Raw genomic sequence first — 54,981 nt, forward strand, 5'->3', positions numbered from 1 at the left:
TCGAAGCGTGGGGGTGAACAGGTAACCGGCGGGCGCGGGTCAGACACCGGGGCGGCCACCAGTTCACAGGTGTTCTGGATCCACATGGCCTCCTTCGCGGTCTACAACCTCTTGGTGGGCTACCTGCTCTTGCACCGCGAGGAGATGACGCTGGACGGCCTGGCGTTCTTTGCGGCCGCCATGGCGCTGCACTTCGTGGTGACCGATTACGGGCTCCACGAGGACCACAAGGCGCCCTTCCGCCAGATCGGGCGGTGGATACTTGCTGCAGCGGTCATCGGGGGCTGGCTCCTTGGCCTTGTCACCGAGGTGCACGAGGCGGCCATAGCGACGCTTACCGCCTTTCTCGGCGGCGGAGTCGTGCTGAACGTGCTCAAGGAAGAGGTGCCAAGTGAGCGGCAAAGCCGCTTCTGGGCCTTCGCAGCCGGAGCCGCAGGTTACGCCGCACTGTTGCTGATGCTTTAGGTCCAGTATTGTAACCGAAGGTATCCGCGGCCGGTGGCGTTTCAGCTGACCCTCGCCTCAGCACGAAGCTTTCATCAACTCTGACGGGCCATGCGCCCCCTGCCTATATGCCGTCCGGGATCCCGGACAACGCAGATGCCGTCGCGGCTCTCGCGAAGAGTGCTGTTACCGCCGCCGAGAGTCTTTTCGCTCTCATGCGCCTCCTCCCTGATCGGCTGGTTTGATTTCGGCTGGTTCAGGCCATCATCTGACCATCGGCGTTGGTCCTGTCGAACTGATAAGGGCTTGACCGCATCCACGTGGATTTATGCTCTGCTGAAATTTCTCACCCGAAAGATCATGGTCTTGGGAACCCCGAGGCGTGACGCATGATTGGGCTTAGTCACCCGGGATGTCCTTGTGCCGGCAGAACGGGCTGCAGTTCATGAGGTACCCATGTCCGCTCCCCAGTCCGCCGACAGCATCCGGGAAGAGCTTGTCTCGAACTTGATGGCCCTTCCGGCAGCCATCGGTCTTGTTCTTGCCGTTGTGGCGTACTACCGGCGCGGTTCGGGCATCGAGGGCACTCCGGGCGCGGCTCTGGCAATCTTTAGCATGTCCGCATTGGTTCTTGCATCATTGCTGGTGGGACGCATGGCGCCGGGTCGCTTGCGGACCTTCACAACCGTCATGATCCTGATCGGCGGACTTCTAACGCTGGTCTGCGCCTGGTTCTTGATGCAGGGCTGGATCATGCTGTCGGTCATTCTGACTCTTCTGCTGTGGCTGATCTTCATTATGGTGGCGAGGTGACATCCATGAAACTGAACCTCGTCCTTCCTGCGCTGCTGACGCTCGCCACGCCGTGCGCTTTTGCCCAGCAAACCGAATGGAAGAACTTCCATGGCAACGCGATGGCGCAGAAATATTCTGCCTCGACGCAAATCACACCCGAGAATGTCGGCGACCTCGAGAAGGCATGGGAAATCCATACCGGCGACGTTTCCGACGGCTCGGGGGAACTGGTGGGCACCGTGTGGTCGGCGACGCCGATCCTGGCGAACGACCTGCTGTATGTCGGCACGCCCTTTTATCGCATCATCGCGGTCAGGCCCGACACGGGCGAGGTCGTCTGGACCTATGCGCCGGACGACACCGTGCTGGAGCCCTTGACCCAGCCTGAACTGAAGAACCGCGGCGTGACCTATTGGGAAGATGCAGGTGCATCCGGCCCCTGCGCCAAGCGGGTCTATATCGGCACAATGGACGCCCATCTTCATGCGGTTGATGCCGACACGGGAAAGCTTTGCACCGACTTCGGCAATGGCGGCATCCTGAACGTGAACCAGTGGAACAAGCCCGATGCCAACTTCCCGTTGTCGCAGTTGCAGCCGCCGACGGTCTTTCGTGACAAGCTGCTGCTGGGTTGGGCCGGCAAGGACTGGTACGACGCCGAGAATCCGCTGGGGTCCGTTTTTGCCGTGGATGCGCGCACGGGCGAACTGCAATGGAGCTTCTACTCCATTCCACAAGATTACAGCGGCGTTACAGGAACCGCCAATGTCTGGACCGCTATGTCGGTAGACGAGGAAAACGGCATGGTCTACCTGCCCGTGTCTAGCCCCAGTGCCGACTACTACGGTGGCACGCGCCTTGACCCAATCCCGCTTGCGACTTCGGTCACTGCCTTGAATGGCGAGACGGGTGAAACGGTCTGGTCGCGGCAGCTGGTCCATCACGATATCTGGGACTATGACACCGTTTCGGCACCCACGCTGGTCGATATTCCCCGTGACGGTGGAGCGACCCCCGCGTTGGTTCAGCCAACCAAAATGGGTTTTGCCTTTGTCCTGAACCGACTGACGGGCGAGCCGGTCTTCCCGATCGAGGAACGACCGGTCCCGACGTCCGACGTCGAAGGCGAGGTGGCCGCCCCAACCCAGCCCGTTCCCACGCGTCCCGCTTCGACGACGGGTGATGACTGGGGCGGGGTCTTCGGCCTGGCCGACATTGCGTCCCTCGGCTATTGCTCGCGCCGCTTCGAGGAGTTGCGCTACGAAGGCCGCTATACCCCGCCCAGCCTTCAAGGTTCGCTGGCCTTTCCCGCCACCGCAGGCGGCATGCAATGGGGCGGTGGCGCCGTTGATCCCGAAACGGGCATCTTCTACATCAACAGTTCCCGCGTGGCCCAGATCTACCAGCTGATCCAACGCGAGGAATATGAGACCATGACCTCGGGCGGCAGCGAGGCTGAAGGCGGCCTGTTCCCGATGTTTGGCACGCCCTTTGGCTTCCGTCTGGAAAACTTCGTGAACCCCTTCGGCATGCCCTGCTGGAAGCCTCCTTACGGCCTGATGACCGCCATCGACCTGAAGACGGGCGAGACGCTGTGGGAAGTGCCGTTCGGGCAGGTCCAGAAGTGGGGCTTCTACATGCCTGAAAGCTGGGGTTCGCCCACCATCGGGGGGCCTGTCGTGACCGCGTCGGGGCTGATCTTTGTTGGCGCGTCCATGGACGCACGTGTCAGGGCGCTGGATGCCTCTTCCGGGGAGGTTCTTTGGAAGGCCCAGGTCGATGCCCCTGCCGTGTCGAACCCGGCTGTCTATGACTACAAGGGCCGCCAGTATGTGGTCTTCGCAGTCGGGGGCAATTCCATTATCAAACCACAGGTGGCCGATCAACTGGTCGCTTTTGCACTGCCCGAGTGAGCGAATACCGAGATCGGCTTTCGGCCAAGCTGAAGTGAACGAGAATGGCGGCCCGGATAGGCCGCCGTTCCATCATAAGCCGGAGCCGCTGCTGCCGGCGCGGTTTTGCTCGACAGCCTCGATCCCCTTGTGAACCGGCAACCCGTATCCTTGTCCCGGGTTTTACGGTCGGTATGCCCTCATGCTGGAACAGACGCCGGGAGTGGTTACAGCGGCTTCTTCGCAGGCTGGCAAAGGCAAAGAGCACCAAATTGGCCCCTAGATGCCGTATTTCTCTAATGCTGTGGTGGCAGGTCCATGCGGCAGAGCGGAAAACCATTCACGGAACCTCACAACTTTGCGAGTGCTTTAGTTCGCACGGACTGAAGCAGGCTGGCAAAGGCAAAGAGCACCAAATTGGCCCCTAGATGCCGTATTTCTCTAATGCTGTGGTGGCAGGTCCATGCGGCAGAGCGGAAAACCATTCACGGAACCTCACAACTTTGCGAGTGCTTTAGTTCGCACGGACTGAATCTCCGAGGACCACTGCTGCATGAGCAACTATCGCAACGTCAGGATGTTGCACCTTGTCGCCCTGGCTTTGCTTCTGGGCGGATGCGAGGGGCGGCAGTCCGCGCTTCAGCCCGGTGGCCAGGATGCGAGACAGATCTATCTGGTTTTTATCGTGATGCTGGCAGGAGCCGTCCTGCTTTGGTTTGCCCTCAACGGCCTGTTTTTCTACTTCACGCGCATCAACCGTCAGCAGTTTGCATTCCGGCATGGCAACCGGATTATCATTGGAGCGGGGGTCATCTTACCCACCGTGGTGGTGGGCGGCTTACTGGCCTGGGGGCTGTCGATCATGCCGTCGCAGCGTGCGCCGGGTGACGGGCTCGTCATCCGCGTGACGGGCGAGGAATGGTGGTGGCGGGTCGAATACTGGCCGCCCGGTGCGGAAACTCCTGTCACGTCGGCCAACGAAATCCGGTTCCCCGCCGGCAGCCGTACTGAACTCCGCCTGACAGCGCGGACCTATATTCACTCGCTCTGGATCCCCTCGCTTGGGGGCAAGATGGACATGATCCCGGGCCGCGAAAATGTCCTTACGCTGCATCCTGATCTGGAAGGTTTCTATCGTGGCCAGTGCGCAGAGTTTTGCGGGGCGTCCCACGCCCTGATGGCTTTCGAGGCGGTCGTGATGGCGCCGGATGACTTCGACGCCTGGCTGACGCACCAAGCCGCGCCCGCCACAGCACCCGCGACAGAGATCCAGGCGCGCGGGCAGGCGATCTTCCGCGACGAGGGCTGCGGCGCCTGCCATACCATCCGGGGCACCGAATTCACGGGCCGCGTCGGTCCCGACCTGACCCATCTGGGATCGCGCGCCTCGCTGGCCGCGGGGACCATGGAAGTCGAGCGCGACGACCTGATGCATTGGATCGCCCATACCCGCGACATCAAGCCAGAGGTCGCCATGCCGGCCTATGACTGGCTGGAAACCGATGATCTTGCCGCCTTGGCTTCGTATCTGGAGAGCCTCGAATGATCGACCGCACTCCCCAAGGCGTCTATCCCCCCACCGAGGCAATGCTGGCCGAGCCGGTGCCGCAGGATGTCCGGGACGCCCAGGAGGACCGGTTGCGGCGGGTGTGGAAGACCAAGACCGGCATCCGTTACCTGATGACGGTCAACAATTCCGAGGTCGGCAAGTGGTATTCGCTGACCTGCTTTGCCTTTATGCTGTCCGCTTTCGCCGCCTCGCCATCCGGTATGAGCGGCGCGCCGACATCCATGAGGCCTTCGTGATCCTCGGCTGCGCTCTCATCTGCCTCAACCAGATCAGAAGGTTTTGTTAGGTGTTCTTAGCCGGGTCATAAATGCTCTTTGAGGCCGGGCAGTCGTGCCATATCGGCCTATAAGGGTGATCCTTGTCCTGAAAAAGCTCAGGGTGTCTTCGACAAAGCTATGCACAACTCTTCGATCTCAGCGTGGGACAGATATCCGGGACCAAACGCGCCACAGGTCCAGTAGCGGTCTCTGACCCGTTGATTAAGTTGTGAGGCATCAATTCCCCGCATACTCCATCCGGAAAACAGACGAGTTTCAGCTTCGCCGGCGAGCAGGATCCGAATGTTCTGGTGCCGCTCGTCTTTCATGATCCGCATCATGCATTCGGCGACAACGGTTCGGCCTCCCTCCAGAAACTGCATGAAGTCTTCATCACTGGCAACAAGGATGCCGGTGATGCCGTCAACCTCGTTGTTCGCTTGAGACTGATCCAGGATGTCGCCAAGAGCTTTGACGGTCGTGCCGCCATGGTACGAGGCATAGACGAGCCTGGTCAGTTGCATGGGGGTACCCTTGTGAATAGCCACTAGGATCTCCACGCGAGCATAAAGTTCACGACGCGCTGACACAACTACCCTGCAGCAGAGCTTTTCCGCCAGCGGTCAGGCACAGGTCGTTGGTGGAGGCGGACGGTCAGCCGTTAGCACAGCATGGGCGCGAGGAGCTCAATGCGGACGCTGGAATTTTTTCCGGTGCATGTCACACTGGCCTTTCCCACTTCGTCATATGGGTGTCAGCTTCAAAAGGAGATAGCGATGACACCCCGCATGACTGATCACTTCAAACGCATTGGCGGTGCCTTTCAGGGGCTGGTGACCTTCGAGACCGAGTTGCTGAAGGGGCCGCTGGAGCATTCCTTGCTCCACTTGGTTAAGTTGCGGGCCAGCCAGATCAATGGTTGTGCCTTCTGCATCCAGATCCATGCCGCAGATGCCCTGAAGAATGGCGAAACCCATCTCCGTCTTCACATGGTTGCGGGCTGGCATGACAGCACGCTCTTCACGCCGCGCGAGCGCGCCGCACTGGCCTGGACCGAGGCGCTGACGCTTGTGGCCGAGACCCATGCCCCGGATGATGTCTGGGAGGAAGTCTCTACCGTCTTCGATAAGGATGAGGTAGCTTTCCTGACCTTCGCCATCGGTGCGATCAATTTGTGGAACCGGACCCAGATTGCTTTTCGGGCGATGCACAGCCTTGAGCTACCTGTCGAGCGGGCCCATGCTGCCTGATGATGCGACGGATATCTTCGAGATGCAGCGGCGCCTGTTGCTGCGTCTTGCCTATCGGATGCTTGGCTCTCACGCAGAAGCTGAGGACGCGGTGCAAGAGGCTTGGGTGCGCTGGCAGGGCATCGAGCACTCATCCATCAGGGAGCCTGCCGCATGGCTGAGGCGGGTCGTCACACGTCTTTGCCTCGACCATATGAAATCAGCGCGCAGCCGTCGCGAGATATATCCTGGTCCCTGGTTGCCCGAACCTCTCATTGAGGAAGAGAGCGATGACCTGCGCCCGGACAATCTCACACTCACGTTGATGATGGCCCTCGAGCGTCTGTCACCGCTGGAACGGGCAGCCTTCCTCTTGCATGACGTCTTTGGCCAGTCACTTGATGAAGTCGCCGAGGCGATCGACCGCTCTCCCGCAGCAGCACGGCAACTGGCGGTCCGGGCAAGGGCGCATGTTCATGTCGATCGCCCGCGCTACGCGGTGCCGCGCGAGGCCGGCGAAAAGTTGGCCCGGGCTTTCTTCGACGCCTGCAAGACCGGAGATGCCACTGCTCTCTCCAGCCTACTGGCGGAAGGCGCGACGCTGCACTCCGATGGCGGGGGCAACGTCTACAATGTGCTGAACATCATAGAGGGGGCTGCAAAGCTGATGCGGATGTTTCAAAGCCTGTCGCGCAAGAGAGGAGATGAAATGGAATATCTGCACTTCGCCATGATCGATGGCCTGCCGGGATACGTCTGGCGCATCGGAGGCGAACTTCAAACTACTGCTCTGGACGTGGCCGCCGGGCAGATTACCAGTATCTACGTTACCCGAAATCCTGAAAAGCTGACCAGGGTGAGGTTGAACTAGCGAACGGCAGCTAGGGCCCGCATTGCGGCCGCTTGGTGGTGCCGTGGCGGTTACACTGGGAGATCCGATGGAGTGTCCGTTTGACCATCCAGACCGTGTGAAAACCCGGAAAGATTGCAGGGAACTCGGTCCGTTTGTTCTGCTCGTCATCTTGTGCGCTTTTGCCCGGCAATTCGTGCTCAGTTATGCAAAAACTTTGTAATCCTTGAGAATTGTAGCCGCGTCTTGCTGCTGCGGACATAACTGCACCAGATTTCAGTTGGCAGCTGCTGCAATCAGACCGAAAACGCCAACCAAGGTGATTGCCCGACGGATGTTGTACGCCAACGCTGTCAGACTGAACTCGCCCCGCACGTTTTCGAGACGCCTCATCAGGAATGCACCTTGTCCCATCCATTGCTTGATTGTGCCGAATGGATGTTCAACGGTCTCACGACGTATATCCAGAAGTTCTGGCCTTGCGCGCAAGCGCTCCGCCATTTGCTCCAGCAAGGCTTCGTCCTTGGCCCGGGTGATCTTGCGATACGAGCCGTTGGTGCAGAGGGAACGAAGATCGCAGGTCCGACAGGCGGCACGATTGCAATATTCGATCTTCGTCGGGCCCCGTGTCTTGTCGACATATCTCGGTTCAAGAGTTTGGCTTCCAGGGCAAATATAGACATCGGCCACCGCGTCGTAGCGGAACATCTCTTTTGTGAAATGACCGCTGCGTGCCGCAATGCTGTTGTTCGGCTTGCAAACATGCGGAATGACAGCGGCAGCATTACAAGCAGCAATATCCTCCATGCTGTAGTAGCCTCGGTCCGCGACAGCCTTTATCTCGTCAACGGCCAAGTTCTCGCGTGCGGCGTTCGCCGTTTCAGCTAACAGACCCTGGTCGGCGACACGGCTGTGGACTTGCTGTTCGGCGATGAGCTTATGCTTGGTGTCAATGGCGATCTGAACATTGTAGCCGACGCTCACACGGCTCGACGGATGCATCGCACGGCTGTCTGGATCCGTCAGCGATATCTGATCCTCCGCACTCTTTGCGAGGTCGGACTGGCAGGCTTCAAGATGAACACGCCGTTCCTGTACCTTTGCGATCTTTGCCTGCAAATCTTTGGCTTTGGATGGATCAGCTCCGTCTACGTCGTCCTTGTCCGCGATATCCAGTTGCTTCAGATAGCGGTCCAGCTTTTCTTCGCTTTCGCGGAGGCGTCTCTCCAGCTTTGCTTTTGTGAAATTACGATCCCGGCTATTTACGGCCTTCAGGCGGGTGCCATCGACAGCAACCATCTCGCGGCCGTACAGATCGAGCTCCCGGCAGAGAACAACGAACGCCCTGAAGACCTGTCGGAATGCGGCCCGGTTGTCACGCCGGAAGTCAGCGATCGTTTTGAAATCGGGAGAAAGACGGTGCATCAGCCAGATAACCTCAATGTTGCGCCGGGTTTCAGCTTCCAGGCGCCGGCTGGACCTCACCCTGTTGAGATACCCGTAGATGTAGAGCTTAAGCAGGTCAGCGGGATGATAGCCTGGCCTACCAGTGACCTTGCCGCGGACCCGTGCAAAGCCGCACGCCTCCAGGTCCAGACTATCGACAAATGCTTTGATGAACCGGACAGGATTGTCCGGCCCTACATAGTCGTCCACCGACTAGGGCAAAAGCAGAAGCTGGGATCGGTCATTACCTAAGATATGTGCCATAACTGAGCATATCACCCGCATGGATGTCAGGGGATCCCACAGGTGTTTTCACACGGTCTGAATCCCCCACCGGACGCTGCCGGAAAGGACTTGAAGCGGTGAAATGAGAGGTGGTCTGGAATTTTCGACTATTTTCGGCAACCTTGAAACGCCCAGCAGGCCCCTTGGAAATCTTCAAACGTCAATGCGCTACAGGGTGAATTTTTACCCGCGTTACGCCGCACGCCGGATTTTATATCGACGCTTTACGCCTGACGCCTCCATGTTCGGGTCATCTCAGGCAAAGGAGCATGCAGTGCTGTCCGACATCACCATTATTTGGAACGGATTGGCGGATTTCCTACTGGTCGGGCTTGGCCTGCATGGCGCCGATCAGATCTGAGGGAAAGGATGATTGTTGACAATGTCTTTGCCCGCAGCGTTGCAGGCGAGTTGCTTGTAAGGTCCTTGGGGCGAACATCGCGCTTGTCGCCCAAGAGGACTACAACAGCGCCCATGATTGATAACGTCCGCCCTGATCCCGATGACTTCCCGGCCGGGGTCCCTGCCGAAGCCGGTGCCGCCGCGGCGAGACGCGGACGGGTGAAACTCTTTGCAGCTGACCGCTCCGGCGTCACCGGTGTCCCGCGCGACAGGTCGTGGTGGCGCCAAGCAACGGGGGGCGCCTGGCTCCGCCTTCTTGCTCATTCAGCCTTGGCTACCCTTGGGGCCACGCTGACGGGCTGGCTCTTGTCGCACATGCTGCCAGTCGCTTCACTGGCTGTGATCTATCTGGTTGCGGTGCTGGCCATAGCAGTGCGGCAGGGAACTGCCGGAGCTATTGCGGTGAGTCTCCTCAGCTTCTTTGCATACAACTACTTCTTCACCGAGTCTTTTTTCTCGTTGAAGGTGTAAGACGAGGCCTCATTGGCCGCGCTGATGGTCTTCACAGTCTCGGCGCTGTTCACAGGCAGCCTCGCCGGCCGGCTCAAGCGGCAGGTGGAGGTCATGCGCGCCACTCAGGCTCGGACAGAAACGCCTTATGACTTCGCCCGCAAGATCGCCTCGGCCACGACGACCGATGACGTTCTTTGGGCCGCAGCCGCCCATATCGCCCACACGCTTGAGTGCCATTCGCTAATCCTAATGCCTGGGGACAACGGTGTGCTCGAGCAGGTGCAGGGTTTTCCCGCGATTGAGGAAAGCCTTGAACCCCGTTCTCGAACCGCAGCGCTGTGGGCGTATCAGAAGAACCAGCCGGCCGGGCGGGATACCGATACGCTGCCGGCTGCAGACTGGATGTTTCTTCCCTTGGCTACCCTAGGTGTTTGATCCCATGGTTTGATGGTGCGATCCTTTCTTGGGAATGGAAGGATGCCTTATGGGACAAGTTCGTCACGGAAGCGCCACGACCACGCACGCCATCCGAGCTGCAATACAACGATCGCACGCTTCGCTCGCGACGCTGAGCCGGGAGCTGGGCATCAATCCGAAGACGGTGGCGAAGTGGCGCAAGCGGGCCACGGTCGAAGACCTGAAGACCGGGCCAAAGGAGCCGTGCTCCACAACAATGAGCGCGGAGGAAGAAGCGATGATTGTGGCGTTCAGGCGCCACACGCTGCTGCCGCTGGATGACTGCCTCTATGCCCTGCAACCCTCGATACCACACCTGACGCGCTCGGCCTTGCATCGCTGCCTGCAGCGGCATGGAATATCGCGCCTGCCTGACGTGGATGGCGACAAGCCGAAACGGCAGCGCTTCAAACGCTATCCGATCGGCTTTTTTCATATCGACATCGCCGAAGTGCAGACCGCCGAAGGCAAGCTGTATCTCTTTGTGGCGATTGACAGAACCAGCAAGTTCGCCTTTGTCCGCCTTGTCCAGAAGGCCGGCAAGATGGCTGCAGCCCAGTTCCTGCGCGACCTGATTGCCGCAGTTCCCTACCGGCTCCATAAGGTGCTGACCGACAATGGCATACAGTTCGCAAACCGGATCTGCGACACGACCGCCTTCGAGCACATCTTTGGCCGCGTGTGCCGTGAACACGGGATCGAGCACAGGCTCACAAAGGTAAGGCATCCTTGGACGAACGGCCAAGTCGAGCGGATGAACCGCACGATCAAGGAGGCAACCGTTAAGCGCTTCCATTACGACAATCACGATCAGCTGCGAACGCACCTCGACGACTTCATCGCAGCCTATAACTTCGCCCGTCGGCTGAAGACGCTCAATGGCCTCACGCCCTACGAATACATCTGCAAAATCTGGACTTCAGAGCCAGACAGATTCATCGTCAATCCGATCCACCAGATGCCGGGACTGAACACCTAGCCGGAACAATTCATGAAGCCGTCGTTTCACAGCGGGTAGGCACGGCTTCGTCCATTCTGGTTTGAATCGCACAACGGACTTTGACGCCCGGTTTTTTGTCCCTGGCGCTGATGTGAGCGCCCACCTGAAAAATAGAGGAAAAGACGACGGGCGGACAACTACGCTGACACAGGGGGGCAAGGCTTGCCGAAGGCCCCCGTGCAAGCAGAGCTCTGCGGACGAGGGCAAAACCACCCCGCAAGCCGCAAAACAGACCTGCCGCCGCAATGCCGCTATGCGGGAACCTAAATCCACTGGCTTGGCAGTCGTTTGCCAATGGCAGCAAAGTGACAGGACCTTGCTAAGGAGGAAGCATTGGTTGGCAGCCAAGGTGGGCTTGCGGCACTCAGGGTTCGAAGGACTTGTGATGGCGACCCCGTATCTTGGTTTCTTCAAGCCTCAATGCCCTGGGTTGATAGGATCCCTTCGCTGGGATGACGTTGAACGAAAGGAATTCGCCAATAGTTGAAACCAGCAGCATTCAGGAAGGTTGTCATGCATGGCTATTCCCCTCCGACATCTGCGGTACAGACTTCATCGACTTCTGCTGCGCGGCACGCGGGAAGCTGACCGCACGACATTTCACGCCCCTTCAACGATCAGCGCCGACTCAGACACAGTTGCCGAGGCGGCGCGGATCATTGTTCCCTACATTGCGGACGCTTACGAAAAGTCCAGCCGCAGCACTGCCGCGGGCCTTGCGAAAGCCCTAGAGGTCCTGAAGACCCTTGAAAATGCGGGTACGAATAGGTGACGCCGGTTTTTCAAGCATCACCATTCTTATCCATGTCTAGCCAACGATTCATTCGCAATGCGCCTCAGGAGCACGTCGAGATCCCAGGCCTCCCCCAGTATTTCTGCCATAAGGCAATGTTCAGGCTATCTTCCCAGTTTCAAGGCCGCTGCGTGCGAATAGGAACGATACCTTGCTGCGGCGGTTGATCATGAACTTTGGCGCAGGAGGTGAAGATGTCCGATAAAGAACGGAGCATGGAAGAGGATCTGGAGAAGGATCAGACCACGCGCCCCTCGCTGCGAAAGGGGAACCAACCTATCAAACCATCTGGCAGCGCACGGCAGCCCAGGTTCGACCGCAAGCCCGGCCCCGGCCCTGCCAGCGACGACCCGACCGAGTAGCGCCGAAGCACCGACATTTGCTGCCGCAGAATGTTTATCAAAGTCGCAGAGCAGACGACGCAGGCAGATGCGCTTTCGATGCGTCCGGTATGGGTAGCGCTCTTGTCGATGACAATCATCAGGGACGTGTTTAGATACCGGCATGGCCTTGACGGCCAGGTCGGCGCTGGAAAGAACGGGCAACCAAGATGGCGATTCAAAAGGAAAACCCATGAAATTCCGTTTCCCCATTGTCATCATCGATGAAGACTTCCGTTCCGAGAACACCTCGGGGCTGGGCATCCGCGGCCTGGCCGAGGCCATAGAGGCCGAGGGTTTTGAGGTGTTGGGTGCGACCAGCTATGGCGACTTGTCAAAATTTGCCCAACAGCAAAGTCGGGCAAGCGCTTTCGTTCTGTCGATCGACGACGAAGAATTCAGCCCCGGTCCCGACCTTGACCCGGCTGTGGTGAACCTGCGGTCGTTCATCGAGGAAGTCCGATGGAAGAACGCCGACGTGCCGATCTTCCTGCACGGCGAAACAAAAACAAGCCGGCACCTGCCCAACGACATCCTGCGCGAGTTGCACGGCTTCATCCACATGTTCGAAGATACGCCGGAATTTGTGGCCAAGCACATCATCCGCGAGGCGAAGAGCTACTTGGAAGGCATCCAGCCACCGTTCTTCAAGGCGCTTCTGGATTATGCCGAAGACGGTTCCTATTCGTGGCACTGCCCCGGCCATTCAGGCGGCGTGGCCTTTCTGAAATCGCCGATCGGGCAGATGTATCATCAGTTCTACGGCGAGAACATGCTGCGGGCCGATGTCTGCAATGCGGTCGAGGAACTGGGACAGCTTCTGGATCACAATGGTGCCATTGGCGCATCTGAACGCAACGCCGCGCGCATCTTCAATGCCGACCACTGCTTCTTTGTGACCAACGGCACCTCGACCTCGAACAAGATGGTCTGGCACCATACCGTTGCACCCGGCGATGTGGTGGTCGTGGACCGCAACTGCCATAAGTCGATCCTGCATGCGATCATCATGACTGGCGCCATTCCGGTCTTTCTGCGGCCAACCCGGAACCATTGGGGCATTATTGGCCCCATCGCCCATGCCGAGTTCGAGCCGGAATCCATTCGCGCCAAGATAAGGTCGAACCCGCTGCTGCAGGGCGTCGATGCCGAGGCGGTCAAGCCACGGATCATGACGCTGACGCAATCGACCTATGACGGCGTCCTCTACAATACCGAGGAGATCAAGCTGATGCTTGATGGCTACGTTGATAACCTGCATTTTGACGAGGCCTGGATCCCGCACGCGGCGTTCCATCCCTTCTATGGCACCTATCACGCCATGGGCCGCAAGCGCGGGCGTACCGAGCATTCGGTCACCTATGCGACCCAGTCGATCCACAAGCTGCTGGCAGGGATCTCTCAGGCAAGCCATGTCCTGGTCCAAGACTCAAACAAGGTGAAGCTGGACCGTCACCTGTTCAATGAATCCTACTTGATGCACACCTCGACCAGTCCGCAATATTCGATCATTGCCAGTTGCGACGTGGCCGCCGCGATGATGGAGCCACCTGGCGGCACCGCTCTGGTCGAGGAGTCGATCCTCGAGGCTTTGGACTTTCGCAGGGCCATGCGGAAGGTCGATGAGGAATTCGGCGAAAATGACTGGTGGTTCCAGGTCTGGGGCCCGGACGCGCTCGAGGAGGAAGGCATCGGTCGCACCAAGGATTGGGTGCTACGCCGTACCGACAGCGAAGGCGTGCAGCGCGACGGCGAAGAAAGCTGGCACGGCTTTGGGGACATGGCTCCAGGCTTCAACATGCTGGACCCGATCAAGGCAACCATCATCACCCCCGGCCTGGACATCGACGGCCGCTTCGACACCACCGGCATTCCGGCCTCGATCGTGTCGAAATACCTAGCCGAGCATGGCGTCGTGGTCGAGAAGACAGGTCTCTACAGCTTCTTTATCCTGTTCACCATCGGCATCACGAAGGGCCGTTGGAACACGCTGGTCGCGGCCCTTCAGCAGTTCAAGGATGACTATGACCGCAACCAGCCCTTGTGGCGCGTGATGCCGGAATTCTCTGCCAAACATCCGCGCTATGAACGCATGGGCCTGCGCGACCTCAGCCAGCATGTTCACTCACTGTACGCGAAATATGACGTCGCGCGCTTGTCGACCGAAATCTACCTGTCAGATCACCATCCGGCGATGACGCCCTCCGAGGCCTTCTCGCACATCGCACGACGCAAAACCCAGCGGGTAGCGGTCGACGACCTGCAAGGGCGGATCACCACAAGCCTCGTGACACCGTATCCGCCAGGGATCCCGCTTTTGATCCCCGGCGAAACGTTCAACGCCAAGATCGTCGACTACCTTCGCTTCAATCGTGAATTCGCGCGCGAATGCCCCGGCTTTGAAACCGATATCCACGGCTTGGTCATCGAAACTCATTCGGACGGTGTGGTGAGCCACTACGCAGACTGCGTGGCACTATGAACCGGAAAAGGTGCTCTGTTTCACCAGGCTAGAGCCTGTAATTGATGTCCATGTTGTGCTCGTGAAATGATGCTCTCCCTACAAAGAGCGTTCCACCGAGGAAAGCCTGAACCGCGTGACAGAGTTGATTTACCAGCCGGAAATCGGCTCATGCGGTGTCAAGAACGATCCAGGCCGGGACATGATCGCTGGCTTTTGGCCGACCGGGGATGTCCCGATCTACACCCGCATTCTTGAGCCTCGGCGCCGACTCCGGAGACAGCAGCAGATGATCCAGCCTCAGGCCGGCATTCCGCTCCCAGGTATGACGCAGATAATCCCAGAAGGTATAAAGCGCCTTGTCTGAATGGATCGTCCCAATGGCATCATGCCATCCTTGCTTCAGAAGAGCCGCATAGGCCTTTCGGACCTGCGGCAAAAACAAGGCATCATCGCGCTAGCGGTCCGGATTATGGACGTCACGCGTGATAGGAATGATGTTGTAATCACCGGCGAGGATCACCGGGATGTCCATGCTGCGGCGGCGTGGGCATGCCCCAGGTGAGCCGGGCCAGTTCGCGCCCGTTGGCGGTGTTGCGCACCACGGGCGCAAGCCGAACAGGATAAACATCAAGGCTCGGCCCCAGATTGCCGAGGTTGTCTGTCATCACTTGCGCCAGATCGCGGATCGCCTGCTGGTTGGTGGTCAGGTTGTAGAGATTGCAGATGGGACGATCCTCCGTGCCTTGGCTGGGAGCTCAGCCGGCAGCATAACGCGGCAAGACGAACAAGATATCCCCAGATCATTCTGCTGATCGTGTTGACACTGCGGATTTGAAAGGAACAAAACAGAAACAATATTGTTCGTCTGCAACCACCTGGAGCTATTCCCGCCATGCCTGCCCGGCCCTTCAACCCTGCCATCGCCGCCCTGCGTCAGCAGATCGCAGCCATGGAGGGAGAGGGCGGGCCGGAGCGCGGTGTGCTGCCCTTCGGCCTGCCCGAGTTGGACTGTCGCCTGCCCGGGGGCGGCCTGGCGCTCGGCTGCCTCCATGAGGTGGCGGGCGGCGGCAACGGTGCGGTGGACGGGGCGGCGGCTTCCTGCTTTGTGGCTGGGATCGCGGCCCGCCTGCCAGGACAGGTGCTCTGGTGCGTGACGCAGGCGGACCTCTTCGCCCCCGGTCTCGAACAGGCAGGCCTTGGGCCGGACCGGGTGATCTATGTGGAGGCGGGTGACGATGTCTCGGTGCTAGCCTGCATGGAGGAAGGCCTGCGCCATGGCGGACTGGGGGCCGTAATCGCTGACGTCGGGCGGCTCTCGATGACCGCCTCGCGCCGGCTGCACCTGGCGGCCAAGGGATCAGGCACCACCGGCATCGCGCTGCGCCGTTGGCGGCGTCAGCAGGATGCTTATGACTTTGGCCAACCCACGGCGGCCATGTCCCGCTGGCGGGTGTCGGTCCTGCCCTCGACGCCCCTGCCGGTCCCGGGCGTCGGCCGGGCCCGCTGGCTCATCGAGCTGATCCGGGCGCGGGCGGGGGAAAGTCTCGATATCGAACTGGAGGCATGTGACGGCACGGGTCATCTCGGTCACCCTGCCGCTTTGGCAGATCGACCGGCTCACACGGTCGGCGTCTGAGGGAGCACCTGTGTCGGGTGAGTTGCCGCTGGTCCGGGCCGGGAGGGTCAGCAACCGCCGGCTGATGACCGCCGCTTGCGGGATGGCGCGAGACTTGGGTCTTTCCGCCGGCATGCCGGTCAGCAAGGCGCAGACCTTGGTGCTGATCTTCTTGGGGGACGGGCTGCCCGCCAACGACGGGAACGGACAGATTTGGTCTTCATCGCGACAGGGCGGCACAGGAAACCGATACTGACAAAGCATTTCGCCCTGTCGCGATGATTCGAACGATGGTGGCTACTAAAGCTAGGCTGCCATCTGATCCCGTGTCGCGGTGAAACTGGTTAATAAGTTTCCCGCCAAGCGCGACTACTCAATGCAATCAGACAAATGCCCGGAGAAGTTTTCTCGGACGGGGATTCCGTTCAAGGCGCTCAGAACGTGAGAGAACACATGCTTCAGCGCAAGAAGTCTCCGTGAAACGCCGACTGCTCCCACGAGGCCTCCTCTGCGTCACCTAAAGCCATGCCGTTCCAGGAACTCCAGCACTGCCTTGGCGATCCGACCTGCGGCCTTGACCTCGAGATGAAGATGATGATCGCCGACGAGTTCGACCCATGGCGGTATCCCGGGTTTTGTCGCCGCATGTAAAGCGGGTGGTGATCGCCAATCCGCTTCAGGTCAAGGCTATCGCCCATGCCCATGTGAAGACTGACAAGGTTGACGCAGCGACGCTGGCAAGCCTGCACGCTGCCGGGTATCTGCCGGAGACCTGGACCCCGGATGCGGCCACGGAGCGGCTGCGCCGGCTTGTCGCGCGCCGCCATCAAATTGTCCGACACCGGACCCGGATCAAAAACGAGGTGCATGCCATCTTTCATACACACCTGATCCCGAAGTGTCCGCACGCGGATTTGTTCAACCTGCGCGGTCGGGACTGGCTGGCACGCCAGACCATTCCTGAAGATGAACGGGCTGCGATTGTCCGTCATGTCCAGGAACTGGAACGGCTCGGAGAAGACCTCGCTCAACTCGACCGAGACATTGTCCAAGACGCCTTGGAGAACGAAGCAATCCAGCGTCTGGTGACGATCACTGGCGTCAATCTGGCGGTTGCCGCCGGACTGATGGCTGCGATCGGCAGCATCGAGCGGTTCAGCTCGGCCCAGAAGCTGGTGAGCTACTTCGGCCTGAACCCGCGCGTGCGCTAGTCGGGCTTGGGTGCTGCCCACCACGGCCCCATCAGCAAGGGCGGGCGCAGCCATGCGCGCCATGCTGGCCGAGGCTGCCTGGGCCGCTGCGAAAGCACCCGGTCCGTTGCGTGCATTCTTCATCCGTATCAGGGCGCGTCGCGGCCATCAGATTGCCGCGGTTGCAGTGGCCCGCAAAATCGCCACCCTGTGCTGGCACATGCTGACGAGAGCGAGGACTATCGCTGGGCCAGACCCAGCCTGGTTACCCAAAAGTGCCGCGCCATGGAACTTGCGGCGGGGCTGCCGCAGAAGAAGGGCAACCGGCGTGGGCCGAGCTACGCCTACAACGTGAAGGAACTGCGCCACCAGGAAGCCAGGATCGCCGAACATGCAGAAAAGAGCCATGAGCAATTCGTCGCCGCTTGGCGGATGCATCCTCCCAGAAAAGAAGGAGGGTGTGCGACAGCCTCAAATCGGCAGGAACTGAATGGGCTCCCCGGTGACGCTTCCAGCCGACACGCCACGCTTCGCCACGAGGTCGATCGCACCATGAAAAATAGCAGAAAACGCAACAAAGGTCTTGTCGATCTCATCTGTGGTGTAAGTAATGGAAAGAAATGCCCATGCCTGACAACCTTCCTGGATGCTGGTGGTTGCAACGTTTGGCGAATTTCCTTCATTCAACGTCATTCCCACGAAGAGAGCTCATCAATTCGGGTCATCGGCGCTCAAGAAACCAAGATACAAAATTGTCTTTTCAAGTCCTTTGAACCCTGAGTGCCGCAAGCCCACCTTGGCTGCCAGCCAATGCTTCCTCCTTAGCAAGGTCCTGTCACTTTGCTGCCATTGGCAAACAACTGCCAGGCCAGTGGATTTAGGTTCCCGCATAGCGGCATTGCGGCGGCAGGTCTGTTTTGCGGCTTGCAAGGAGGGTTGGCGCATGTGACGCAAAACGGAGGTATCGTTTACAGAAAGGGCCCGGGACGTGTCGAGGCGACCGCGTTTCCCATTCAAAGCCGTCCGTCTGAAGCCAGGTGCCATCACCGCAACCGGCATGGTGTCCGCCATCGTCAGTTCTGCCGTGCGGACCGGTGAGAAGGTGTTGAAGCAAGTCAGTTCTGCATCCGGAAAAGCTGAGAAACCTGCACGAAGAAAACCTGCGGAGACAGCCAAGTCCACTGCAGCTGTTGCAGCCCGGCCCCGCAAGATCATCATGCCCGCTCGTGCATCGTTCCGCGCCGCCACCCACCGCTGTGAGTTCGGGCAGCGGGATTACAAGATCTACACGCCTGCCCCGGCCGCCGGTTTTCCGGCTCCCATGCCAGTGCTGATCATGTTGCATGGATGTGGCCAGACCCCGGATGATTTTGCCACGGGCACGCGCATGAACGCCATAGCCGAGGAATTTCGCCTGCTGGTCATCTATCCCGCTCAAACCCGCGAGGCACATCCAAAAAGATGCTGGAACTGGTTTCTGCCCGGCGATCAGGGCCGAGAGGCGGGCGAGCCAGCCCTTCTCGCAAGCCTCATCCGAGACGTTCTGAGACGGCATCTAGCCGATCCGGCGCGCGTCTATGTCGCAGGACTGTCGGCCGGAGGATCAGCGGCCTTGGTTCTGGCAACGGCTTATCCTGATCTTTTTGCCGCGGTCGGCGTCCATTCCGGACTTCCCGTGGGTGCCGCGCAGGGCAAGACTTCCGCCATGATGGCGATGGCACGGGGAAACCCTGGCATCCGCTGCACAACTCCCATGCCCACCATCATCTTTCATGGAAGCGATGACCGGGTCGTGCATGCCCGCAACGGGCGCTTCATAGCCATCCGCGCGCTTGAACCCTTTGTCGGTGTTCGGGGGACACACCTCAAACGGCAGATCAAAGGCGGGCGGAGCTATGTGAAGAGCACCCATCGGATCGGACAAGGACGCCCGCTTGTTGAGCACTGGCTGATCGAAGGATCAGGGCACGCCTGGTCTGGAGGATCGCCAGCAGGGCGCTTTGTGGATCCTTCAGGCCCTGACGCATCCCGTGAGATGGTGCGCTTCTTGCTCCGGCACAAAAAGAGCATCCGCAAACGTGCTGTCCGTCTGGGTTAAACTTTACATCTCTTGGCATGCGGCGGTCCTAATGCTGCAGATGTGGGGAACGTTGCAGATGATCAGGGCCGCACATGTGGGTTTACCGGCAGTCGACGCTGCAGCTCTTCTTTTCCAAACTTGCAGGACGCGCCCGATATAGAATCGTTTGCGATAAATTGCTGCTGCGATGCCTGCCGGCCCTCCGGCTAGGTCCACACAATCAAGGCTCTGGACGGCTATTCCGGTCCGGTGCCAAAGGTGGCCAGACCGATAGCGAAAGCGGCCAACATTGTTGCTGAGAGTTCGGCATCAGGATTGCCGGAGAAGGGGAGCTCGCGTGCGATCGGCAACTCCCGGTGCAGACAAGAGGCGATGCACAACCATAGCCAGCGGGCTTGCCCTGATTGGTTCGACCCGTGGCAGCCAGTGCCAAATCTGCCTTTGGTGCGGCGAAGAGCGCCCTCCAGTAGGGTTGAACTGCCTCTCACCTCAGATAGGCTCGCCGACAGCAAGCCCACAATGCAGGACTCGGCTGTGATCACGCGCATCTTCCATGCCTGAAGCTCCCGCACGAATCTGTTGGGATCGCGTGCAGATCAACCGAAGGATCCACGCTGTACGCTGGTTTCCTTTCCACGCAGCACCTCGGGCCTGAAAAGGCTCTCGTCCACCTGCTCGAGCAGGCTGAACCGATCCATCAGCGGGTGATCCAGCCGGATCGGATTGACCCGCTTGTACCAGGTGCTCCGCAGGCGGCCGAGTACAGTCTCGAAAATGCCCGTGGCATGCTCTTCTCCAGAGAATTCCAGAAGGTCCGCCACCCGGTCCGGCGTGGCCCTTGGTTCCTTCTGCAGCGCTTGGCTGACGGCGAAGATCATGATGTCTCATTCCAGATAGGTCGCACCAATCTGCGCCTCGTCGCCCGCGCCAATCCCCAGCCCGTCGGTGGGTTTGGCGCGCCACGTCTTTTCGGGCACCCCCATCGAACGGGCGAGCCAAGGGATCTCCCACGACTTCAGCAAACCCTGGATCGGCGCCAGGTCGCCCACGTCGCCATGCAACGTCCAAAAACCGGCGCCCAGTTCCGAGAAGTTATCGGTGCTGGCGACCAGCCCGCCCAAACGATGGGCCTGATCATAGAGGGTCATCATTCGAAGGCGGGCGCGCAGATTACCACGCCGCGTGCGCGCCGCAGCGGAGTCGTCCGTTCCCAGGGCCGCGTCGACATGCCCAAGTGCCGACACCATCGCCTCATATTCGGGCGAGAGGTCCAGGTGCAGATGCTCGATGCCCAGGGCCTCGCAGGCCTCGACACCGCGCTCGGTCTCGATCGGGTTCTGGTGGATCGGAAGCGTAAATCCCACTACCTGCCATCCAGCCGCCTTGTACAGTGCTGCCGTGAGGGCAGAGTCAACGCCGCCAGACATGCCCAGAACAGCGGTACCGACTGCCCCCTGCTGCCGATAGGCGGCAAGCTGGTCAATGATCTTCTGCTGGACTTCGATCAGTTGCGCCTCTGTGGCGAAAAGCCCCTGGTCGATCTGCTCCTTCAAACGCCGGTCGAACCAAGGGGTCAGGCCGCCCGATGCCGTCTGCCGCGACAAGGCCAGAATTTCAGAATAAAGCACGCAGCCTCCAGCAATCATCCGTCGAAAAGCGTCACCGGTGGGTCAGGCTCTCGTCCAAAGCGTGGTCGTGACATGAACCGCTGCCCCGCACATCTGTTCCGGGACATGCCAAAGCATGGATCAACCATCCCGAAGTACACGTGATCACACAAACATGCCCGCAACAAACAGGTTTGGAACGAGAGTAGTGGAAGTGCGTATTCCACGGCATCCGACCGCTTATTCCAACAACATCCGGCCAGCCCTTCCACGGGCATCCGACCGGTCGGCGGTAGCGGTCTGAGGCAAAGTCTTCATGGTTGACCCGGGGGCATCCGGTCAAGGGTGACGGTGGTGCGGAGGGTTGTCCACGGGAGGGTCCCACGCGCCCAGCACCGCGCCCGCCAAGAGGCTGGCGGTGTCGGGCGCGTGGAAGGGACCAGTGGGCAATCCGGGGCCGGGATCCTGCTCATTGACTGGCCTCGGCGTGGTTGTCGATGCCGGTCTTGCGCAGCGACGGACCATCCAGGGGAATGCGATAGGCATTGTAAACCAGCCTGTCGAGGATGGCGTCGGCGAAGGTGGGCTCACCGATGACATCGTGCCAGGTCTCCACGGGGAGCTGACTGGTGACGATGGGCGAGCGGCGGCCGTAGCGCTCCTCGACGATCTCCATCAGGTCGCGGCGCTGCGTGGCGGTCAGGCGGTCGGGCGCAGATGCACTGGAATACTTCGCGGGTCTCGGAGCGACGATCACCGGCCAGACCATCCCCCTGGGGAGCGATTTCGTCTATACGATCCGAGAGGCACTCGGCGTCTGCGCAGGCATTGGCGCGTGGAACTATCCCAGCCAGATCGCCTGCTGGAAGGCGGCACCTGCATTGATCATGGGCAATGCCATGGTCTTCGAACCCAGCGAGGAAACGCGGCTGGGAGCCCTGAAGCTAGCCGAGATATTCACCGAATCTGGCCTGCCCGCAGGCATTTTCAACGTCGTGCAGGGTCGTGGCACAGTAGGGGCGGCACTGGTCACCGATCCGCGTGTAGCCAACGTGTCGCTGACCGGATCGGTTGCGACGGGTCAAAAGGTTTATGCCGCCGCCGCGGGCATGCGGCATGTCACGATGGAACTGGGCGGCAAGTCGCCATTGATTGTCTTCGATGATGCCAGCCTTGAGGATGCAATCGGTGCTGCAATCCTCGGGAATTTCTATTCATCGGGGCAGATTTGTTCCAACGGCACCCGGGTCTTTGTCTAACGGGCCATTCTTCCGCGTTTCCTTGATCGGGTGGCGGAACGGCTGGCACATGTGAAGATTGGCGACCCGCTGGACGGTGACACACAACAGGGCCCTATCGTTAGCCAGGCCTAAGAGCGTCTAACAAAACCGCTGCTCATGCGTTGAAGGACCATGAGCAAGCCCCTTGTACCTGATGATCTATGGGAGGCCATTGCGCCGCTTCTGCCAAGGGAGCGGCCGAAGCCGAAGGGCGGAGTGACAAGGTAAGCCAAGCCCAGATCAGCACCGGCAGGACAACAAGTGCCGGGCCGATCTGCAGGATGCAGAGAATAAGGATGATCAGCGCAAGGACGCCCGCGCCCTGCAGGCCCGCCACATGCAGGACGATGCCAATCAGGATTGCCTGCAGCACTGCGATGCCTACTACTCCCCGCGAGACATTGCGGACTGTCACGCCCGCCAGATCCACGAACTGCTCCCCCCGCGGGGCAAGGATGCGTGCGGCAATTCGTCGGCCCCACTGGGCCAGATGGGGGCCGGGGACCAGCAACAGTCCAGAAAGCACAATCGCCAGGATGAGCTTCACCAGGCCGAGGCCGAGGCCGGATATGACCGTGATCGCCTTGGCGCCGATCGGCGCCAGGATCTCTCGATGCTCGGCAAGAGTGCCTTCGATATTGGTGCTGGCCGTGGCCCAGAAAGCATGGCTCTGCTGCCCGATCAGGGGCAGCGTCCCGAGCCAGGCAGGGGGCGGCGGAAGCTGCAGCCCGCCGGTGCCAACGCGGTGGGCAAGAGCTCGCACTGTGTCGATCAGGTTGCTCGTCAGCGCCGCCACGGGACCGATGACTACCAACAGGACGGCAAGGGTCACGATCACGGCGGAAAGGCGATTTCGACCGCCCAGTAGCCGTACGAGCCAGCCGTGAACCGGAGCCAGCGCCACGGCCAGGATGATCGCCCAGGTGACTAACGCCAGGAACGGCCGGATCAAGGCGAGTGACAGATAGGCGAAAAGGCCAAGCAGAAGCAAGCGGATGACAAGATCGACGACCCTCGCCTCAATCAGGTGGACCCGGTCCGCAGAGAGGGTGGGCCGCACGCCCGAATCCGTCTGGCTTTCCGGCGAGGGCTGGATCATGGGATCAGAACCTCCACCGTGCCCCCAGCAACACTGCGCTGATATCCTGATAATCGGCCGCGGTATCGTCGTCGAACTCGTATTCCCGATAGCCGAGATAGGCTTCCAGGTTGAGGTCGTCGAATGTCTGTACTGCCTGAATGCCCCAAGATTTCGAATCCGAACCCTCGGTTTCGTAATCCGAGCCGTCGAAATAATCGATGGACAGCGCCGTGCTGCCATAGGCGATCAGATCACCCTGCCAGCCCAGCTTGACATAGCCGTAACTGCCGTTGTCATCCTGCCCGTCCCCAAAGGCAAAGGTTGCGTTGAGGCCGGTCGGCAGATGCTTGATCGAGGTCGATGCGACGAGTTGTTCGGTATCGTTGTCATCGTCGTCCTTCCAAGCATAGCCGATCCCGGCATCGGCCTTGAAGACGTCGCTCTCATAGCCATAGCGCATGCCAAGGTCATAGTAGCTTGCATCGTCATTCTCGGCCAGGATCTCCTCGCCATAGGCGGCGGAGAACGTGAAGCCAGAGAATTCGGGCGTGTCATAGCGGAGGCGGAAGCGGCGTCCGCCGTCGAAATCCCTGAACGTGTCGGCGATGCTGATGCCGGACAGGGTGTCCCCGTTCCGGAATTCATAGCCACCCGCAGTGTCGGGAAGATTAACATAACCTGCAAGGGTAGTGCCGGAATTGTCGATTTCTGCCAAGGCGTCGGTTGCCATGCTGCCTTGCCCGAACCAGACCGCGCCGAAATTGCCGGAATACACGCCCTCGAACTTCCGCAGGTCGGTGCGTTGCCAGTCGATCCAGTCGGGATCGTCAACCTGGTTGGTATCCGCGGTATTCTTGAAGCCCAGTCCGGTCTCGACGTTGAAGCGAAGCTTGTTTTCGCCCATCGGCACGTCGATCCAGAAGCCCAGCCGACTGACCGAATTGCTGTTATCGACGAAATCGTCATAGCTGCGCTCGCCGTCGTCTGCCCGCTGATATGTGAGGTTCAGCTGGCCATAGAAGGTTGCCGTTGCGCCTGATGGGTGGGTGAAGGTCAGATCCTCGGCCCAGGCCGGCGCCGTGGTGAGGCAAAGGAGGGGGCCGAAGACAAACGGTCGCATCTGCATGTTCATGTCTCCTTTCGTTAATGTCCCTTCAACACGAGGGTCTGGATTGGCAGCAGCAGCGCCTGGATCCGCAGGATCATGGCATGCACCAAGCCGACGGCATCGACCGCGTGCAGTGTCACACGCTGCAACCCGCCAAGGTTTTCATCCTCCAGCCGGTCATGGTTGCTGGTATAGGCGTTGGCGATGCAGTTCGCCCCCTGCGGCAGCCCGTCGAGGGCGCCTTCGTAAAGCGGCTCCATGATGACCGTGATCGTGCCCCCTGCAGGAAGAGTCTGCAGATCCTGCAGTTGGTCGGTAGGCCGGATCTGCCCGGAGGCAATGACATCCTGCACCTCGGTCACCACCATCGGGATGATCTGCCAGGGCTTGGCGGGACAGGTGACCTCGCCGATCATCCCCGGCTTCATCACCTGGCTTTCGATCTGACCAAAACCCGCGGCCAGCCCGGTGATGCGGCGCGTGGGCACAAGGATGCCGGCCGGGCGCAGCATCGGGTTCACGACATCACCCGGTCGCAGCGCAAACTGCTGTATGATCCCGTCGGTACCGGCGACGACCAGGGTCTTGTCCAGTTCGACCTGAGCCTGGTGCAGCACGGCCTCGGCGCTGGCTTTCTGCGCGGGCAACTGGAAATCGACCCTTGCCTCGAGCGCGTCGCGCGCGGCGATCGCGGCATCGACCATGCCCTGTTGCGTGTCCACCTGCACCTGGGAACGCTGGACCTCGCGTCGCGAGACTGCGCTGGAATTTTGCTGCAGCAGGGCATTGCGGGTATCGAACTCGTCCTGGGCCTGCGCCAGCATTCCCTGGGCCTGCTCGATCCGTCCCTCGGCTTCCCGCACCTGGATTTGTGCAACCCGCAGTTCAGCGTCCACCTCTGCCAGCTTGCGCTGCGCGGTCTCGACGGCCGCCTTTTGTTCAACATCGTCCAGCCGGAACAGCGGATCGCCTTCTTGAACGGACTGATTGATGTCCACAAAGGTCTCGGCAACGCGGCCGTTCGTTTCGGGCAGGATGGTGACGGTCCGAAAGACCGAGGTTGCGGCCTTGGTCGAAGGGTGGAAGTAAAAGATCGCCGTGATCAGGCTGATCGTCAGGATCAGGCACAAGACGATGCCCCATCGCAACTCGTACCACACGGTGAACAGCGTGATCTGCTGCCCGATCCGCTTGCCTTGACCATAGCGGCGGTACAGAAAGTCGGGAAGCACGGTGACGCTTGAACAAAGCAGCAATTCCAGCATGGCTCACCTCGTCGTCGGAGGGAGGGGGACAGGGTCGGTTTCCCCCCGGTCTTGAGCCGCCGGTGCTTGGGAACGGGCCATCCGGCCCAGCGACGACGCCATGGATTCAAGCGGTGTGGAAAAGTCTGGGATCGGGATCATCGCAAGAAGCAGTCCTGCGATCCAAAAGGCGTGATTGTGGGTGAAGAGCGCAATCAGCGCCAGAACCGCCACGATCTCGAACTGCACCTTCTGGCCACTGTGGGCCATGTGTTCGGGCAATGCGTGAAGCTTGAGGTAGAAGACCCCGATGCCTATCACCACCGCGATCAGGAAGATCCCCATTCCGACCAGAAACCAGTCGGTCTGACCCGGCATGGTAATGAAGGCCGGAAGATGATGGACCGCCTCTGGATGCGGAACCGCCGAATCGGAACCTGTCGCCATGCCGTTTCTCCCGTCGCAAGTGGGTCGGGTGAGTCGCACCCGTTGCCCAGGACTGGGATCAGCCTAACCTCTTGCCCCTGCTCAACCGAACGCTTTGCATGTAAGTTACTGTGAATTCACGTCCAGACATCGAATTGCAACATCACAGCCGCCGTACTCACGCACTGAGGGAATCGAGTCCGGTGCCTGGATTGATCTTGTCGATGGCTGCGAGAATCGCATCGATCTGCTCGGGATGAATTTGACGAAAGGTAAGCTCTTGCGGTAGCCGCGCCAGAAGCCCGGGCCACAGATGCACAGCGTCCCTGAGGCTGGCATCGGCCTCGTCCCGACGGCCGAGACTGCTGAGCGCCACGGCTTTGGCAACGTGGACAAAAGCGATCCCCGGCGCGTTGATGGCCTGGGCCTCCTGCAGCGCCAAAGCAAAGCGGCCGTGGGCAAAATGATAAAGGAACAGGCCCATCCGGTATTGGCCGGATTGCATTGGGTTGCGGTCATAGGCCTCTTCTATCAGTGGCACGGCACGGTCCCATTCCATCCGCATGGCATAGCGAAAGCCCAGTTCCGCCAGCAGTTCAGGGTTGTTCGGGTTCAAGGCGCGTGCGACTTGCAGGGTAGCGAGACTGGCTTCGGGATTGCCGGAAAACCATTCAGCCACCGCCTTGGCATGGTGGGCGCAGCTTGAATTGGGCACAAGCCGTATCGCCTGTTGCGCCAAAGCGCGTGCCCGTTCCAGCGGTGCAGCGCAGGTGTCGCTGACATCATAGCCATAGCGGACGGCATCGGAATAAAGCAGTGAAAGGCAAGCGAGGGCAGAGGCAAAATGCGGATCCTCGGCCACGGCAGCCTCAAGATCGCGCCGCAAGGGATGGAACAGGGCCGGATCCAACGTCCGCCAGTAATCATGGAAATCCAACAGTTTCTGATAGCCCAGAAGGGAATGCGGCGCGTTGTCAACGTTTTCACGCGCCTGGCTGTCGAGGATCCCGTCCCGTAAGGCCAAAACGCGTGCCACCTCACCGGCGATCTCGGCGCAAAGGGCGATGATCCGGGCCGGAGTAGATCCGTCACTTAGGCTGCGGGCGATATCCTGCGCCCAGACATAGCGTCCGTCCCGTGCGTCCTGCAGCAGCAGTTCCACCTGCAGGGTTTCGGGCGAAAGTGTTGCGGTGCTGAACAGCCGATAGTCGATGGCCAGCGGCAGGCGTTCCGCCAGAGGCATGTCGCCCTGGATCATTTCGGTCGTCTCGAAACCATAGACGAACAGTTCGGTAAACCGGGTAAGCGTCGCGATCAGCTGGCGCGTCAGCGCGCGACCAAGGGCGGGGAAAAGTTCGGTTGCGCCCTGCTCATCCACTTCGCTGACAAGGATCCGGGGGGCCAGACGGTGCATCGCTTCGCGTTGTTGGGGTAAAAGCAGCAGATTTTGCTCTTGCGCGAGTGCATCGGGCGGGCTGGAGGGTTCCGAAAATTCCGGCACATAGCTGCCCTTGGGTATGCTGATACGGATCCCGGCGGGACCGTGTTGCCTCAGGTAGAAATGCTCCAGCGCCCGGCGCAGCCGTGCTGCCTCGATCCGGACAATAGAATCCTGTTGCGGGTCGAAGTTCTCGCTCCGACCGAAGGCGCCGGTCGCGATGCTATAAGCCTTGATGCGGTCTGCGCGCCCGGCCAGCGTTTCCTCGACCACATAGCTCAGGAAACGCCTATTGCGTTCGGAGGCCCTGGTGTCGATCCGCCAGATCGCCGAAGCTCATGATATCTCTCAGAACCACTTGATGAAGATCGTCCAGGATCTGGCGGCCTCCGGCTTCATCCGCACCACCAGAGGTCGTCACGGCGGATTGCAACTGGGACGACCGGCAGAGGAGATCACCATCGGTCAGGTGGTGCGGCATACCGAAGGTGACAGCAGCATGGTTGATTGCAGCACTTGCCGGGTTGCAGAGGACTGTGGCCTGCCCGCTGTCTTTTCAGAGGCGAGAGAGGCATTCCTTGCTGTTCTGGACAGATGTCGTCTTTCGGATGTGGCCCGGATGCCGAATGCCTTTCGGCACCTGTTTGCCGTGTGAACAGGCGCAAGATCGGTCGACCGCAGTCTGGCCGGGTGCCTGAATTGTCACCTATAACCTGCTGCGGGCTTCGTGCGGTCCTCCTGCAGCAGCGCATGGATGAGGGTCCGTGGCCTTGTCCCGCATCAATATGCAGCAGCATGGGAAAGAGGCGTTGGATCTTCCCGCTCATCCCCCTTTCAGAGGCCTGCAGTGGGTGTAATCGATATACCGTGCATCTGGACTGGAAAGACCTGACACGATGCCATCGGTGAGCCCGCTTTCACCGACCGCATTGAAGGTAAAGTACAACGTCCGAATTTGAGCTGCTCCAGCCACACACTGGCGAACAGGTTGGCATGGAGATGTTTCGGCTCTGGCTTCGCCGCTGGTGCGGGAGTGCCAGGATCTCGGCCGCATCACAAAAATCCAGCGCTGCCCGACAGGCGCGCAGAAGGACGAGTTCTGCGCGGGATGTCCGCAATGCCCAAGACGCGGCCGCTCGTCAAACTGCTTCATTGCAAGTGCTGTCCTTGGTGCCCGCCCCTCGCTCCGCAGCAACAAGGGCGCGGGCGAGGTCGGCGATTAGATCGCTCTCGGCTTCAAGGCCAATCGAGAGACGCAACAGGTTATCGCCGATGCCCGCCGCATGACGAGCCTCCGACCCCATGCCCGCATGAGTCATGGTCGCGGGATGGGCAACCAGGCTCTCGATGCCGCCGAGCGACTCGGCGAGAGTGAAGACTTCGACTGCTTCAACAAAGTGGCGCACTGCCTCCGTGCCTCCGCGGAGTTCGAAGCTGAGCATCGCCCCGAAACCCTGCTGCTGGGTGGCCGCCAGTGCATGGCTAGGATCACTCTCAAGCCCGGGATAATGGACAGCCGCGACCCCTGGCTGGGCTGCAAGGAAGTTTGCTACAGCCATGGCATTCGCCTGCTGGCGCTCGAGGCGCGCAAAAAGCGTGCGCAGGCCACGCAGTGTCAGGTATGCGTCGAAGGGCGCCCCGGCGGTCCCGGCAATGTTGGCCCACGCTGAAAGCTGCTCGACGTCGGGTGCCGACGCGGCGATTACCGCACCGCCGACCACGTCGGAATGGCCGTTGATGTACTTGGTTGTTGAGTGGACGACAAAGTCCGCGCCATAAGCGATCGGTCTCTGCAGCGCGGGCGAGAGGAAGGTGTTATCGACAACCACCTGCGCGCCCGCTGCATGGGCCTTGTCCGCGATCGCTCGGATGTCGCTCACCCGCATCAGCGGATTGCTTGGCGTTTCGACAAACACGAGCCTGGGGCTGCGCCCGAGACCCTCCTCAAGTGCCGCGGCATCGCCCTGATCGACAAAGGCAAGATCGAAGTGGCCGCGCTCTGCCCGCGCGGCGAGGAGCCGGTAGGTGCCCCCGTAGCAGTCGTCCGGTGCGAGGACGAGATCGCCCGGGCGCAGGAGAGACAGCACCAGATCGATAGCGGCCATTCCCGACGCCGTCACCACCGCGCCTGCGCCGCCCTCAAGGCGCGCCAGCGCCTCGGCAAGAAGTGCGCGGCTGGGGTTGGAAACGCGGGAATACTCATGCGTCCGGCTGTGCTCGTATCCGGCAAAGGCGAATGTGCTCGACAGATATATCGGCGGTGCAACAGCACCGAACTCACGGTCGAATGCAATACCGTAAGATGCTGCGATGGTATCGAGTTGCGTTGGCTTGCTCATGCTACTGCTCAGCCTCAGCCCCGCCAGGAGTGGCGCGTGTCTTCAAGGATCATCGGCCCTGGGCAGGAGTCTGACAAGCCCCAACGGGGAAGGTGTGTCTTCCGAACCGGATCGTCTGTTCCTTCAGGCAAACCTGGAGCCGCTCTTGCGATGAATGAACGCCATCTCCCGTAGCGAGGCGCTTTCATGTATCAACTTGAACGCGGATACACTGTCAGGACCCGTCGAATGAAGTCGCGGAACTCCTGCATGTAGCTGCGCAGAAATGTCTCGGTTGACGCGACGCTAACTGTTCCGTCGTCCGAGATCAGGTCTGGTGTGAACTGGATATAGGCTTCAACCGCATTCATCATCGGCGAGTTGCAGAAGCCCAGAATGCTCTTGAGGTGCTGCTGGCCCACTGCGGTCCCGATCGCGCCAGGCGAGGTGCCGATGATCGCCGAGGGCTTACGCGTGAAGGAGTTCTGCCCATAGGGTCGGCTGGCCCAGTCAATCGCATTCTTCAACGCTCCAGGGATCGAGCGGTTGTATTCCGGTGTGACGAACAGGACTGCGTCGACGGCTGCGATCGCTGTCTTGAACTCCTTCGCAACGACGGGAAAGTCGGCGTCATAGTCATAGCTGTAAAGCGGCAGGTCACCGAACGGGATCTCGCGCATTTCCAGATCGGCAGGCGCCAGTCGCACGAGCGCCTTTGCCAGCTTCCGATTGATTGAGGCCTTGGCCAGGCTGCCCACGAAGTAACCGACAGTGAACTCCGACATCTCATCCTCCGGTTCAGGGCCTCTGTCAGCGTTTGCTGACAGGAAGACCGGTTACCCAGTCAGCTTACGGCAGATAGTGCGTCCTGTCTCTGCGCAGCATCGTCGCCTTCACAGCATAAAAATGGTGGCGCCGTCATGAGCCCGCATCACGGCCAGTCGGCGGCGCATCTCGCCGAACCCTGGCTTGGCCGCTCTTCTTTCGCTGTTGTGGATCGGACTTTGCCCTGGCGGACGCGTAGTCCCGGTCCCAGTCCTCCCGCCTGGGAAGCCGCTCGAACGCATGTTCGGGCGGCGGCGATGACAGCGTCCATTCCAGCGTGTCGGCGTATTCGTTCCAGTGATTGTTCTGGGTCACGCGCTGTCCTGCGAAAAGCGTGTAGAACACCACGCCGATGAACCAGAGGAACGATGCGAATGCGACATAGGCACCGATCGAGCTGACGTAGTTCCAGACCGCGAAGGCATCTGGATAATCGATGTACCGACGCGGCATCCCTTGTCGGCCCAGAAAGTGCTGCGGGAAGAAGATCAGGTTCGAGCCGATGAACATCGCCCAGAAGTGCAGCTTGCCCGCCCATTCGGGATATTGGCGGCCCGACATCTTGCCGATCCAGAAATAGATGCCCGCAAACAGGGCGAACACCGCCCCCAGCGACATCACGTAATGGAAATGGGCGACCACGTAGTAGGTGTCGTGATAAACGCGATCAAGCGGCGTCTGCGCCACGACAACGCCGGTGACGCCCCCCACAGTGAACAGGAACAGAAAGCCGAAGACGAACAGCATCGGCGTCCTGAACTCGACCGAGCCGCCCCACATCGTTGCGATCCAGCTGAAGACCTTGATGCCCGTGGGCACGGCGATGGTCATGCTGGCAACTTGAAAATAGGCCTGTTGAGTGATCGACATGCCGACGGTGTACATGTGATGGGCCCAAACCGCGAAGCCAAGCACCGCAATCGCGATCATGGCGAGGACCATAGGCAGATAGCCGAATATCGGTTTTCGGGAAAATGTGGCGGCGACGTGGCTGACAATGCCAAAGCCGGGCAGGATCAGCATATACACCTCGGGATGGCCAAAGAACCACAAGAGATGCTGATAAAGGACGGGATCGCCGCCCCCTGCCGGGTTGAAGAAATTCGTCGCAAAGTTGCGGTCCATCAGCAGCATCGTGATCGCGCCCGCCAGTACCGGCAGCGACAGCAGGATCATCCAGGCCGTGACGAACACCGACCACGCGAACAGAGGCACCTTGGAAAAGGAAAGTCGGAAACGAACAAAGGATCGCGCCAAGAAAACAGCTGCGAGATGGAACGGAAGTTGACCCGCAGAGGTTGTGTAACCCGTGCCAGAACAAGCCTTACGGAGCTGAAACATGATCACCCATGTCGAAGCCGCGCGGATGAAGGATGAGAAGCTCGTCCGTGCCGTGCTCAGTGCAGAAGAGCAGAGCGGCTTCCGAACCGGGATCCGCTATTCAGCTCAGGGACGCCATCTCGTCCAGGTGTCCCTTATCCCGCAACGGCACTGGTGGATCTGCGACATGGGTGATGATGGCCAACTCTGGAACTGCCGGATCATGACCGCAGAAGACTATGCCAAAACGAGCCATACGCCCCTGATCTGAACGGACCGGTTAAACGGCCTGTCGTTTTACCAGGGGCATGTGCCTTTGCCTCACAGAAAGGCAGCGAGAAGGTCGTCCTAGTTCGAGACAGGCGGACCGCACTGCGGCGGGCGTAGTTTCTCGTCGGCGGCCCATCCAGGAAGCATTCCCGCCAGCCCCCATTCCCACGCCCCTGCCCTTCTTCCCCACCAAGCCCCCTCACTGCACCGCTTCCGTTGGCGGCACGATCACCATGCCGACATCGGCCGCAACCGCGAAGATCCGAGCCACGTCCGGCGGCCCCTCCTGGGGTTGCGGGGCAATGGTGGCGTCAGCAACCGGGTGGCCGGTCCGGGTGAAGAACGCACCGCTTCCGTTGGCGGCACGATCACCATGCCGACATCGGCCGCAACCGCGAAGATCCGAGCCACGTCCGGCGGCCCCTCCTGGGGTTGCGGGGCAATGGTGGCGTCAGCAACCGGGTGGCCGGTCCGGGTGAAGAACGCCTCGTGCATGTGGCCCGGTGCATTGATGATCAGGAGGCGCGCAGGATCGGGGCTGACAGCCTGGAAGGAATGCACCGCTCCGTCTGGGACCGAGACAAAGCCGCCTGCCGGGACCCGTTGCGTTTCACCCGCAAGCGTGAACGCAATCTCGCCGTCCAGCACATAAAAGGCCTCGGTCTCTCCGGCATGGTGGTTGGGCGGCGCGCCCAGGCTAGGGGGCACCACGGCCTCGACCAGGCAGAACTTGCCCATCGTCTCGGCTGGAAAAGCATGAAACCTGAAGAGGATGCCCATTGCGTCATAGGTGCGCGGAGCGGTCATGGCCTGTTCCTTCTGTTGGTTGCCATTCATGAGACATGCGTCTTATAAATTGATGGTGATTCTAGCAAGACATTTGTCTCGTGAGGTGGCCGTGGCGCAGCGGGAAGATCAAAAGAACAGGACACGGGCGGTCTTGCTGGACGCGGCGGCGTTGGCCGCGCCGCTCCGCTTCTGCCAAGGTGGCGCAGATGATGGGCAGGTCGTCGGGGTCGTCCCGGATCTCGTAGGTGGTCACAGGACAACTCCCGGCTTGAGATTTCCGGCCGCATCCAGCCAGCCGCGCGCTTTGGCGCAATCCATGCAGATGCAGGTGCCGGTTCCCTCGACAACAACCGGCGCGACATAGACCCAGGGGTTGCTCCTGCCGCATTTGCGGCAGGACAGGTCGGGCAGGGGGTAGGGTCCCTTCATGCGGCCCTGCTTTCTTCTGCCTCGATCTGCTGACCCTTCATCAGCCATTCGGCAGCCTTCTGCGCCTCGCTGGCGGCTTTGAAGATCAGCCGCTTGTCGTCCGCCATAGCCCGCAACCAGCTTTGAACATAGGCGCCGGACTGGTCAAAATCGGGTGTCAGGCCAAGCCTGGCGCAGGTCATGCAATTGCCAATCTCCGCGATAAGCTCCTCAAACGCATAGCTTTTTCTTTCGGTAAACCGTGAAAGGCGGTCAAGGCGGCTCTTATGACCGGTCCAGTGGGTCGCCTCGTGTGCAAGCACGCCATAAAACCCGGCCGCATCGTGAAAGGTCGCAATCGGCGGCATGTGGATGAAGTCCTCAACGGGGTTGTAGTAGGCTTGCGGCTCGTCGCTGGTGCGTATGTCCGCGCCGGTCGCCGCGAAAAAGGCGTCAAGGGTGGGGTCGGCCTCGGTGCCAAGGTCGCGGGCAGGTTCGGCGGGGGTGGCGTAGTATTCAGCGGGCAGGCCGTCGATCTGCTCGGCGTTAAATACGCGGTAGGCTTTCAGGTAGGGCAGGCGGCGTTCCTCGCCCGTGTCCGCCTCCTCGCGCTCAAAGGTGCCGTATTTAACAACGGTGGATGATTTCTCGCCCTTGCGGACCTGTCCGCCTGCCTCTTGGGCCTGCTTGTAGGTGAACCAACGGGCGGCGCGGTAGCCCTTGGCATCAGCGGCAAGCCACAACATCAGCACGTTGATGCCGGAATAGGGTTCGCCGTTGCTCCTGAGCGGGAAGGGTGCGCCGCCCTTGTCGCCGGTCCACGGCTTGCGCCATGCCGGGGTGCCCGCCTCGATGCTGGCAATGATGCTGTCAGTGACGTGGGCGTAGAGGTCGAACTTGTCAGCCATGTGTGGCCTCCTTGTGGTGCTGCCCGTTTCGGTCTGGTGCCGGATCATCGGGCGGGGTTTCTGGCGAGGAAGCGCGAAGCGCGCGCCTCTCCTGAAACCCTGCCTCCCGGCGAGGGCAGGAGGGGGACCCATGCAAGGTTGTCCGTAGGGGCGAAGGGGAGGGGGATCACCCGGCCACGCAGCCCGGCCCCCGGCCGGGACCGTGGTTGGGGAAACCCCTTCGCCCCGTAAAGGGGACGGCCTTGCGTGGGGGAACCGGCGGTTCCCATGAATGGACACGCGCCCTTCGCGCGTGGCCCCGCAAAGCCAGGGGCGTTCGGCTTGTCCGAATCCCCCTGTCCCCGATCACTGCGCACCGCGCGGGGATCTCCGCATCATCTTCTTAAGGTCGAAGCTTTCCAGCCTGCCGCCTCTTTACGGGCGGCGGTCCTTGCACGGCGGCGAGCTGGACGCGCTTATCATAAAGCGAAGGGAAGCGAGCCGCCTTGTGGGAAGGTTTGACCGCAGCATGCAACCGCCCGCCCGGTTGACCACAGGCCCTCGCTCGATCCCTGTAGTCTCGCGCGGACCTGCTGCGGCCTCCCGCCTGCACTCCCAAGGTCGTTGCGGCGCGAGGCTGGACAACCGGGCTCGCGCCACCTCTTCTTTTATTCTTATCCCCTAAACGATCCACGAAAATTGTGGATAACTGCGTCAGCGGTCCAGCTCGAAGGGACGAGATGGGCAGGGCAGGGCGACCAGGACCGGCGGGCGAGGGACTGGCTCGGAACGAGACAGGCATCCGCACGGCGCAGTCGGGAGCATCGCCTGACCAGCTCGGGCGAAGGCCGACTTGCCAGCAGGAGCCGGGGACACGATCCGAAGGAGTACGTCCTGCCTAGGCGAAGAAAGGGTTGAAACCTGTATCGGAAGACTATGGCCAATCATAACGATGAACGGAATAACCAAGCCGCTCCCGCTTGCCTACAGTGCTGCTGGTCTGGCACAGGTTGGCCTGCTGAAGCATGGCAGCTGGATCTTCCAGCCGGGCGGCAAAGCACTCAGGAACATGAAAACAACACAGGTGCCGCCCGGCTGATAAGCCTCTTTTGTCTGAACATGACGCAAACGGCAACTTGTCCATTTGGGCAACAGATCAAAACTTAATTTTACTTAAGTGAATGGAACTATTGCGGTCCGAAACGCCCTTTACATGAAAACAACACAGGTGCCGCCCGGCTGATAAGCCTCTTTTGTCTGAACATGACGCAAACGGCAACTTGTCCATTTGGGCAACAGATCAAAACTTAATTTTACTTAAGTGAATGGAACTATTGCGGTCCGAAACGCCCTTTCAATAAATGCATCCGCAGAACAAGAAAATGTCGGGCGGAATACAACGGAAGGATGTGCGCTGATGGGCATCATTGATCCAGACATCATTGCGTTCCTGCAGAACTACAGGCAGGCGCAACAAGGCGGCGAGTGCAAGGTCCAGCGATCCCTGGGATCTGTTCTCGTGGACTCGCTTCGCCGGTCCATGATTACCGCTCCGGCCCTTGAGCCGGTCGCAGCCTAGTGGGCATGCATCCGGCAGTCTCACAGGGGCTTGTTGGCGAGCTGTCGGATGGATGGAACGCATGAGAGATAAACTTGGCCCTGCCGATCCCGCCCTGCGGGGCTATGAGGCTTCCGCCCAGGGCCACACTGAAACTCAGCTTCACCTGTGGGTCAGCGCCTGCGTTAATGCTGGCGTGCAGGAACTGGACAGGATGATCGTGACCGCACCGTCAGACCTGCGGATGGCCTATCCGTGCTATGCCTCGATGGCCGATGAGATTGAGATTACAGTTCAGCGCATCTGGTGGGACATTGCCTTGAGGCGGATGCGGGCAGGCCACTGATTTCGCAGTCAGGCATACCGCTTCGGCTCTTCGCTTCGGTCACTTTCCACAGTACTGGTTGGAGCTACCCTAGAAAAAGCCGCCGCGCCCTCAAGCCTTCTTGCTGACAAGCTAGGTTCACCCTATCTCGGCAGAATGCAGCGGCAGGTGTCCCCGCTGCCTTATCGAATTGGCTCATGAACCCATATTCCACACGACGGGATGGCAAACCTCGCTCGCCGCAGCAACAGCAGGGTCCCGGCAACCGTGTCTTTGAGAGCACGAGCGCAAAGGGCAAGATCCGAGGGACGGCACAACAACTCGTTGAGCGTTATCTTCATTTCGCGGAAGAGGCGCGGCTTGCAAATGACCGCGTGGCCTCAGAGGCATTCCTGCAATCCGCCGAGCATTATGTTCGCGTGAGCAATCCTGTTCGTCATGTGGAAGACCATCCCGTAAGGGACAGGTCTTTCAGACAAGCGCCGACCACCCAAGAACCGCAGTGGTCCAACGATGAGAAGCAAAGAGACGAACCCGTGGCCGTGGCCGCGGTGGATACACGAGAAGCTCCTAACCCTGAGCTGATCCGACTGGACGAGGCACGCGAGCGCGTAGCAGCCGAGAAACAAAAGCAGGCTGAAGCCGCTGAGAAACGCGCAGCGGCAGCAGCTGATCTCGAACGAATTGCTGGACAGCACGGCTATACCTTGGAGCAACTTGGCTTGGTGCTTCGGCCAGCCTGATAGACGACCCGCCAGGGCGGGTGAGCGTCTTGTGGACATCCGGGCCTTTGGTGAGGCTTCCGATGCAGATGATTAGAAGCCCGTCGCTCCCACCACCACGCCGACGGTTCGCCAGATCACCAGGGCATCCATGCGCAGGCTGATCGATCGATCGTAATCATCGTCGTACATGGCCCGGGATGCGAATGTAGACTGGTTGCGTTCCGAGACCTGCCACAGGCCGGTGAGGCCCGGCCGCAGTCCATAGTAGCTGGACCCTGGATACAGGACCTGCTGTTCAGGAAGCATCGGACGGGGACCGACCAGGCTCATGTGTCCGATCAGGACGTTCCAAAGCTGAGGAAGCTCATCCAAGGAACTCTTGCGCAGGATACGACCGAACCGCGTGACGCGGGGATCGTGGCGCAGCTTTTGGGTTTCATCCCATTCGGCGCGCGCCTCGGGATTGATGTCCAGATGGCCCTGCAGCCGTTTGTCGGCATCGACCACCATACTGCGCAGCTTCCACATCCGGTAGCGGTGCCCCCCACGGCCAACCCGCTCCTGCGAATAAAAGGGATTACCGCCATCCATGAGAACGACCAGTGCCAGCACCAGCACAAGCGGCAAGACGACCGGCAGAGCCATCAGCACCAAAAGGATATCAAGCGAACGCTTGAAAGAGCTGCGATATAGCCCCTGATGCGGGACAAAGAGGAAAACACGGGCCGGGCTATCGGCCAACAGCCGTTGCTGAACAAACATGACAAATCACTCTTTACAAAACAAGGCTTCAACATCGTGACGTGAACCGCGATTACTCTCTGAAGTCAGACTGACTTCAGCGCGCGCACAACCCTCGACGTCAGGAAAGTCGAGGCGCGGGCGGTGCGATCCCGATGATCTTCGCCTGGCGTTCCAGACGCCCCAGAAGCTCACGGTACTCTGCGTTATGGGAGTAGGCGCCGATTGCCGACATGATGACCTTCCAGTCATCGACGGACACAGCGGGACGAAAAGCGAAGGTGTTTTCAGAGCCAAACATGGAAATACCTAGAACTGTACCGAACATCCCCTCTATAACCGGAGGTTGTCTATTGGCCAATTTGCCTTTTTGTATAGGCTAATGAACTGTCGAGTGATGGGTGGAGGAATACGCGTAGTCTGATCACCGGCCGATGGGGAGCCGCTCAACAAGAGCGCACATTCAGGGACGGGAAGACTTTGGCCTCACTCATCCAAGCCACCAAGACCCGAGTTGGCATTCACCGGCAGAAGGCCCGATCAAATCGGTCGAGGTATAGGCAATACTATCCCGCTGATCTTTGCTTCATGCTCAAGACGAACCAGAATGTTGCAACCAAGTTGAAATGTCCTTGGCTGCGCAAAGCAGAAATGTCTCACCGAGGGTGGCCAAGCATGGCCGGGCTGGGCGGAGACATCCGCCATCGCAGCCCTGATCGGCCATGCGTTCAAACTGACCATCCAGAACCGGCGCTTGAACCATCAGCGCCACGCAGCATAACCTCAACCCACAGAGCCAAAGCCCTCCAGACCAACATCAGGCCGCCTGTTCCAAATCATTCGACGACGGACACACTCCGGCTCTGCAGCTCTACGGGAACGGCAGCAATAAAGTCGGCAGCTGCGGGTCGGGCTGCAATTTCAACGGCAGCGGAAGCGCCTCGCTGTTTGATTACATCATCCGCATCGGCAGCAATGGCGGTAATGCAAACAACTATGTTGCATCCGTCGTGTTTGACGTTGCAACCACGGCCAAGCTTGGCGATCTCAGCCAATTTGCTTTCCGCGCCCAGTCCACGAGCAACCCGGGCGGCAGCATCAAGGCCGACTTGGAGCCGCAGCAGCCTGCTCCGGTTCCGCTGCCGGCGTCGGCCGTTCTGCTCATGGCCGGCATGGGCGGCTTGGCCAGCCTTCGTCGTCGCAAGAAAGCCGCCTGATCGGGCTCGCCTTCTGCACGTCCAAGCCTTGCACGCCCCGCCTCTGGTGGGGCGTGCTGGGCGCCTGCGTGGTCGTCCAAGCACAGCACGTCCCGCCTCTGGCGGGGCGTTTCGCTGGGCACGCCTGTATAGTCAACCAAGTGAACACTACTGGTCAGGCCAAATCCGCAACTGGCAACCCGCCGGTCCCGTCTGGCTCGATCCTGAGCGCGAAACCAGAGCCCCCGAAATCAAAGAAGCCGCATGAAATTGGCGGACAACTCCTTTGACAATCACCGGTCCTGCCTGACCGACCGTCCGAAGGGTGGCCGAAGGCCAGGCAGGGGAACGCCCTAAGCTGCTGGCGCAGATTTGCCTGAAGTCGCGCCCTACGAAACCCCAAGCCACAAAGTGTCAGGCTCTTGTTACCTGGCGTTCTGTTTCAATATGCGGCCGGCAGTGGTTGAGAGAAAACCCTCAAATATGAGTTCCTGTAGCCCAAATTGGATGATTGGGTTTGTAGATCACTATATTCCTGTCATCTTGTACGACTAGAAAGGAACCTGGATTTCCGTGGGAACCAGATGACCATATTGGATTATTGGAAAATCCATATATTACAAGATTCCCGTCTCCCTGCATTACGCATCTCTGCACTGCTTGCCCATGAGTGCCGGATGCCCAGTGCGGATGATTTCCCTCGTAGAGAACAAGATTGCCGTCTTGCTGCAATACCAACCTAAAGCGGCCATTTGGCGATATCAACGGATGATCCTTGGGCAATTCTTCATTGGGGCTCAGTCCTGTGTGCATTATAAATCACCTTAGATTTGAATTTAGAAGAATCTAAATATAACATGTTTCCTACTTAACTATAATATTAAAATTTAATGGGTTTCAATTAACGTAATATAGCAGGGTAAGTAATTTGGCAGTGTTACATCTTTGCCCGATTTTCGAGGAAACCTTTGCCATGTGGGCCGGATCGCTGCGCCATGACCAAGGCACCACCCTGCCTTCCGGAGGCCCCGCGCGCTCTGCCACCGCGTTTGCAGGAACTGGCCCGTGAGCTTGCGGAGGCCAGGCGCGCCTCAAGGCTGCCAAGGATCCCTGCACCCCACGACCACAGCCCCTACCTTATCCCACGCCTCCGCCCATTCCGCACCATGATGCCTCATCCGCCATAGTTCAGCCTGAGGTTGCGCCGGCACTTGGTCGCCTTGCAGCAAAAGGTCCCCGTCCCATGACCCAGAACTAACGTCGATACCCTTTGACCTTGGCCTGCGCTGTGCGCACCATGATGCCTCATCCGCCATAGTTCAGCCTGAGGTTGCGCCGGCACTTGGTCGCCTTGCAGCAAAAGGTCCCCGTCCCATGACCCAGAACTAACGTCGATACCCTTTGACCTTGGCCTGCGCTGTGCGCCAAATCCTCAAGCATCGCTCAGCGCTCAGCGCCATCCCACTGCTATTTCAAGCGCTGACGCGCCTCTTCGGCGTGGGAGAACTCAGGCTCGAGGGTGAGCGCTTCTTGCAGCAGAGCATGCGCTTCGTCAGAAAGACCCTGTTCCAATCGGACCAAGCCCAGCCGATAGGTCGGCAGGGCAGCGGATGGCTGCTCCGCACGCATCGCCTCGAATGTTTGCTCAGCCAGCTCAAGCTTGCCTGCCTTCAACTGCGCCAGGCCCAGCGTATCGTGCAACTCCGGCATGTCTGGCGCCAGTCTGACAGCGCGTTCGGCCAACAAGATTGCTTCATCAGGAGCGCTTTCGGTCAGCAGGCTGGCCAGATTGTTCAGGGCAAGCCAGTTCTGCGGGTCAGCCGCCAGAGCATTGCGATAGAGAGTAACCGCTTCGGGGCGAGCATTGGTCCGCTCCAGAAGCGAGGCCAAGCGCACCTGATCCCCCACAGTGGCTTCGGGCAGGCCAACCACTGCGCGAGCATAATCCAAAGCCCTCTCGTCCTGGCCAAGTCGTGCCGCTGCGAGACTTGCTGCGCGCAGAAGTGCGGGGTTCTGCGGCGCGACCGCAAGGCCTTCAGAAAAGGTATCAAGCGCCTTGTCGTATTGTCCTGTCGCCCCGAGCACCCGACCCTGTTCCAGCAAAAGTGCCGCATCACCGGGAAAGCGCGTCCTGGCCTTTGAGAGGATTGTCTCCGCTTCCACGAGATCCAGTTCGGCCACCGCAAGGCGCGCGCGAGCCAGGAAGGGCCGAACACTTTCGGAGCGCGTCATCAGCCGATCAAAAAGTGCCTTGCCTTCATCAAGCTTGTCGAGGCCGACCTTTGCACGGGCAAGGTAGTCAAGCACCAACGAGGGCGCATCTTCAAGTTGGGCAAGATCTTCCAGGAGCACCTCTGTCTGCGCCGGATCGCCGGCCATGAGATACAAGCGTGCCGCCTGCAAGCGGGGATAAAGATGCTCCGTCTTGGTTTCGGCGACGGCTTGTTCGTAATGTCGGATTGCACCTTCCCGGTCGCCCCGGCTTTCTAGCAGGGCTGCCATCCGCTCATGGGCGAACCAATTTGTCGGGTCGACCTCGATGGCGTTTTGCCAAGCGGCGCCGGCTTCATCGCGCCGACCAAGCGAAAGCAGCAGGTCGCCCTTGATGACAAGAGGGGCTGCATTGGCCTTGTAGAGCCGGGCGGCATGATCCATCGCCTCGACCGCCTCTTCTCGTCTATCGAGGTTGGCAAGCGCCATGCCCAGCAGATACCAGCCCTCAGGAGCCTCTGCAGCCGACTGCGTCAGGCCGCGGGAAATCCGCTCGGAGGTGGCAAAGTCGTTTGCCATGAAAGAGGCCAGCGCCTTACGGAAGTCTCGCTTGCCTGCCTCTCCCAAGGCGGGACTGGCATTGGGCAGCACCAGCCCGTCGGATGCAGTGTTTAGTTGAGGCGTCGCGAGATCCTCCAGGTCAACCGTTCGGGAAAAAGCGGGTGAAATAGAGGCCATTCCGCAAAGAAGAATGGCAGATCCATAGAACCAGAAGCGACGACGCATTATAAGCCACTCCTTTTAAATTGCGCTAATTCTAGGAGAGAGCGCTTCTCCCTGTCAATATCTCACTAGATCAGGAGTGTTTATAAAACAACCATGTTCTCCATGGGGTTGTGCATGAACAGTCTTCTGCAATCATAAACCTTCGGAAAATCACAGTTTTGACAAATGTTTATTATGTGTTAATCTCTTGGTGATCGCGATTCCGTGCTTATCCAGTGTGCGTTTGTTGTTCTCAGGAATCGATATGCCCAATGGCTTCGATAAATACGCTCATTTGCGGTTTGTTCTTTTGGAAACGCGAGACAGGAAACGGGCTTTGCCTGTGATTGAATAACACATGCGTTTCAGGAGAATACCAATGTGTCTAAAACTTGGCTTCTTGAGCGTTGCGGCGCTTGGGTTTTTTGCAGGGGGCGCGCTTGCTGACAGCATCTCGCCAGACAGCTTCACGGCCAATCTGGCCGTGGGGGAAAGCGTGACCATCACGAAGACAGTGACGATCTCGGCGGGTGGGCCAACAGATGCACTGATCGACGCCTACTTCCTCATCGATACTTCAGGATCCATGGGCGGTGTCATCAATGCAGCCAAAGCGGCGGCAGGCGACATCTTCTCGACCATTGCGGCCGATTTCGGCGCCGGTGTTGCGGGCGGCGTCGGGGTCTTTTCCGAGGGTGCTGCATTGCCGTCCGTCATTGCGCCCCCGGGCAGCGTTATCAACCAGGATGTGACAACCAACACAGGCAACGTGATCAACGCGATCAACAATGTCACGCTGAACGTTCCGGATGGTGGCGGCGATTTCCCCGAGTCGGCAAACACCGCCATTGAGCTGGTGGCCGAAAATGCCTCCTGGCGGCCGGGATCCAACCGCTTCATCTTTGCCTTCTCGGACGCGTCCTCCAAGGGTTCGCCCGACGCTGATGTGGTTGCAGCGCTTGCAGCCGAAGGCATCAAACTGGTGTCGCTTGATTTTGGTGGTGGTTTTTTCACGACCGATATGACCGAACTCGGAGCGATCACCTTCTCAAGCTCTGCCACTCCCGATTCAATCGTGGATGACGTGACAGCAGGTATCATCGAGGGATTTGGAGAATACAGCGCCGTGACGGTCGGCGATCTGGGCGGGGGCGATCCGTTGATCGACGTATCGACCGTTTGCACCGGTGCAGACACCGGCGCTTGCGTTGGTGACTCTGCCATGGGGGAGTATGATCGCTCAGTCGATCGAACATTCACCTTTGACGTAACCTTCACACGCAATGCCGACGGCACTTCCGTGTTCGATACCTTCGCCCTGGTCGACGGAGGGATCGTGGCCACTGAAGCTGACAGATTTCCCGGTGATGACGTTGCTCCGGTTCCGCTTCCTGCAGCAGGATGGATGCTGATGGCCGGCATTGGCGGCATGGGCGTTCTGCGTCGTCGCCGCAAGGCTGCCTGATGGTTTCCGCAGTGCCCCTGCAGCGCCACGCCCTCTGAAACACCAGCCGCCTAGACCTGTGGTCCAGGCGGCTGTCCATCTGCCAGGCAAGGGCTACCTGCAAGCCCTTTTCGCTTGGCAGCTGATCTCCGGACGCATCTACCTAGCCGGAACAATTCATGAAGCCGTCGTTTCACAGCGGGTAGGCACGGCTTCGTCCATTCTGGTTTGAATCGCACAACGGACTTTGACGCCCGGTTTTTTGTCCCTGGCGCTGATGTGAGCGAGACGAAGCCGAGTGGCACGTTGCTCGACCCGCCGACGCAGGCACATTTGAGTTCGCGGCGGTCCAGATAGACGGCCTTGAAGACCGACACAGCGCCGATGCTGCCGATGACCAGGGCAATGGAAACGGACAGCCAGGTCAGCGCACCCGCGATCATCAGGATGCCCGCCAGTCCCTCGGCGAAAGGGTAGATGTAGGAATAGGGCACCCATCGCTTTGCCAGCAGGTCGTAGTTCAGGAACATCGTTGCGAAGCTCTCGACGTTCTGCAGCTTGAGCAGCGCCAGGACCGCCATGCTGAAGGCAATGAACCATTCACCGGCGCGGATGGTAAAGGGCGTGCCATAGACAGCAAAGCTTGCGGCAAGCGCCATCAGAAGCGTCATGGCGAACAGGGCGATCACTGGCCGGTAGCTGGTCGCCTTGGGATCGGTGACGCGCTTGCCCAAAAAGCGGCGCAGATCATCATAGCCGCCGATGCGGCAGTCACCCACGAAGATCTGGGGTGTGGTTGCGACACCCTGGCTGGCCTTGAAGGCCTCAACTTCTTGGCGCGTGGCAAGGTGATGATCCTCGACCGCGAAACCCGAGCGCTTCAGCAGGTCCAGGGCCTTGAGGCCATAGGGACAGGTGTGATCCGGCATCATCATCCGGTAAAGGCGTGCCGTCTTAGCGGCGGCAGGAGCAGTAGCGTCCAACATCTTGAAGTCTCCTTGCTGTTCTTGTCATAGAGCAGGTCGGAACGTATATAGGTACCGTACCATAGTACGGAATCAAGGGTAAAAATGCTGACGATCGGAAAACTTGCCGAGGCTGGTGGCGTCGGCGTCGAAACCATTCGCTTTTACCAACGCAAGGAGCTTCTCCCGGTCCCTGTGCGCGACGGCGGCATTCGCCGCTATGACCAGGAGGACCTGCGGCGGCTTCGCTTCATCCGCAAGGCGCAGCAGGCTGGCTTCACGTTGGAGGAGATCAAGGAGTTGATCGAGCTGGACTCGGGTCATGACCATGATCGCGCACAGCATATGGCCAAGAAGCGGTTGGCCAAACTTGAGGAGCAGATTGCTGAATTGCAGCGGGCTCGGGCAAGCCTACAAAGGCTTGCAGAGGCCTGTGCGAAAGACCAGTCAGGAGCTTGCCCTATTCTTTTTGCGTTCGACGATTAGGGTCTGCTCTGAAGGCAGGCCAGCCAGAGACCGACACATGGAACTCGAATAACGGCTCTAAAAATCTTCATCGATGCATGCTTCGATTGGAGGGCAGCAACGCAGCCCAATCCGACATTCGATTCATGTGCAAAACGGTCTATGCGGCCGGGTAGTGCGTGAAGACGTCGCTCGTGCCGTCCTTGCGAATGAGCAGAACATCATAGGCCTCGCGTTCGCTTTCGGGTCCCATGCCGGGTGAGCCGTAGGGCATGCCGGGAACGGCCAGGCCGATGGCTTCGGGTCGTTCTTCCAAAATGCGGCGGATGTCAGCCACCGGCACATGGCCTTCGAGCATGTAGCCCCCGATCCGCGCCGTGTGGCAGGAAGCCATCGCCTCGGGTATTCCATTGTCAGACTTGTACCGCATCAGCGCGGTTCCGGCGCTGAGTTCGGTCGTCACAATGAAACCGGCCGCTTCGACAATCTCGATCCAGGCGCCGCAACAACCGCAGTTGGGGTCTTTCATGACAAGCATCTGGTTGTCGAGGCTGCGCGCCCTTGCAGGATGGGCGGTCAGGGCGAACAGCCCCGCGCCTGCGGCCAGGATCGTTCGACGTGAAGGGTTTTTTCTGGTCATGTCATATCCTTTCTCATGTGGATTGCAGGCTCAGAGCGCGACCCGCCTGAGCCGGAGGGCATTCGCAATGACAGAAACCGACGACAGGCTCATTGCCGCCGCGGCGATCATCGGCGACAGCAGCATGCCCGTCAGGGGGTATAGCAGTCCTGCCGCGACCGGCACACCGGCGGCGTTGTAGACAAAGGCGAAGAACAGGTTCTGCTTGATGTTTCGCAGCGTGGCCTTGGCCAGGCGCCGGGCGCGGACCACGCCCATGAGATCGCCGCCCAAGAGCGTCAGGCCGGCGCTTTCGACTGCGACATCCGCCCCGGTGCCCATGGCGATGCCGACATCGGCGGCGGCAAGGGCCGGGGCGTCGTTCACCCCGTCGCCTGCCATGGCCAACACGGCGCCATCCTTGCGCAAGGCATCGATGAGGTTCTTCTTGTCCTCGGGCAGGACGCCGGCGCGCACCTCGTCGATGCCCAGCCTGGCGGCAACCGCCTCGGCGGTTCGCTGGTTGTCGCCTGTGGCCATGATGACTCGCAGTCCAAGCTGGTGAAGGGTCCGGATCGCCTCAGTGGTCGAGGCCTTGATCGGATCGGCGACGGCGACAATCCCGGCAAGCCGGCCGTCGACCGCGACGAACATGGCGGTCTTGCCGTCGCTGCGCAGGGCATCGGCGCGTGCCTCGGCCAGGGTGGAGTCAAGTCCGAGAACCGTCATCATGGCCGTGTTTCCCAAGGCCGCAGTCCGCCCCTGGACCCTGCCCTGCACCCCCTTGCCGGTGATGGCCTCGAACTCCGAGGCAGACTGCATCCCTACCCCGCGAGACACCGCGCCCTCGACAATGGCTTCGGCCAGCGGATGCTCGGACCCGCGCTCCAGGGCCGCAGCAACAGCAAGCAGATCCTCTTCGCCCATGTCACCCAGGCTGATGACATCGGTCAGCTTTGGTCGCCCTTCGGTCAGGGTGCCGGTCTTGTCCACGATCAGCGTATCGACCGCCGCCATACGCTCCAGGGCCTCGGCATCCTTGATAAGAACACCGGCCTGTGCGCCGCGTCCGGCCGCCGTGGTGATCGAGATCGGTGTGGCCAGGCCAAGCGCGCAAGGGCAGGCGATGATCAGCACCGACACGGCGGCCGCGACCGCAAAGACCAGGGCCGGATCAGGTCCCCAGACCAGCCAGGCCATGAAGGAAAGAATGGCGATCGCCACGACCGTGGGGACAAAAACCGAGGACACCCGGTCGGCCAGACCCTGGATCGGGGCGCGCGAGCGCCGCGCGTTCGAGACCATCTCGACGATCTGCGACAAGACGGTATCAGCGCCCACACGGCGCGCCTCGATCACAAGGCTACCGTTCTTGTTGATCGTGCCGCCTGTGACCGGATCGCCGGGGCCTTTCTCGACCGGAACCGGTTCGCCGGTGATCATGCTTTCGTCCACGGACGACCGGCCATCGACCACTGTCGCATCCACCGGGACGCTGTCGCCGGGCCGGACGCGCAGCCGGTCGCCTTCCATCACATTTTCCAGCGGCGCATCATATTCAGTGCCATCCTCCAGCACCCGGCGCGCGGTCTTCGGGGCCAGGTCCAAAAGCGCCCGGATCGCATCACCCGTACGTTCGCGCGCCCGCAGTTCCAGCACCTGGCCCACGAAGATCAGCGCCACGATCACGACCGCAGCCTCGAAATAGGTGCCGACGCCATGGCCCATCCGGTATTCCTCGGGGAACAGCCCAGGCAGGAAGGTCGCGACGATGGAATACAAATAGGCCGCGCCGACCCCGAGCGAGATCAGTGTCCACATGTTGGGCGAGCGGTTCTTGATCGACTCCCAGCCTCGGCGAAAGAACGGCGCGGCGGCCCACAGGACGATCGGCGTGGCCAAGGCGAACTCGATATAGGATGCCAGGCGATGTCCGATCCAGTCCCTGACCGGAAGGTTGACCAGTTCGCCCATGGTGAGGACGATCAGGGGAACGGCCGCAGCGGCGCTGATCCACATCCGCCGGGTGAACTCCGCCAGTTCGGGGCTAGGGCCGCCGGTCGGCAGCATCGGCTCCAGTGCCATGCCGCAGATCGGGCAGTTTCCGGGGACATCGCGGATGATCTGCGGATGCATCGGACAGGTCCATGTCGTGCCGGTAGGCTGCGCGGCCTTGCGGCCTTGGGCGTGACCGCTGGCATAGAACCAGGGATCTTCCTTGAAGGCAGCGTCACACTTTGCCGAACAGAAGTGAAACGACTTGCTGCCGAACTGGGCCTTGCGCGTGTCGGGGCCGACCGCGACGGTCATGCCGCAGACGGGGTCGATGGCGGTCAGGCCACCGTCCGGAATTGCGGCCGCACTATGATGATGATGGTGTTCCATTTCGGTTGTTCCTTGGTCCGGGGCGCGCGTTCCGGTCGAATTGCCACGGCAGAAACCTTGGGTCGGTCGCCCGTGGCAGGGTAGAAAATAGGCTAAACCGTCAGGGTGGCCGCGCGATCGAAACCGCGCGGCCGAAACCATGTCACTTAGCGTTTTCGGAAAGCCAGGTTGTCATCTGCTCGATCTCACCGACCTGTGCTTTGATGATTTCCTCTGCAAGTGCACGCATCTGCTCGTCTTTGCCGTGCTCAAGGAGAACTTCAGCCATGTCGATGGCGCCCTGGTGGTGGGTTAGCGTTTTCGGAAAGCCAGGTTGTCATCTGCTCGATCTCACCGACCTGTGCTTTGATGATTTCCTCTGCAAGTGCACGCATCTGCTCGTCTTTGCCGTGCTCAAGGAGAACTTCAGCCATGTCGATGGCGCCCTGGTGGTGGGCGATCATCCCGCAGGCAAAAGCCACATCCGCATCTTCATTCATCATGCCTTCATGCATGGCCGGCATCGTGACCATCATCTTGCGCATGTTGTCCTGAACATGCTGGGGCATATCCTCCATCTTCATGCCGCCCATGCCCATCATGCCTGCCATGCCGGATCCCATGCCGCCAGCTTGCTGATCGGATCCCGTCGCGGCCCCCTCCATCTCGCCGGAGGGCATTTTTTGTGAGCCAGAGGATGCGGCACACTGTTCCGGAAGCTGGAATTCAGCATCCTGTGCGAAAACAGGGCCCGAAAAGGTCGTCGCAGTGATTGCCAAGGCGGCAAGTATTTTAACGGAAGTCATGTGTCTTCTCCTAATTAGGTTAGGTGGACGTTCAGGGTAGGCTGACGATCAGAAAACGGATACGTGCATGATCACGTCATCAGGTTTCAGCCCGGCCTTGTTCATTTCCTTGCTGGACATGATGCGCCCGGCCGGGACGGGAATTGTGCTTCTAGGGCTGACAGATCCGAAGGAGGGATCCCGGCCCGTTGCCTCAGCAATGCGCTGACCCAGTGGGCGGAAGATGTCGCCCCGGCCGACATACCCTCCTATCCCTGCGCCTATAACCTTATCAAGGCGCTGACCATCGCTGCCAAGGCAAAGGGCGCCACGGCTTACGCAGCGCAATGGGCGGGTGCGCAGGCTGCACGGGCGCGTGCCCTTCCGGCACGAGAGCTGGTGGAGGCCTTGGACAAGGAGATGAAGGACATCCTCGTATCGTAGAACTGTGCAGGATTGGACTGGCCACTTCCGAGGTTCACGCGGCTGTCGCGCCCGGTCGCGGCAGGATATTCTGCCAGGGTTGAGCCATTCAGGTCAGTCAGGAATGCCGCCTCGGCCGATCGCAGGCGCGCCTTCGGGCGGCCGCATCCGATGATCGTGCATTCACCACCTCTCGGGGCGAAGCATTCGACAAGCGCCTGTTTCTGTTCCAGCAGGCGAACCAAGGCTCCCAGCCTGCTCGTCTCGGGCGGTTGGGCCAGGACTGCGCCGCCGCTGCCGCCCCGTTGCGTGGTGACGATCCCGGCCGGGGCAAGTCGTTGAAGGATCTTGGCAAGATGGTTGCAAAAATCCCGAATTCTTCAGCCAGCCCAGCTGCCGAGAACGCTCCGCCGCGATCGGGGCTGCCCGCATCAGCATTCGCGGTCCATATTCCGTGATTTAGGTCAGGGTCACTGTGCCATATCCTTGATTTCAGTGCGAACAGGACTCTCCTCGGCAGCATCGGGTTGATCGGCGCGATCTATCGCCTTTCGGCAGAACCCACTCCTTGTCAGTTTGAAGTCGTCAGGGGTCTAACGGAAGCGATCTCCAGCCGTATCGAGGCTCTGGAAACGCGTGACTGCCGATATGAGGGGTGGCGGCGGCGGGCAGCTTGTCGACCGCGCAGATGCTCGGGCTGGATGCCTTGCAAGCGGGGGGCATTTGGCCGACTGTTACCCAGACGATACCTTCGAAAGGGTTCGTGACGATCCATGATAAAGACGATCGGCTTGATCATGATCGCAGTCGCGCTGATTGCCGCATCGCTTTATTATAAGCCTCCGTCCCTTGACGGGCGGACGACGAGCCAGGCTGTCAGGGCGTCGCGGGACACAAGCTTGGGCGCGCTTGCCCTGGCATCTCCACGGGAGGCGGACAGCGGGGTCCTGCCCCTGATTGGGGGGCCAGATGCCTTTGCGGCGCGGGTTTCGCTGATCCGGGCGTCCCGGGTGGCGCTTGATGTGCAATATTACATCTGGCAACGCGACGCGACCGGGCTGATCCTGCTGGACGAATTGCGCCGGGCGGCGGAACGGGGCGTGCGGCTGCGGCTGCTTCTGGACGACAACGGCATCGCCGGGCTGGATCGGGAACTGGCCGCCCTCGATGCCTTGCCCGAAGTTGAGGTCCGGCTGTTCAACCCCTTCATCCTGCGGCAGCCGAAGGCCCTTGGCTACGCCTTCGATTTCGTCCGCCTGAACCGGCGGATGCACAACAAGTCGCTGACGGCGGACGGCGCCATGAGCATCCTGGGCGGGCGCAACATCGGCGACATCTATTTCGGCTTTGGCGAAGGCGTGCATTACGTCGACACCGACGTGCTGGTGGCGGGCCGGGCCGCCGCAGAGGTGGGTGCCGATTTCGACCGTTATTGGGCAAGCGCCTCGGCCTATCCCCTTGATCGCATTGTGACGGTCGCGGCGGGTGATGGAGCAGGCTTGCTGCAACGCGCAGCGGCTGACGCGCGGACCTCTGCGGAAGGCAAGCTTTACAAGCAGCGGCTTGAGGAGTTCGACCTCTTGGCCCAGGTCGCTGACGGGCGGCTGTTCTTTGAATGGACCTCGGTGGTCCTGGTCAGCGATGATCCGGCCAAGGGCGTGGGCCGGGCCAGGCAGCGCGATTTGCTGTTTCCCCAGTTGATGGCGCTTTTAAGCCGTCCAGGACAATCGATCGACCTGGTTTCGGCCTATTTCGTACCAGGGCGGCAGTTCACCAAACGGCTGGCCCAGGCTGCCGGCGCCGGGGTGCGCGTGCGGATCCTGACCAACTCACAGGCCGCGACCGATGTCATGGTGGTTCACAGCGCCTATGTGAACTATCGTCCGGCCCTTCTGGAAGCAGGGGTCGAGTTGCTGGAACTGAAACCGGAATACGCAACCCGGGACGAACCCGACCCGCCGGGCGGATCATCCCGGGCCAGCCTTCATTCCAAGACACTGGCCATTGACGGGCAACGGATCTTCATCGGGTCGTTCAACTTCGATCCACGCTCGGTCATGCTGAATACCGAGATGGGGGTGGTGATCGACAGCCCCCGGATTGCCGGAGCCTTGGCCGATGTCTTTGCCGCTGAGTTTCCGCAGCGCAGCTACCGGCCGGTCCTGACGGATGGCGGTTCCCTGGCTTGGGCCGAGACCCTGTCCAACGGCAAGACGCTTCATCACACGACCGAACCGGGAACGACCCTCTGGTCGCGCCTTGTTGTGCGGCTTCTGGGCCTGCTGCCCATCGAGTGGCTGCTGTAGAATAAGAGAACACACCAACACGGCACACGCTCGATTAAGCAAGCGTGACAAAAGCCCTGTTCGTGAGCTGAAGTGCCATGAGCAAGCTCCTTTTATCCAATGATCTGTGAAGGCCCAACGAGCCACTCCTGCCAAGGGAGCCGCCGAACCTGATTTACTGAACCACGGGGAAGCCGGGTATCGATGTCATCCTTGGCGAAAGCCTAATGCCCGCTTGGCAGGATCCACAGGCCAAGGTCTATCTGTCATGCCTCATCCATTCGGCAGACCGTCTGATCAGCCATGCGGTTGAAAGTAGAAGCGGCGTCGATCCATTCCTTCCGAACCGTCACTGGAAACGGACCAACAGGCCCATGCTGTAAGACTACCGTTGCCACGCGTCGCCAGTCCTTGAGGCGGCCAAACATGATCTCGATCCTGGTGCGGCGCTTGTCATGTTTGACGGGCTTGCCGCGCGACTTCCGGCCGGGGATGCAAGGCTTTATCCCCTCTGTCTTCTGGTGCATCTCTGAACCAGTCGGCATCATCGCCCCGGTTAGCCAGCAGCCACTCTGCGTTCGGCAAGCTGCCCAGCAGGGCTGCAGAGCCGGTATAGTCGCTGACTTGCCCTGCAGTCATGAAGAAACGGATCGGACATACTTGTCCGGAACCGTCACCGCATAGTAGCCGCTATACTGCGGAAGCTCGGCGTCCTGATACGTGTTCCGCTTCAGCTCCGGGTAGATTGTCGAGGGCAGGCGCGAAAGCCGGTGTGCAATTTCCGGCACCCGCATCTTGCCTGTGCGCCATTTGGCAATCTTTCGACCTTCTCAAGCTCAGGTATAGGGGGAAGCCATTTTGTAAATCCACCACGCTTGTCTTATGCTGATCCCGGCTCTTATGCGAAGAAGAGCCACTGCACGCCACGCCATTCATGGCGTGCAGTGGCGGTGGCTGGATCGTCACGGGCTTGGTCGTGAGGGACCGTTTTAGAGACGCAGAATGAAGATGATGCCGGCCAAGACCAGCCGGTCATCGCATCGAGGGCGGCCGCCCTTCGGCTTCGGCCGCTTCCTTGGCAGAAGCGGCGCAATGGCCTCCCACAGATTATCAGATACAAGGGGTTTGCTCATGGCCTCTCAACGCATGAACAGCAGGTTTGTGAGACGCTTGTCTTATGCTGATCCCGGCTCTTATGCGAAGAAGAGCCACTGCACGCCACGCCATTCATGGCGTGCAGTGGCGGTGGCTGGATCGTCACGGGCTTGGTCGTGAGGGACCGTTTTAGAGTGTGATCAGCCATCGTCTTCGCTTGGGGCCTGAACGGATACAGAGCGGCGCGAAGCCCTCTACGACAAGCATAGGACACGCGAAGACAATGAAGGATACCATCGGAATAGACATCTCGAAAGCCACGCTCGATGCTTACCGCCTGAGCACTGATAAGTCGGCGCAGTTTCCCAATTCTGCGGCCGGCCTGCGCGCGCTGCGCCAATGGATCGGTGAGCAGATCCCAGACCTTGTTGTCTTTGAGGCGACCGGTGCATATCACGCTGCGCTCGAGCGTCATTTTGCCGGTGTCTTGCCTCTGGTTAAGGTAAACCCGTTGCAAGCCCGCCGCTTTGCGCAAGCCTGCGCTCGAGCGTCATTTTGCCGGTGTCTTGCCTCTGGTTAAGGTAAACCCGTTGCAAGCCCGCCGCTTTGCGCAAGCCCGTGGGACACGGGCCAAGACCGACGCGGTTGATGCGCGGATACTGGCCATGATGGGCGCGGCACTGGATCTTGTGCCGGACGCTCCAGAGGACAAAGAACAGGCTGATCTCAAGGAGTTGCAAGTCGCCCGCATGGCGCTGATCAAGGAGCGGACACGCCTGCTCAACCGGTCCAAAACACAGACCCTGCCCCTTTTGAAGCGTCAATCCAAGGCGCGCCTTGAGCAAGTCAAGCGCCAGCTCCTCGAGATGGAAGAGGCGCTGCTGGACCTCTTGCTCCGGTGCCCGAAACGGGGCCGCGCCTTCGAGGTTCTCTGCTCAATCCCGGGGTTAGGACGGATTACCGCTATAGCCATAATTGTTGAATGCCCAGAGATCGGCACCATGACCCGAAAGCAGATCGCCAGCCTTGCGGGCCTGGCACCAATGGCACGGCAATCTGGCCAGTGGCGCGGCAAGGCATTCATCCAAGGCGGGCGTAAGTTCCTACGAGACGCGCTCTACATGCCCGCACTTGTCGCCGCACGCCATAACCCGGATCTCCGTCAAAGATACCAAACCATGATCAAGGCAGGAAAACCCGCAAAGGTCGCCCTTACCGCTCTTATGCGAAAGCTGATCGAGCTGGCCAACGCACTCGTCCAGCAGGACCGCAAATGGACACCAAAAACGGCTTGATCAAAACGGATACTCTACATCCGCAATGTTGAGCCTCAGTCCCTGGCGCAGCCACGCGGGTCGATAGCCCAGCCGGAGCCAGCATGGATGATTGCCGCTCCATAGCCATGCTGTTCAATGAACTGCCGGTCTGCTTCGGCTTGGCGCGCCTTGTGGAGATCGCGCGACAGCTGACCATTAGCGCTGCAGCACCACTGGTCAGGCTGCTTGCCGCAAATGGGACAACCGACTGCCAGAGCCGGATGATGATGCGCGGTGAAGTCGGGCATGGACGTGTCCTCCCTGTGTCATGGGGTGGCGTGCAGCAACGGCATGAGACCCGCTGCAGACACCTGCCGCAAGACAAAGCGTTGCCGTTTGTGTTGCTCAATCATGGCCAAGAGTTTGCGCCCACGCTTTGGGCAGGTCCAATGACAAACAGGAATCGATCCCTGTGCATGGATTTGGATCGTTGATGAATTACGGAGGCCGTTGTCGCGGCCCGGTAACGCAGAGATAGTCGCAGAAGCGCAGCCGCAAACCAACGGAGGAGCATCATCGGTTCCAACCTGAACGCATGAATCACGTCCGTGAGCCATGGCCCCCTCTCAGCGGAAGCTCCGGCATGTCAAAGAGCCCTGCCGGCCAGTGCCAGGCCGGATAAATGCCTTCTGCAGCGATCCGGCGCAGGTCCTCCTCTTGGTTCACCGCCATGTCCGGGGCCGGCGCATAAAGCGCAACCGGTCCGTCGCCGTCCAGCAGAACCGCCGTGGCAATGGGCGCGTCCGCCGGCAGGTTGTAGGGCAAGCACCGGACGAAATCCCGCTCGGCCAGGGCTTCGAGCAGCGCATGATCCCGCTCGCCCTCAAACGGGATCCACCGGCCATCGACCGGCATCAGGGCGATCTCCCGGATCTCGGCATAACTGCCTTTGGCCGCAAAGGTGGCGATTGCCATCAGGTGACTGTTCGGCGTGGCCTCGACGAGCCGGACTTTTCGGGCAGCAGCCCGGTCGAACCGCTTGGCCGTCTCGCTGTCGAGGAAGACGGAAAAGTCCGGCAGATGCTTGAAGCGGAGCTTGCGGCCGTATTGGGAAGGCTCCTGTCCCTTGAGCTCGGCCACCAGCAGGCCCAGCCCGG

56 protein-coding genes and 10 pseudogenes (2 of these 66 running past the window's edge) are annotated in these 54,981 nt (G+C 60.2%); 32 read left to right on the forward strand and 34 right to left on the reverse strand.

The annotated features are described in order from the left end of the window. The 6 genes and pseudogenes from Q5701_RS21755 to Q5701_RS21775 all read left to right on the forward strand — a co-directional run. Positions 1-465 carry the 3' portion of a hypothetical protein gene (locus Q5701_RS21755; protein WP_306753015.1) on the forward strand. 300 nt of this gene lie to the left of the window's left edge, so only the last 465 of its 765 coding nucleotides appear in the window; its start codon lies off the left edge, out of view; it ends in the stop codon at positions 463-465. A gap of 435 nt (positions 466-900) precedes the next feature. After that, positions 901-1,257: a hypothetical protein gene (locus Q5701_RS21760; protein ID WP_306753016.1), complete on the forward strand. Its 357-nt coding sequence runs from the start codon at positions 901-903 to the stop codon at positions 1,255-1,257. Positions 1,258-1,262: 5 nt separating this feature from the next. Next, positions 1,263-3,152: a pyrroloquinoline quinone-dependent dehydrogenase gene (locus tag Q5701_RS21765; protein ID WP_306753017.1), complete on the forward strand. Its 1,890-nt coding sequence runs from the start codon at positions 1,263-1,265 to the stop codon at positions 3,150-3,152. A gap of 532 nt (positions 3,153-3,684) precedes the next feature. After that, positions 3,685-4,677, forward strand: coding sequence for a cytochrome c oxidase subunit II (locus Q5701_RS21770; protein ID WP_306753018.1), 993 nt, complete (start codon positions 3,685-3,687; stop codon positions 4,675-4,677). Then, positions 4,674-4,880: pseudogene (locus tag Q5701_RS23030) on the forward strand (hypothetical protein); the annotation flags it as partial. The gene Q5701_RS21770 and the pseudogene Q5701_RS23030, both read left to right, overlap by 4 nt. Beyond that, positions 4,877-4,987, forward strand: a pseudogene (locus tag Q5701_RS21775) (IS5/IS1182 family transposase); the annotation flags it as partial. The pseudogenes Q5701_RS23030 and Q5701_RS21775, both read left to right, overlap by 4 nt. 87 nt (positions 4,988-5,074) lie before the next feature. Here the strand turns inward: Q5701_RS21775 and Q5701_RS21780 are convergent. Beyond that, on the reverse strand, positions 5,075-5,482 hold the full coding sequence (locus Q5701_RS21780) for a BLUF domain-containing protein (RefSeq protein WP_306753019.1): 408 nt from the start codon (positions 5,480-5,482) through the stop codon (positions 5,075-5,077). A 252-nt stretch (positions 5,483-5,734) separates the two neighbouring features. Here Q5701_RS21780 and Q5701_RS21785 point away from each other — a divergent pair, with 252 nt between their 5' ends. Together Q5701_RS21785 and Q5701_RS21790 are read left to right on the forward strand one after the other, a co-directional pair. Next, a complete protein-coding gene (locus Q5701_RS21785) occupies positions 5,735-6,208 on the forward strand; it encodes a carboxymuconolactone decarboxylase family protein (RefSeq protein ID WP_188716106.1) in 474 nt (157 codons plus the stop codon). Beyond that, positions 6,198-7,058, forward strand: a complete 861-nt coding sequence (locus Q5701_RS21790; RefSeq protein WP_306753020.1) for a sigma-70 family RNA polymerase sigma factor — start codon at positions 6,198-6,200, stop codon at positions 7,056-7,058. The genes Q5701_RS21785 and Q5701_RS21790 overlap by 11 nt, the downstream gene beginning before the upstream one ends. A gap of 255 nt (positions 7,059-7,313) precedes the next feature. Here Q5701_RS21790 and Q5701_RS21795 read toward each other — a convergent pair whose 3' ends face one another. Then, positions 7,314-8,693 (reverse strand): IS1182 family transposase, encoded by a 1,380-nt coding sequence (locus Q5701_RS21795; protein ID WP_306753021.1) that lies wholly within the window; start codon positions 8,691-8,693, stop codon positions 7,314-7,316. A 157-nt stretch (positions 8,694-8,850) separates the two neighbouring features. On the opposite strand from Q5701_RS21795, the gene Q5701_RS21800 reads away from it, so the two are divergent. The 4 genes from Q5701_RS21800 to Q5701_RS21815 all read left to right on the forward strand — a co-directional run bounded on the left by Q5701_RS21800 (position 8,851) and on the right by Q5701_RS21815 (position 11,058). Then, positions 8,851-9,129, forward strand: a complete 279-nt coding sequence (locus tag Q5701_RS21800) for a hypothetical protein (RefSeq protein WP_306753022.1) — start codon at positions 8,851-8,853, stop codon at positions 9,127-9,129. Between the two features lie 113 nt (positions 9,130-9,242). Next, on the forward strand, positions 9,243-9,641 hold the full coding sequence (locus Q5701_RS21805; protein WP_306753023.1) for a DUF4118 domain-containing protein: 399 nt from the start codon (positions 9,243-9,245) through the stop codon (positions 9,639-9,641). A gap of 12 nt (positions 9,642-9,653) precedes the next feature. Beyond that, positions 9,654-10,058 (forward strand): hypothetical protein, encoded by a 405-nt coding sequence (locus Q5701_RS21810; protein ID WP_306753024.1) that lies wholly within the window; start codon positions 9,654-9,656, stop codon positions 10,056-10,058. A gap of 49 nt (positions 10,059-10,107) precedes the next feature. Further along, a complete protein-coding gene (locus Q5701_RS21815; RefSeq protein WP_306753025.1) occupies positions 10,108-11,058 on the forward strand; it encodes an IS481 family transposase in 951 nt (316 codons plus the stop codon). Positions 11,059-12,110: 1,052 nt separating this feature from the next. Here the strand turns inward: Q5701_RS21815 and Q5701_RS21820 are convergent. Next, entirely contained in the window at positions 12,111-12,353 is a 243-nt protein-coding gene (locus Q5701_RS21820) for a hypothetical protein (protein WP_306753026.1), read from the reverse strand. Between the two features lie 92 nt (positions 12,354-12,445). Between Q5701_RS21820 and Q5701_RS21825 the strand changes: the two genes are divergently transcribed. Continuing rightward, on the forward strand, positions 12,446-14,734 hold the full coding sequence (locus tag Q5701_RS21825) for an arginine/lysine/ornithine decarboxylase (RefSeq protein ID WP_306753027.1): 2,289 nt from the start codon (positions 12,446-12,448) through the stop codon (positions 14,732-14,734). A gap of 148 nt (positions 14,735-14,882) precedes the next feature. On the opposite strand, the gene Q5701_RS21830 is transcribed toward Q5701_RS21825, so the two are convergent. Together Q5701_RS21830 and Q5701_RS21835 are read right to left on the reverse strand one after the other, a co-directional pair. After that, entirely contained in the window at positions 14,883-15,158 is a 276-nt protein-coding gene (locus Q5701_RS21830; RefSeq protein WP_306753028.1) for an exonuclease/endonuclease/phosphatase family protein, read from the reverse strand. Positions 15,159-15,219: 61 nt separating this feature from the next. Then, positions 15,220-15,381, reverse strand: a complete 162-nt coding sequence (locus Q5701_RS21835; RefSeq protein ID WP_306753029.1) for a hypothetical protein — start codon at positions 15,379-15,381, stop codon at positions 15,220-15,222. Between the two features lie 227 nt (positions 15,382-15,608). Here Q5701_RS21835 and Q5701_RS21840 point away from each other — a divergent pair, with 227 nt between their 5' ends. The 4 genes from Q5701_RS21840 to Q5701_RS21855 all read left to right on the forward strand — a co-directional run bounded on the left by Q5701_RS21840 (position 15,609) and on the right by Q5701_RS21855 (position 19,619). Further along, complete coding sequence (locus Q5701_RS21840; protein WP_306753030.1) at positions 15,609-16,352, forward strand: ImuA family protein; 744 nt, start codon at positions 15,609-15,611, stop codon at positions 16,350-16,352. Positions 16,353-16,948: 596 nt separating this feature from the next. Next, complete coding sequence (locus Q5701_RS21845; protein ID WP_306753031.1) at positions 16,949-17,542, forward strand: IS110 family transposase; 594 nt, start codon at positions 16,949-16,951, stop codon at positions 17,540-17,542. 264 nt (positions 17,543-17,806) lie between these two features. Beyond that, positions 17,807-18,301 (forward strand): hypothetical protein, encoded by a 495-nt coding sequence (locus tag Q5701_RS21850; protein ID WP_306753032.1) that lies wholly within the window; start codon positions 17,807-17,809, stop codon positions 18,299-18,301. Between the two features lie 277 nt (positions 18,302-18,578). Beyond that, a complete protein-coding gene (locus Q5701_RS21855) occupies positions 18,579-19,619 on the forward strand; it encodes an extracellular catalytic domain type 1 short-chain-length polyhydroxyalkanoate depolymerase (RefSeq protein WP_306753033.1) in 1,041 nt (346 codons plus the stop codon). Between the two features lie 218 nt (positions 19,620-19,837). On the opposite strand, the gene Q5701_RS23160 is transcribed toward Q5701_RS21855, so the two are convergent. The 4 genes and pseudogenes from Q5701_RS23160 to Q5701_RS21875 form a co-directional block, all read right to left on the reverse strand. Then, positions 19,838-20,173 (reverse strand): hypothetical protein, encoded by a 336-nt coding sequence (locus tag Q5701_RS23160; RefSeq protein ID WP_373568589.1) that lies wholly within the window; start codon positions 20,171-20,173, stop codon positions 19,838-19,840. A gap of 24 nt (positions 20,174-20,197) precedes the next feature. Then, the gene (locus Q5701_RS21865; RefSeq protein ID WP_306753035.1) at positions 20,198-20,479 is read right to left on the reverse strand and encodes a hypothetical protein; all 282 of its coding nucleotides are present in this window, start codon (positions 20,477-20,479) and stop codon (positions 20,198-20,200) included. Positions 20,480-20,485: 6 nt separating this feature from the next. Next, positions 20,486-21,229, reverse strand: a complete 744-nt coding sequence (gene nadE / locus Q5701_RS21870; protein WP_306753036.1) for an NAD(+) synthase — start codon at positions 21,227-21,229, stop codon at positions 20,486-20,488. Between the two features lie 448 nt (positions 21,230-21,677). Continuing rightward, a pseudogene (locus tag Q5701_RS21875) lies at positions 21,678-21,908 on the reverse strand (ATP-binding protein); the annotation flags it as partial. On the opposite strand from Q5701_RS21875, the pseudogene Q5701_RS21880 reads away from it, so the two are divergent. Together Q5701_RS21880 and Q5701_RS21885 are read left to right on the forward strand one after the other, a co-directional pair. Continuing rightward, positions 21,901-22,578, forward strand: a pseudogene (locus Q5701_RS21880) (aldehyde dehydrogenase family protein); the annotation flags it as partial. The pseudogenes Q5701_RS21875 and Q5701_RS21880 overlap by 8 nt on opposite strands. A 42-nt stretch (positions 22,579-22,620) precedes the next feature. Beyond that, positions 22,621-22,704 (forward strand): annotated as a pseudogene (locus Q5701_RS21885) (IS5/IS1182 family transposase); the annotation flags it as partial. Positions 22,705-22,723: 19 nt separating this feature from the next. On the opposite strand, the pseudogene Q5701_RS21890 reads toward Q5701_RS21885, so the two are convergent. From Q5701_RS21890 to Q5701_RS21910, 5 genes and pseudogenes are all read right to left on the reverse strand, one after another. Then, a pseudogene (locus tag Q5701_RS21890) lies at positions 22,724-23,587 on the reverse strand (AI-2E family transporter); the annotation flags it as partial. Between the two features lie 4 nt (positions 23,588-23,591). Beyond that, positions 23,592-24,695: a porin gene (locus Q5701_RS21895; protein WP_306753037.1), complete on the reverse strand. Its 1,104-nt coding sequence runs from the start codon at positions 24,693-24,695 to the stop codon at positions 23,592-23,594. 17 nt (positions 24,696-24,712) lie between these two features. Beyond that, positions 24,713-25,942, reverse strand: coding sequence for an HlyD family secretion protein (locus tag Q5701_RS21900; protein WP_306753038.1), 1,230 nt, complete (start codon positions 25,940-25,942; stop codon positions 24,713-24,715). Positions 25,943-25,945: 3 nt separating this feature from the next. Continuing rightward, the gene (locus Q5701_RS21905) at positions 25,946-26,368 is read right to left on the reverse strand and encodes a hypothetical protein (RefSeq protein WP_306753039.1); all 423 of its coding nucleotides are present in this window, start codon (positions 26,366-26,368) and stop codon (positions 25,946-25,948) included. 157 nt (positions 26,369-26,525) lie between these two features. Beyond that, entirely contained in the window at positions 26,526-28,058 is a 1,533-nt protein-coding gene (locus tag Q5701_RS21910; protein ID WP_306753040.1) for a hypothetical protein, read from the reverse strand. Positions 28,059-28,095: 37 nt separating this feature from the next. Between Q5701_RS21910 and Q5701_RS21915 the strand changes: the two genes are divergently transcribed. Continuing rightward, a complete protein-coding gene (locus tag Q5701_RS21915) occupies positions 28,096-28,440 on the forward strand; it encodes an RrF2 family transcriptional regulator (protein ID WP_306753041.1) in 345 nt (114 codons plus the stop codon). Positions 28,441-28,924: 484 nt separating this feature from the next. Here the strand turns inward: Q5701_RS21915 and metB are convergent, their stop codons facing one another. From metB to Q5701_RS21930, 3 genes and pseudogenes are all read right to left on the reverse strand, one after another. After that, positions 28,925-30,124, reverse strand: coding sequence for a cystathionine gamma-synthase (metB, locus tag Q5701_RS21920; protein ID WP_306753042.1), 1,200 nt, complete (start codon positions 30,122-30,124; stop codon positions 28,925-28,927). A gap of 191 nt (positions 30,125-30,315) precedes the next feature. Then, positions 30,316-30,888: an NADPH-dependent FMN reductase gene (locus Q5701_RS21925; RefSeq protein ID WP_306753043.1), complete on the reverse strand. Its 573-nt coding sequence runs from the start codon at positions 30,886-30,888 to the stop codon at positions 30,316-30,318. Between the two features lie 232 nt (positions 30,889-31,120). After that, positions 31,121-32,269, reverse strand: a pseudogene (locus tag Q5701_RS21930) (cbb3-type cytochrome c oxidase subunit I); the annotation flags it as partial. Between Q5701_RS21930 and Q5701_RS21935 the strand changes: the two are divergent. After that, positions 32,268-32,519: a hypothetical protein gene (locus tag Q5701_RS21935; RefSeq protein ID WP_306753044.1), complete on the forward strand. Its 252-nt coding sequence runs from the start codon at positions 32,268-32,270 to the stop codon at positions 32,517-32,519. The pseudogene Q5701_RS21930 and the gene Q5701_RS21935 sit on opposite strands and share 2 nt — an antisense overlap. A gap of 227 nt (positions 32,520-32,746) precedes the next feature. Here Q5701_RS21935 and Q5701_RS21940 read toward each other — a convergent pair whose 3' ends face one another. The 3 genes from Q5701_RS21940 to Q5701_RS21950 all read right to left on the reverse strand — a co-directional run bounded on the left by Q5701_RS21940 (position 32,747) and on the right by Q5701_RS21950 (position 34,623). Next, positions 32,747-33,325, reverse strand: coding sequence for a cupin domain-containing protein (locus Q5701_RS21940; protein WP_306753045.1), 579 nt, complete (start codon positions 33,323-33,325; stop codon positions 32,747-32,749). 231 nt (positions 33,326-33,556) lie between these two features. Continuing rightward, entirely contained in the window at positions 33,557-33,736 is a 180-nt protein-coding gene (locus Q5701_RS21945) for a hypothetical protein (RefSeq protein WP_306753046.1), read from the reverse strand. Beyond that, entirely contained in the window at positions 33,733-34,623 is an 891-nt protein-coding gene (locus Q5701_RS21950) for an ArdC family protein (protein WP_306753047.1), read from the reverse strand. The genes Q5701_RS21945 and Q5701_RS21950 overlap by 4 nt, the downstream gene beginning before the upstream one ends. 931 nt (positions 34,624-35,554) lie before the next feature. Between Q5701_RS21950 and Q5701_RS21955 the strand changes: the two genes are divergently transcribed. The 4 genes from Q5701_RS21955 to Q5701_RS21970 all read left to right on the forward strand — a co-directional run bounded on the left by Q5701_RS21955 (position 35,555) and on the right by Q5701_RS21970 (position 37,228). Next, on the forward strand, positions 35,555-35,701 hold the full coding sequence (locus Q5701_RS21955; protein ID WP_306753048.1) for a hypothetical protein: 147 nt from the start codon (positions 35,555-35,557) through the stop codon (positions 35,699-35,701). A gap of 318 nt (positions 35,702-36,019) precedes the next feature. Continuing rightward, positions 36,020-36,181: a hypothetical protein gene (locus tag Q5701_RS21960; RefSeq protein WP_306753049.1), complete on the forward strand. Its 162-nt coding sequence runs from the start codon at positions 36,020-36,022 to the stop codon at positions 36,179-36,181. 61 nt (positions 36,182-36,242) lie between these two features. Next, the gene (locus Q5701_RS21965; RefSeq protein ID WP_306753050.1) at positions 36,243-36,506 is read left to right on the forward strand and encodes a hypothetical protein; all 264 of its coding nucleotides are present in this window, start codon (positions 36,243-36,245) and stop codon (positions 36,504-36,506) included. A gap of 176 nt (positions 36,507-36,682) precedes the next feature. Continuing rightward, on the forward strand, positions 36,683-37,228 hold the full coding sequence (locus tag Q5701_RS21970) for a DUF4167 domain-containing protein (protein WP_306753051.1): 546 nt from the start codon (positions 36,683-36,685) through the stop codon (positions 37,226-37,228). Positions 37,229-37,300: 72 nt separating this feature from the next. Here the strand turns inward: Q5701_RS21970 and Q5701_RS21975 are convergent, their stop codons facing one another. Then, positions 37,301-37,972, reverse strand: coding sequence for a sugar transferase (locus Q5701_RS21975; protein WP_306753052.1), 672 nt, complete (start codon positions 37,970-37,972; stop codon positions 37,301-37,303). A 100-nt stretch (positions 37,973-38,072) separates the two neighbouring features. Further along, the gene (locus Q5701_RS21980) at positions 38,073-38,279 is read right to left on the reverse strand and encodes a hypothetical protein (protein ID WP_306753053.1); all 207 of its coding nucleotides are present in this window, start codon (positions 38,277-38,279) and stop codon (positions 38,073-38,075) included. 682 nt (positions 38,280-38,961) lie between these two features. On the opposite strand from Q5701_RS21980, the gene Q5701_RS21985 reads away from it, so the two are divergent. Continuing rightward, positions 38,962-39,168 carry a VPLPA-CTERM sorting domain-containing protein gene (locus Q5701_RS21985; RefSeq protein WP_306753054.1) on the forward strand — a complete coding sequence of 69 codons (207 nt, stop codon included), beginning with the start codon at positions 38,962-38,964 and terminating at the stop codon, positions 39,166-39,168. A gap of 1,446 nt (positions 39,169-40,614) precedes the next feature. Here the strand turns inward: Q5701_RS21985 and Q5701_RS21990 are convergent. Next, on the reverse strand, positions 40,615-42,144 hold the full coding sequence (locus Q5701_RS21990; RefSeq protein ID WP_306753055.1) for a tetratricopeptide repeat protein: 1,530 nt from the start codon (positions 42,142-42,144) through the stop codon (positions 40,615-40,617). Positions 42,145-42,414: 270 nt separating this feature from the next. After that, positions 42,415-42,627, reverse strand: a complete 213-nt coding sequence (locus tag Q5701_RS21995) for a hypothetical protein (RefSeq protein ID WP_306753056.1) — start codon at positions 42,625-42,627, stop codon at positions 42,415-42,417. Here Q5701_RS21995 and Q5701_RS22000 point away from each other — a divergent pair. Beyond that, positions 42,620-43,588: a VPLPA-CTERM sorting domain-containing protein gene (locus Q5701_RS22000; protein WP_306753057.1), complete on the forward strand. Its 969-nt coding sequence runs from the start codon at positions 42,620-42,622 to the stop codon at positions 43,586-43,588. The two genes, Q5701_RS21995 and Q5701_RS22000, sit on opposite strands and share 8 nt — an antisense overlap. Positions 43,589-43,845: 257 nt before the next feature. On the opposite strand, the pseudogene Q5701_RS22005 reads toward Q5701_RS22000, so the two are convergent. After that, a pseudogene (locus Q5701_RS22005) lies at positions 43,846-44,553 on the reverse strand (MauE/DoxX family redox-associated membrane protein); the annotation flags it as partial. Positions 44,554-44,637: 84 nt separating this feature from the next. On the opposite strand from Q5701_RS22005, the gene Q5701_RS22010 reads away from it, so the two are divergent. Beyond that, positions 44,638-45,018, forward strand: a complete 381-nt coding sequence (locus Q5701_RS22010) for a MerR family transcriptional regulator (protein WP_306753058.1) — start codon at positions 44,638-44,640, stop codon at positions 45,016-45,018. A gap of 139 nt (positions 45,019-45,157) precedes the next feature. Here Q5701_RS22010 and Q5701_RS22015 read toward each other — a convergent pair whose 3' ends face one another. The 4 genes from Q5701_RS22015 to copM all read right to left on the reverse strand — a co-directional run bounded on the left by Q5701_RS22015 (position 45,158) and on the right by copM (position 48,786). Continuing rightward, on the reverse strand, positions 45,158-45,637 hold the full coding sequence (locus tag Q5701_RS22015) for a DUF411 domain-containing protein (protein WP_306753059.1): 480 nt from the start codon (positions 45,635-45,637) through the stop codon (positions 45,158-45,160). 30 nt (positions 45,638-45,667) lie between these two features. Continuing rightward, positions 45,668-48,001: a heavy metal translocating P-type ATPase gene (locus Q5701_RS22020; protein ID WP_306753060.1), complete on the reverse strand. Its 2,334-nt coding sequence runs from the start codon at positions 47,999-48,001 to the stop codon at positions 45,668-45,670. Between the two features lie 142 nt (positions 48,002-48,143). After that, entirely contained in the window at positions 48,144-48,269 is a 126-nt protein-coding gene (locus Q5701_RS22025; protein ID WP_306753061.1) for a DUF305 domain-containing protein, read from the reverse strand. Then, positions 48,262-48,786 carry a CopM family metallochaperone gene (copM, locus tag Q5701_RS22030; RefSeq protein ID WP_306753062.1) on the reverse strand — a complete coding sequence of 175 codons (525 nt, stop codon included), beginning with the start codon at positions 48,784-48,786 and terminating at the stop codon, positions 48,262-48,264. The genes Q5701_RS22025 and copM overlap by 8 nt, the downstream gene beginning before the upstream one ends. Before the next feature lie 63 nt (positions 48,787-48,849). Between copM and Q5701_RS22035 the strand changes: the two genes are divergently transcribed. Beyond that, on the forward strand, positions 48,850-49,209 hold the full coding sequence (locus tag Q5701_RS22035; RefSeq protein ID WP_306753063.1) for a hypothetical protein: 360 nt from the start codon (positions 48,850-48,852) through the stop codon (positions 49,207-49,209). Here Q5701_RS22035 and Q5701_RS22040 read toward each other — a convergent pair. Next, the gene (locus tag Q5701_RS22040) at positions 49,101-49,565 is read right to left on the reverse strand and encodes an RrF2 family transcriptional regulator (protein ID WP_306755469.1); all 465 of its coding nucleotides are present in this window, start codon (positions 49,563-49,565) and stop codon (positions 49,101-49,103) included. The genes Q5701_RS22035 and Q5701_RS22040 overlap by 109 nt on opposite strands. Before the next feature lie 420 nt (positions 49,566-49,985). Between Q5701_RS22040 and Q5701_RS22045 the strand changes: the two genes are divergently transcribed. Continuing rightward, positions 49,986-51,494 (forward strand): phospholipase D family protein, encoded by a 1,509-nt coding sequence (locus tag Q5701_RS22045; RefSeq protein WP_306753064.1) that lies wholly within the window; start codon positions 49,986-49,988, stop codon positions 51,492-51,494. 368 nt (positions 51,495-51,862) lie between these two features. Here the strand turns inward: Q5701_RS22045 and Q5701_RS22050 are convergent. Both Q5701_RS22050 and Q5701_RS22055 read right to left on the reverse strand, forming a co-directional pair. Then, positions 51,863-52,127: pseudogene (locus Q5701_RS22050) on the reverse strand (IS5/IS1182 family transposase); the annotation flags it as partial. Between the two features lie 341 nt (positions 52,128-52,468). After that, a pseudogene (locus Q5701_RS22055) lies at positions 52,469-52,606 on the reverse strand (transposase); the annotation flags it as partial. Positions 52,607-52,851: 245 nt separating this feature from the next. Between Q5701_RS22055 and Q5701_RS23130 the strand changes: the two are divergent. Both Q5701_RS23130 and Q5701_RS22065 read left to right on the forward strand, forming a co-directional pair. Then, positions 52,852-53,148, forward strand: a complete 297-nt coding sequence (locus Q5701_RS23130; protein WP_306753065.1) for an IS110 family transposase — start codon at positions 52,852-52,854, stop codon at positions 53,146-53,148. Beyond that, positions 53,096-53,863: an IS110 family RNA-guided transposase gene (locus tag Q5701_RS22065; RefSeq protein WP_306753066.1), complete on the forward strand. Its 768-nt coding sequence runs from the start codon at positions 53,096-53,098 to the stop codon at positions 53,861-53,863. Before Q5701_RS23130 ends, Q5701_RS22065 begins: the two co-directional genes overlap by 53 nt. A gap of 35 nt (positions 53,864-53,898) precedes the next feature. Here Q5701_RS22065 and Q5701_RS22070 read toward each other — a convergent pair whose 3' ends face one another. Together Q5701_RS22070 and Q5701_RS22075 are read right to left on the reverse strand one after the other, a co-directional pair. Further along, a complete protein-coding gene (locus Q5701_RS22070) occupies positions 53,899-54,132 on the reverse strand; it encodes a zinc finger domain-containing protein (protein ID WP_306753067.1) in 234 nt (77 codons plus the stop codon). Positions 54,133-54,424: 292 nt separating this feature from the next. Continuing rightward, positions 54,425-54,981: the 3' portion of a DUF1173 family protein gene (locus Q5701_RS22075; RefSeq protein ID WP_306753068.1), read on the reverse strand. It continues 790 nt past the right edge of the window; 557 of the gene's 1,347 nt are visible here — the last part of the coding sequence; the start codon falls outside the window, past its right edge; it ends in the stop codon at positions 54,425-54,427.

The organism is Paracoccus actinidiae (genome assembly GCF_030863885.1).
Lineage (GTDB): Bacteria > Pseudomonadota > Alphaproteobacteria > Rhodobacterales > Rhodobacteraceae > Paracoccus > Paracoccus everestensis.

Bases quoted from the DNA above. Each gene is read 5' to 3' on its own strand.
- Q5701_RS21905 (WP_306753039.1), bottom strand. From the start codon at position 26,368: ATGGCGACAGGTTCCGATTCGGCGGTTCCGCATCCAGAGGCGGTCCAT.
- Q5701_RS21965 (WP_306753050.1), top strand. From the start codon at position 36,243: ATGAGAGATAAACTTGGCCCTGCCGATCCCGCCCTGCGGGGCTATGAG.
- Q5701_RS21960 (WP_306753049.1), top strand. From the start codon at position 36,020: ATGGGCATCATTGATCCAGACATCATTGCGTTCCTGCAGAACTACAGG.
- Q5701_RS22020 (WP_306753060.1), bottom strand. From the start codon at position 48,001: ATGGAACACCATCATCATCATAGTGCGGCCGCAATTCCGGACGGTGGC.
- Q5701_RS21895 (WP_306753037.1), bottom strand. From the start codon at position 24,695: ATGCAGATGCGACCGTTTGTCTTCGGCCCCCTCCTTTGCCTCACCACG.
- Q5701_RS21955 (WP_306753048.1), top strand. From the start codon at position 35,555: ATGAACGGAATAACCAAGCCGCTCCCGCTTGCCTACAGTGCTGCTGGT.
- Q5701_RS23130 (WP_306753065.1), top strand. From the start codon at position 52,852: ATGAAGGATACCATCGGAATAGACATCTCGAAAGCCACGCTCGATGCT.
- Q5701_RS21805 (WP_306753023.1), top strand. From the start codon at position 9,243: ATGATTGATAACGTCCGCCCTGATCCCGATGACTTCCCGGCCGGGGTC.
- Q5701_RS22015 (WP_306753059.1), bottom strand. From the start codon at position 45,637: ATGACCAGAAAAAACCCTTCACGTCGAACGATCCTGGCCGCAGGCGCG.
- Q5701_RS21940 (WP_306753045.1), bottom strand. From the start codon at position 33,325: ATGACCGCTCCGCGCACCTATGACGCAATGGGCATCCTCTTCAGGTTT.
- Q5701_RS21995 (WP_306753056.1), bottom strand. From the start codon at position 42,627: ATGGTCACGCTTTCCCCCACGGCCAGATTGGCCGTGAAGCTGTCTGGC.
- Q5701_RS21945 (WP_306753046.1), bottom strand. From the start codon at position 33,736: ATGAAGGGACCCTACCCCCTGCCCGACCTGTCCTGCCGCAAATGCGGC.
- Q5701_RS22025 (WP_306753061.1), bottom strand. From the start codon at position 48,269: ATGGCTGAAGTTCTCCTTGAGCACGGCAAAGACGAGCAGATGCGTGCA.
- Q5701_RS21970 (WP_306753051.1), top strand. From the start codon at position 36,683: ATGAACCCATATTCCACACGACGGGATGGCAAACCTCGCTCGCCGCAG.
- Q5701_RS21760 (WP_306753016.1), top strand. From the start codon at position 901: ATGTCCGCTCCCCAGTCCGCCGACAGCATCCGGGAAGAGCTTGTCTCG.
- Q5701_RS22010 (WP_306753058.1), top strand. From the start codon at position 44,638: ATGCTGACGATCGGAAAACTTGCCGAGGCTGGTGGCGTCGGCGTCGAA.
- Q5701_RS21950 (WP_306753047.1), bottom strand. From the start codon at position 34,623: ATGGCTGACAAGTTCGACCTCTACGCCCACGTCACTGACAGCATCATT.
- Q5701_RS22045 (WP_306753064.1), top strand. From the start codon at position 49,986: ATGATCGCAGTCGCGCTGATTGCCGCATCGCTTTATTATAAGCCTCCG.
- copM (WP_306753062.1), bottom strand. From the start codon at position 48,786: ATGACTTCCGTTAAAATACTTGCCGCCTTGGCAATCACTGCGACGACC.
- Q5701_RS21790 (WP_306753020.1), top strand. From the start codon at position 6,198: ATGCTGCCTGATGATGCGACGGATATCTTCGAGATGCAGCGGCGCCTG.
- Q5701_RS21835 (WP_306753029.1), bottom strand. From the start codon at position 15,381: ATGACAGACAACCTCGGCAATCTGGGGCCGAGCCTTGATGTTTATCCT.
- Q5701_RS21865 (WP_306753035.1), bottom strand. From the start codon at position 20,479: ATGATCTTCGCCGTCAGCCAAGCGCTGCAGAAGGAACCAAGGGCCACG.
- Q5701_RS21850 (WP_306753032.1), top strand. From the start codon at position 17,807: ATGGAACTTGCGGCGGGGCTGCCGCAGAAGAAGGGCAACCGGCGTGGG.
- Q5701_RS21900 (WP_306753038.1), bottom strand. From the start codon at position 25,942: ATGCTGGAATTGCTGCTTTGTTCAAGCGTCACCGTGCTTCCCGACTTT.
- Q5701_RS21845 (WP_306753031.1), top strand. From the start codon at position 16,949: ATGGCGGTATCCCGGGTTTTGTCGCCGCATGTAAAGCGGGTGGTGATC.
- Q5701_RS21990 (WP_306753055.1), bottom strand. From the start codon at position 42,144: ATGCGTCGTCGCTTCTGGTTCTATGGATCTGCCATTCTTCTTTGCGGA.
- Q5701_RS21780 (WP_306753019.1), bottom strand. From the start codon at position 5,482: ATGCAACTGACCAGGCTCGTCTATGCCTCGTACCATGGCGGCACGACC.
- Q5701_RS21815 (WP_306753025.1), top strand. From the start codon at position 10,108: ATGGGACAAGTTCGTCACGGAAGCGCCACGACCACGCACGCCATCCGA.
- Q5701_RS21765 (WP_306753017.1), top strand. From the start codon at position 1,263: ATGAAACTGAACCTCGTCCTTCCTGCGCTGCTGACGCTCGCCACGCCG.
- Q5701_RS21925 (WP_306753043.1), bottom strand. From the start codon at position 30,888: ATGTCGGAGTTCACTGTCGGTTACTTCGTGGGCAGCCTGGCCAAGGCC.
- Q5701_RS21820 (WP_306753026.1), bottom strand. From the start codon at position 12,353: ATGATTGTCATCGACAAGAGCGCTACCCATACCGGACGCATCGAAAGC.
- Q5701_RS21935 (WP_306753044.1), top strand. From the start codon at position 32,268: ATGATCACCCATGTCGAAGCCGCGCGGATGAAGGATGAGAAGCTCGTC.
- Q5701_RS21980 (WP_306753053.1), bottom strand. From the start codon at position 38,279: ATGTTCGGTACAGTTCTAGGTATTTCCATGTTTGGCTCTGAAAACACC.
- Q5701_RS21840 (WP_306753030.1), top strand. From the start codon at position 15,609: ATGCCTGCCCGGCCCTTCAACCCTGCCATCGCCGCCCTGCGTCAGCAG.
- Q5701_RS21975 (WP_306753052.1), bottom strand. From the start codon at position 37,972: ATGTTTGTTCAGCAACGGCTGTTGGCCGATAGCCCGGCCCGTGTTTTC.
- Q5701_RS21825 (WP_306753027.1), top strand. From the start codon at position 12,446: ATGAAATTCCGTTTCCCCATTGTCATCATCGATGAAGACTTCCGTTCC.
- metB (WP_306753042.1), bottom strand. From the start codon at position 30,124: ATGAGCAAGCCAACGCAACTCGATACCATCGCAGCATCTTACGGTATT.
- Q5701_RS21785 (WP_188716106.1), top strand. From the start codon at position 5,735: ATGACACCCCGCATGACTGATCACTTCAAACGCATTGGCGGTGCCTTT.
- Q5701_RS21800 (WP_306753022.1), top strand. From the start codon at position 8,851: ATGAGAGGTGGTCTGGAATTTTCGACTATTTTCGGCAACCTTGAAACG.
- Q5701_RS21855 (WP_306753033.1), top strand. From the start codon at position 18,579: ATGGTGTCCGCCATCGTCAGTTCTGCCGTGCGGACCGGTGAGAAGGTG.
- Q5701_RS21770 (WP_306753018.1), top strand. From the start codon at position 3,685: ATGAGCAACTATCGCAACGTCAGGATGTTGCACCTTGTCGCCCTGGCT.
- Q5701_RS22070 (WP_306753067.1), bottom strand. From the start codon at position 54,132: ATGCCCGACTTCACCGCGCATCATCATCCGGCTCTGGCAGTCGGTTGT.